We start from the raw sequence: 54,185 nt of genomic DNA, 5'->3' as shown, positions 1-54,185 counted from the left end.
GGCGACGCGTCGGTGCATTGCTGGTTTGCTTGGCGGCTGTTGGCGGTTGCTATGCGCCGTCGCGGATGACGAGTTTGTTCGAGATGGCCGTTCTGTTCACCGGATTCCGCACAGGCCAGCCGCCCTACAGCGAGAATGGCAACTGGGGGATCAACCACGAACGCGACGCCTCTAGGAGCGCGCTATCTCAGTGGCGCCACGAGTTTCCCGCAGGTGCGGCGGGCGAACAGTTCAGGGTGCAGGTCATTGATTCCGGGTATGTATGCGAAGATCGAACTGACCTCAGTCGGACATATCTCCTGTGTTACGCTGAAAGAAGATTCAGAAGAGAAACCGTGTTCTTCGGCTTCCAGAATAAGCTCGTGCGCTTGAGGATTGTCCTGGTGTTCGAAAGACACGGTGAGAACATCGTCTTGACAGGATACAATTGGCAGAATCTCGGGGAACTGAACTGATCGACGCGAAGGGGTGAGCCGCTTCGAACTTCGCGTCACGCGTACGCGCCGCACGATCAGGCAGCGCCATCACAAACTGTCAGTGCCGTGCTTCCCGGCGCGGCGATGGCCGGTCTAGCCTCCTCCTCCAGCGCGCCCGGCAACAGGGCTGCAGGAGGAGAACCGGGAATGACCATTGACCGCCGAACGCTGCTGCTGAGTGCCAGCGGCGTGCTAGCCGCACCCGCCTTGGCGGTGGCGCAGGATTTCCCCAACCGTCCCATCCGCATCGTCGTGCCATTCCCGGCCGGCGGCACGACCGACCTTCTGGCGCGGCTGTTCGCCCAGCGCATGACCGAGACCATGGGCCAGTCGGTCGTGGTCGAGAATCGCGGCGGCGGCGGCGGTTCCATCGGCGCGGATGTGGTCGCGAAGGCGGCGCCGGATGGCTATACGCTGCTGTTCCACAACATCACCTTCCCGACAACGACGGCGGCGATGACGCTGGCCGGGCGGCCGCCGCACGACATCGACCGTGATTTCGCGCCGCTGTCGCTTGGCGCCAATGTGCCGCTGATCATCCTCGCCAACCCGGCGGTGCCGGTGACGGATCTCAAGGGTTTCGTGGAATGGGCCAAGGCACAGTCGAGCCCGCCCTTCTATGGATCGACCGGGCCCGGTTCCTTCATGAACCTCGTCGGCGAGGTGCTGATTCGCGAAGGCGGCATCCGCATGGAGCACGTCCCGTTCCGTGGCGCCGCACCGCTGGTGCAGGAACTGATCGCCGGGCGGGTGCAACTCGGCGGCGACCAGATCTCGACCTGCTTCGGCCATGTGCGATCCGGCGCGCTGAAGGGGCTGGCCAATGTCGCATCCCGCCGTGCCGGCGTGCTGCCGGACGTGCCGACCGTGCGCGAACAGGGCTTCCCGGCGCTGGAACTGGAAGGCTGGAACGGCTTCTTCGCCCCCGCCCGCACGCCCGCCCCGGTGATGGCGCGGCTGCAGCGGGAGATCGCGGCAGCCGCCCGCAATCCCGATTTCATCAAGCGCTGCGAGGATGTCGGCGCGGAACCGGTCGGGTCGGATTCCGAAAGCTTCGGTGTCATGGTCCGCGCGCAATACGCCAAGATCCGCGACCTGGTGGCGGCGGTGCAATTGCGACCGGAGTGATCGTCTTCGTCTACGGCACGCTGCTGGATCGTGACGTGCTCACCAGGATGTCGGGCGAGCCAGCCCTGGCGCGCGCCTGCGCCCGGCGCGACTGGCCGGTTGGCGGCGGGTATTCCTGCGCGGCACGCCCTATCCGACGCTGATCCGGCAAGCCGGCGGCGTCGTGGAGGGCGCGGCGCTGCGCATCGGGGGCGCGGCGTGGCGTCGGCTGTCGGACTATGAGGGCAGCGCCTACGCCATGACGCCGGTCATCGTGGCGACGGCGCGCGGTCCGGTCGGCGCGCGGGCTTGGATCGCGCCGCCCTGGCGCGCCGCCGCGATGCCGCTGAGCCAGGCGCCCGCGACCGTCGCCGCGAAGCGGGGGTGACAGGCTTCCCCGGCGAAGCAGAGCCGGCCACCTGCCAGCGGCTGGGCAAGCGTCTGTCGCGCAGCCTGCGCGCCCGGCACGGCATGGCTGTAGGCGCCGCGGAATAGCGGGTCCTCGGCCCATTGCGTCACTGTCGGGCGGCCGAGGGCTGCGGCGGCGCGGGCGCCGAAGATCGCGGTGGCCTCGGCGCGCGCCTCGGCTTCGGCGCGGGCTGGGTCGCCGGCGATCTCCCAGGCGCGGGCGCCGCCGCAGAAGGCGATCAGCGTCGGGTCGCCGAACAGGCGGGATATCCAGGCCATCGGACGGTCTGCCGCCCGTTCGACGGCGCGGCGCAGGCTGGCGAAGGGCGGCAGGTCCGGAGCGTCGGGATGGTCGGCGCGGAAGGCGATCTTGGTCAGCAGGCCGAGCGGCAAGGCATGGATGGCGGCCTGCGTGTCGGCCGGCAGCGGCGGATCGAAGGTGATGCCGCCCGCCGCCAGAACGCCGGTCGAAACGGTGACGATCGCGGCCTTCGCCGTGACCGTGCCGAAGGCACCTGTCGCCGTGACGCCGCGCGCACCCCATTGGATACGATCCACGCGCGCGGCGAGGCGGATGGGCAGCCCCTCCGCCAGGCGTGAGGCCAACCCGCCGATTCCGTCGCGGGTGACCAGGTTCGGGCCGTCCAGCGCCGTCGCGGCGAAATCGTGCAACGACATGTGCGAGAGTTCGGCGGCGCAGATCTGCGCGCCCTCCCAATGCGCAACGGTCGCATCCCAGGGGCCGTCGCGCGGGGCGGCTTCCGAGGCCGGGCGGTCCGGCCTGCCATCGGCGGCGGCGGCCTCGATGGTGGTCCAGAAATTATCCTCGGCGGCGGCGAAGGCGCGGCGTTCCTCCGACGTGGCGTAGCGGCCATGGGCGAAGAGGCGCCGGTCGCGCACCGCGTCATGGTCGATCAGCGTCACGCCCAGCGCGCGGGCAAGGGGCGTCAGCGGGTTATCATCGGCCTGGTGCAGCCAGGATGCGCCATGGTCGATCGGCACCCCGAGGCTTGCGGATTCCGTATAGGCGCGCCCGCCGACGCGCGTGCCGCCTTCCAGCACGATGCAGCTGCGGCCACGCGTGGCGAGTTCTCGCGCCGCCGCGATACCCGCGCAGCCGGCGCCGATGACGAGGACGTCTGGATCGGAAGGGAACATCGCCGCATCATGCCCCGGCTGACCGAAGGGATGAACCATGCTGCAGTCGCCGCCCGCCGAACCCGGCATGCGTGAGGATGAAGTCGATACGCCGGCGCTGCTGATCGACCTCGATGCCTTCGAGCACAACCTCGACACCATGGCAGCACTGCTGGCGCCGACCGGGGCGAAGCTGCGGGCGCATGCCAAGACGCATAAATCGCCGGTGGTGGCGAAGCTGCAGATGGCGCGCGGCGCGGTGGGGCAATGCGTGCAGAAGGTGGGAGAGGCGGAGCAACTCGCCTGGGGCGGCATCCCGAACGTGTTGGTAACCAACCAGGTGGTCAGCCCGCGCAAGCTCGCGCGGCTCGCCGCGCTGGCACGGATCTGCAAAGTCGGTGTCTGCGTTGATGACGCCGCGCAGATCGCGCTGGTCGAACAGGCGGCGGAAGCCGCCGGCGTGCGGATTCCCGTGCTGGTCGAGATCGATGTCGGCATGGGCCGTGCCGGTGTGGAGCACGGGCCGCCGGCCGTGGCGCTTGCCGAACGCATCGCCGCCAGCAAGCAACTGATGTTCGGCGGGTTGCAGGCCTATCATGGCAGCGCGCAGCACATGCGCACGCCGGAGCAGCGCGCGGCCGCCATCGCCGAAGCCGCCAACCGGTCTCGCCGGACGGTCGAGCAGTTGAAGCAGCGCGGCCTGGAATGCCCGATCGTCGGCGGGGCCGGCACCGGCACCTTCCGGCATGAGGCGGCGAGCGGTGTCTATACCGAGATCCAGGCCGGGTCCTACGCCTTCATGGATGTGGACTACGCGAAGAACGAGGACGCACCGCCCTTCCGCCACGCACTGTTCGTGCTGGCGCAGGTGATGTCCCGCGCCACGCCGGGCGTCGCGGTGGTCGATTGCGGCCACAAGGGTGTCTCGGTCGATTCCGGCATGCCCGGCGTGTGGGAACGGCCGGGGCTGCGCTACGCCGGTGCGTCGGACGAGCACGGCAAGATCATGATCGAGGACGGCGCCGCGCCTGCGCTGGGGGAAAAGCTGCGCCTGGTGCCTGGCCATTGCGACCCGACGGTCGACCGCTACGACTGGTATGTCGGCGTGCGGAAGGGGCGGGTGGAATGCCTCTGGCCGATCGCGGCAAGGGGCGCGATGGCGTAAACGGCGGACCGTGGGTGAAGGCGATACTGCCGCAGCTCGCTTTCACCCCCGCCGCCGCGAAGCTGTCACCGACGGCTTTCCCAGACGTCTATGCCTCCGAGGCAATCCAGGAAGTGATAGGAAAAACTGATGGTGCGTCGGAGCGGTGCCTCTACAGGGTAGACAGCGACGTCGACGGGAATTTCGACAGACCATGGCGGCTGGAAGGGGAGCTGCCGGGATGCCTCGTAGGTGCTGCCGAAGACCGCTTCCATATCGGCCAGTGTGATGCACCCGAAGCGCTCACTGGTCAGAGCAATATGCAACTCGTTGCCGTTCGGGGACCGCGATCGCTCCGGAAATACTACGAATGCCGCACCGGCAATTCTTGATGGTTCGGCGCCGGGGCCAAGGCTGCCCAATTCCGGGGCGTCAGGCGAGGGCGAAACCCTCCCGCTGCGGCGAGCCACTACAAGTCCCAAGGCATCGGCCGCGCGTTCCGGAATGAATACGTCGTCGCTGTAAAGGAAGGGGCGGAGTTGCCAGAGCACGGCACGCGCCTGTGCCATCTGCTGTGGGCTTCGAGGACCTGCGGATTCCCTCGTGCGTTGAACCGATCGCGTCTCTGCTTCACCCGTATGAGCGGTATTCTGACCCGCAGCGGGCTGCCATTCGCCCATGAGGATCAGGCAAACGGCAGCGGTTCCGGCCGCAAAGCGCAAGTCTAATATCACTGGCTGGCCCAGATGATCCGGTGCATCCAGGCGATCTCCGGCAGTTCGAAGCTGTACGACGGATGCGCCGGATTCAGGCTGGCGAGTTCGATCCGCTTGGCTGACTGGCGGCGCAGTTCCTTGGCCATCACCTCGCCCTTGCCGGTGCGCACCACCACGCGGTCGCCGCGCCGCACCGGGGCGGCGGGGGACACGACGACGACGTCGCCGTCGCGGAACACCGGTTCCATGGATTCACCGGAGATCTCGAGCGCATAGGCGTTGGGGTCGCCGATCTCTGGCAGGGAAATCTCGTCCCAGGACCCGCCGACGGGGTAGCCGCCATCGTCGAAGTATCCTTCGCCGCCGGCCTGGGCCAAGCCGATCAGCGGCACGCGCCGCCCGACACCGCCGCGCCCGCCGCCGCGCGGCAGGGCCGGCAGGCCGGAGACAAGGGAGGCGAAATCCTCGATCCCCCGCCCGACCGCGTTCAGCACCTTGGCGACGCTCTCGGTTGAGGGCCAGCGGGCGCGGCCATCGGCGCCGATGCGCTTGGACGGGTTGAAGGCGGTCGGGTCCAGCCCCGCCTTGCGCGCCAGGCCCGAAGCGGACAGCCCGTGTTCCGCCGCCAGGGCATCGAGGGCGCGCCAGATGTCGTCATGCCGCATGGTGGTGCCGTTGTTCCGTTGCCGGGGATGGTCCCGTCGCCGCGACTCCAGATGATGTGTCGCTAGCTGGGCAAGCTATCCTAGGTTTTGTTTCGGAAATCAATAGGCAGATGTTCCTTTTTGATCTTGCGGAGCGCAACCGAGACGGTTAATGTTCTTGTATTGTTCACTTCACAGGCGAGACCCCCATGCGACCTGCCCCCCGCAGTGCCCACGCCCCCCGCTTTGCCAGCATCTCGGTTGCGGAACCGTTCCGCTCCGCCGAGGAAGCATGGTTCTGGACCATGTCCGCGCTGATCGCGCGCCGCGACGGTGCCCGCGTTTCCGCCGGCAAGGGCAACAAGATCCGCCCCTGCGAACCTGACGACGTGATCAAGTGTCTCGACCGGTTGTACCGCCATCGGCGGATCGACCTGATCCATGCGCGCGTCATGCGCGTCTGGGGTGAGCGCGGCACCGCGCCGGACCCCTGCCACCTGTCCGAACGCGCCGATGCGGCGCAGTGGCGGGAGGCGATGAACCGCCTGGAATGGCCGCTGCGGGTCAAGGGCATCGTGGGGTGAGGGTGGCTGCCGACACGGTCCCGGCGGCACCCGGAGGAGACCTGCGCTGCCCTCGCTTGCGGCCGGAATCCATTCCGTGCCGGCGGCCCGACGACCGCGTGAACCATCCAGATATCTCTCCCGCCGCGGCGGATGGCCCGCGCCGCGGCCCGCCTGCGCACAACACGCGCGCGTGGTGGGTATGTCTACCGCCCATCCTGCCCGGCGCCAGGGATCGGCATTCCAAAGGCCCCCTGGCCTTTGGTGGGGTGGTTTGGAGGGGCGACGCCCCTCCAATCCCGCCTGGCACACCGTTCCACACCGTCGAGCACCCGCCATGACGCCGCGCCTGCGCATTGCGCGCGACGCGCCGCAGCAGGTCTGGATCGCCTTCGGTGGGCAGGCGGACCAGGTCTGGCTGCGCCCGCTGCGCCGCGGCTTCCGTCACTGCTTCGCCGCGTTGCGTGATGAGGCCGGCTGGACGGTGCTGGAACCGCTGTCGGGGCGATTGGTCGTCGCGCGCCTGTCGGTGCCCGCCGATTATGACCTGCCTGGCTTCTATCGCCGGGCCGGGCTGGCGGTGGTCGGTCCCTTTGCGCCCGGCCCGCCGCGGGCCGGTTGGCTTCCGAGTCTGCTGCCGTTCACCTGTGTCGCGCTGTGCCGCGCGGTGCTGGGTGCGGGCGCGCCGCCTGCGCTGACGCCGTGGGGCTTGTTTCGGCGATTGGCGAAGAATCTTCATTCATATGAGAAAAAAATCTTGACGACGACAAATAATTAGGATAATTATCCAATCGCCAAGGGGCGAACTGCGCCCGATGGCCTTCCTCCCGTTCCCCCCGAAGACTTGCGCGAGCCCGCTCCTCCTCACCGAGGGGCGGGCTCGCGGCTTTTTGGGGCGGGCGGAGGAGGACCCTTTCCGCATCCGAAGAGGAGCTGCGCGCGCATGGGTGGCCTGTTCAGCGCCCCAAAGCCTGTCGTCGTCGCACCGCCGCCGGCGGCCGCCACGACGGCAACCACCGACACGGCCCAGGCCGCCGAGGACACCGCCGCCGCGGCCCGTGCCGAGGCGCGCGGTCGCACCACGCGCGGCCTGGCCGGCACCATCGCCACCTCGGCCCGCGGCCTGCTCGGCACGCGGGCGGATTTCACCGCGACGCGCAAGTCGCTGCTGGGGGAATGACACGATGACGCCGGAGGAGATCCTCGCGCGGCATGTCCGCGCCCTTGACCAGCGCCGCGCCCATGATGCGCTGTGGCGGGACTGCTACGACTACGTGCTGCCGGCGATGCCGGCCGAACGCGTGGCGATCTACGACGCGACGGCGGCCGATGCGGCCGAGCAGTTGGCCGCGTCGCTGCTGGCGGAACTGACGCCGCCCTGGTCGCGCTGGTTCGGCCTGGCGCCGGGCCGGCCAGTGGAAGGCGACAGCGAGGCCGCGATCGCCCTCGAGGATGCGGCGGAGACGCTGCAGGGGCATCTCGACCGGTCGAACTTCGCGCTGGAAATGCACCAGGCCTTTCTGGACCTGGTGATCGCCGGCACCGGCGTGCTGCTGGTCGAGGAAGCGCCGCTCGGCGAGGCCTCGGCGCTGCGCTTCACGACAGTGCCGCTGCGCGAGGCGGTGCTGGAGGAAGGCCCGTCCGGCCGGCTCGACACCGTGTTCCGCGCCGCCCGGTTGACCGAGGTGGCACTGCGCCAGCGCTATCCCACCGCGCCCCTGCCGCCGCTGTCGGAGGATGAGGATGCCGAGGCGCCGCGCCATCGCGTGACCGAGGCCGTCTGGCCGGACCGCCATGGCACCCGCTTCATGGCGATTGCGGCGACCGATGCCGGGCCGGTGGTGCTGGCCGAGGGTCGTTTCGCGCAAAGCCCGTTCATCGCCTTCCGTTGGCTGAAGACGCCCGGCGAGACCTATGGGCGCGGCCCGGTCGCCAAGGCGCTGCCCGACATCCGCACCGCCAACAAGGTGGTCGAGCTGGTCCTGAAGAACGCGTCGATCGCCGCGACCGGCATCTGGCAGGCCGACGACGACGGTGTGCTGAACCCGGCCACGGTGCGGCTGGAACCGGGTGCCATCATACCGAAGGCGCCGGGGTCGGCGGGCCTCACGCCACTGGCCGCGCCGGGCAATTTCGACGTGTCCCAGCTGGTGCTGACGGATCTGCGCGCTCGCATCCGCGGCGCGCTGCTGGCCGACCGGCTCGGGCCGCAGCGGCGCGACAACATGACCGCGACCGAGGTGCTGGAACGCGCGGCCGAGACCGCGCGGCTGCTGGGTGCGACCTATGGCCGGCTGCAGTCGGAATTGCTGACGCCGCTGGTCGCGCGCTGCCTCGCCATCCTGCGTCGGCGCGGCGAGGTCCCGCCGCTGCTGCTCGATGGGCGCGAGGCGGTGCTGCGCTATCGAAGCCCGCTCGCGCAGGTGCAGGGCCGTTCCGATGCCGCCAACACCCTGCTGTTCCTGCAGACGGTGCGGGCGATGGGGCCGGAGGCCCTCGCGCAGATCGACCTGCCCGCCGCCGCTCGCTGGCTCGGCCGGACGCTGTCCGCGCCCGCCGAGATCCTGCTTCCCCCCGCCCAAACCGCCAAGGAGTAAGCCATGCCCGAGGACCTGCTGGAGACCGCGCTGGCCGAGACCGCCGCCCCGCAGAAGGGTGCGCGGCCCGAGGATGTGCCCGAGAAGTTCTGGGATGCCGAGACCGGCGCCATCCGCGTCGATGCGCTGGTGAAGTCGTATCGCGAGCTGGAGAAGCGCCTGTCCCAGCGCATCGTCCCGCCGGGCGAGGATGCGCCGGAGGAGGAGCGCATCCGCTTCCGCCGCGCGATCGGTGTGCCGGATGCGCCGGATGGCTATGCGATCGAGCCGAAGCACGATCTGTGCTGTGCCGATGACGGGATCAACCAGCGCCTGCACCAGGCGGGTTTCAGCCAGCCGCAGGCGCAACTGGTCTATGACTTGGCGGCGGAACGCCTGCTGCCGCTGATCGCCGAGGCGGCCAGCCAGTTCGAGGCGGAGCGCCAGGTCGAGAAGCTGCGCGAGCATTTCGGCGGCGAGGAACGCTTCCGCCGAATCGCCCAGCAGATCACCGCCTGGGGGCGGGCCAACATGCCGCCGCCAGTGATGGAGGCGTTGTCCACCACCGCCGAGGGGGTGATGGCGCTGCATCGGATGATGGAAGGTGGCGAACCGGGCCTCGCGCCGCGCGCCGAGGCGCCGGCGGCAGCCGATGAGACCGAATTGCGGGCGATGATGCGCGACCCGCGGTACTGGCGCACGCGGGAGCCGGAGTTCGTCCGCCGCGTGACGGATGGGTTCCGCCGCCTGGTGGGTGGGGCGTCCTGATGCCGCCTTCCGGCGGGGCTTGAGCGTCTCGCGACGTTCGTTCCGCCGGCGGCCCCGCGCGCCTGTCGCGCGCCTGTCGCGCGGTGGCCCGGGGGCGGGTGGCGCGCCGCGCTGCGGCCGTGCCGCCCGCCCCGTCCGTTTCCGGCCTGCGCACAACCCACCACGGGCGCGCAGGCCGCGCCGGCATCCGGCCCCACGTGGCCAACCGGGTGATCCGGCGCCTTCCATCAACACCACGATCGAAAGGGACACCCGCATGTCGGGCACCATCGCTGACGCCTTCACCAAGCAGTTCGAGGCCGAGGTCGCCGAGGCCTATCAGCGCCAGGGCAGCAAGCTGCGCCCCACCGTGCGTTCCAAGTCGGGCGTGAAGGGCGCTACCACGGTCTTCCCGCGGGTCGGCAAGGGCACCGCCGCGGCCAAGGCGCGCAACGGCGTCGTGCCGGTGATGAACCTCACCTACGCCAACGCCGAATGCTTCCTGCAGGACTACTACGCGGGCGAGTGGATCGACCGTCTCGACGAGATCAAGACTTCGATCGACGAGCGTTCGGTGATCGCCAATGCCGGCGCCTATGCGCTGGGGCGCAAGACCGATGAGCTGATCGTCGCAGCACTGGATACCGCGACGTCCGAGGCGCTGGGCACCGGCACGGGCCTGACGGACACCGATGGCCTGACCAAGGCCAAGGTGCTGATGGCCTTCGAGATGCTGGGTGCGGCCGATGTGCCCGATGACGGCAACCGCTTCGCGGTGGTCGGCTGGAAGCAGTGGTCGGAGCTGCTGCAGATCGACGAGTTCGCGCGTGCCGACTATGTCGGCGACGATGCGCTGCCCTGGAAGGGCACGCAGGCGAAGCGTTGGCTCGGCGCGCTGTGGATGCCGCATTCCGGCCTGACCAAGGCGGGGGTGCTGCGCTACTGCTACTTCTACCACAAGACGGCGGTGGGTCATGCGGTGGCGTCGGAGGTGACGACCGACATCACCTGGCATGGCGATCGTGCCGCGCATTTCGTCAACAACATGATGTCGCAGGGCGCGGTGATGATCGACCCGACCGGCGTCGTGCGGATGCGCGCCAAGGAGTGAAGGTTGGGGGAGATGAACTCCCCCAAACCGATCACCCATCGACGTTGCTTCGCAACCCCGACGGGTTCGGAACCCCCCTCCTTTTTCCGGCACTTGGAGACTGACCTCGGAGGTCAGCGCCAAAAGACAGAAGAAGGAGGGGGATCGGGGGAGTTCTCTCCCCCGAACTTTCTTTTTGTTCTCGACATCTCCAGGAGAATCCCCGATGGCGCTGTCCGCCCTCGCGCTGTGTTCGCGCGCGCTGCTCAAGATCGGTGCGCAGCCGGTTGCCTCGCTGGACGAGGGCACGGCCGAGGCCGAGGTCGCGGCCAATCTCTATCCGGGGATCCGCGATGCGCTGCTGTCGGCCCATCCCTGGTCTTTCGCCACCGCGCAGGCGGCGCTGGCGCGGCTGGCCGCGGTGCCGCGTGCCGACTTCGCCCATGCGTTCCAGTTGCCGGCGGGCTTCCTGCGGGCGCTGTCGGCGGGCACGGCGGGGCGCGCGCGCGGCATCGTGTATCGCCTGCAGGAGGACCGACTGTTCACCGATGCGGAGCAGGTCGCGCTGACCTATGTGTTCCGCCCGGATGAGAGCGCCTTTCCGCCGTTCTTCGCCAGCGCGCTGGTGGCGCGTCTGACGGCGGAGTTCTGCATTCCGCTGACGGAGAACAGCACGCGCGCTGAGATGCTGTATCGCCTGGCCGAGGCCGAGCTGCGCGTGGCGCGCCAGGCCGACAGCCAGCAGGCGAGTGCGCGGGTGCTCGAGAATTTTCCGCTCATCAGCGTGCGGGGCTGAGCCATGCCGTCGGTCAAGCGGGCCAAGACGAGTTTCGCCGCGGGGGAACTCGCGCCGGAACTGCTGGGGCGCGGCGATATCGGCGCCTTCGACAACGGGGCGCGGCGCCTGCGCAATGTCTTCATCCAGCCCACGGGTGGCGTGACGCGCCGCCCGGGGCTGCGCCATGTCACGCCGCTGCCGGGTGCGGCGCGGTTGATCCCCTTCGAATTCAACACCGAGCAGACTTACCTGGTCGTGCTGACCGCGGGGCTGCTCCGCGTCTACCAGGGCGATGCCGAGGTCGCGGTGCTGGGCGGGCCCTGGCACGGCTGGATGCTGCCGCAGATCGCCTTCACCCAGAATGCCGACACGCTGCTGCTGACGCATCCGGAGATGGCGCCGCAGCGGGTGACGCGCACGGCGTCGGGCTGGACCATCGCGCCTTGGGCCTTCGTGCATGAACCGTTCTTCCGCTTCGCGGACGCCGGCGTGACGCTGACGACAAGCGGGATCAGCAGCAACGTGGTGGTCACGGCCAACGCGATCGTCTTCGATGCGAGGCATATCGGCGCGCGGCTGCGTATCGGCGGCAAGCGGCTGATCATCGGCACCGTCATCAACGGCGCCCAGGTGGCCGCGACGGTCGAGGAGACGCTGTCGGGCACCGCGGCGACCACCGACTGGGACGAATCCGCATTCAGCGGCGCCCATGGCTGGCCGGTGACCTGCTGCTTCCACCAGGACCGCCTGGTGATCGGCGGGACGCGCGACCTGCCGAACCGGTTATGGCTGTCGCGCACCGGGGATTTGTTCAACTTCGACCTGGGCAGCGGCTTCGATGACCAGGCGATCGAGTTCGGCCTGGTCTCGGACCAGGTGAACGCGATCCGCGGCCTGTTCTCGGGGCGGCATCTGCAGGTCTTCACCTCGGGCGCCGAATGGATGGTGAGCGGCGATCCCCTGACGCCGGCGAATATCCAGCTCAATCGTCAGACGCGTGTCGGCTCGCCGATCGACCGGCTGGTGCCACCGGTGGATGTCGACGGTTCCACCGTCTTCATCGCGCGCGGCGGGCGCAGCGTGCACGAATTCGCCTATACCGACCTCAGCGACGTCTACCAGGCGAATGACCTGGCCACGCTGGCGCGGCACCTCGTCAACACGCCGGTCTCGATGGCCTATGACCAGGCGTCGCGGTTGCTGCACATCGCAATGGCGGACGGCACGCTCACCACCTTGACCATCTATCGTGCCGAGCAGGTGACGGCCTGGACGCGGCAGGAGACGAATGGCGCCTTCCGCGCCCTGGCCGAGGCCGAAGGCACGGTCTGGGCGGTGGTCGAGCGCGCCGGCCTTTTCATGCTGGAACGCTTCGAGGCGGGTCTCGCCCTCGATGCAGCGCTGAGCGGGGAAGCCGCGAGCCCGCAGGATGAATGGAGCGGCCTCGGCCATCTCGAAGGCCGCGAAGTAGGCGTGCTCGCCGATGGTGCGCCGCGTGCGCCTGCCACGGTCAGCGGCGGCGCGGTGCTGCTCGATCCGCCGGCTTCGGCGGTGCAGATCGGTCTCGCCTTCCGACACGAGATCGAACCGCTGCCGCCCGACCTGATCACGCCGAGCGGTGCGGCGACCGGGCCGCTGCGGCTGGTCGCCGCCACCTTCCGGCTGCTTGAGACGGCGGCGCTGTCGGTCGATCTCGGCCGCGGGGCGGAACCGGTGCCGTTCCGTCGGCTCGACACCGTGCTGCTCGATGCTGCGCCGGCGCGCTTCACCGGCGATGTCACGCTGCGTGGCCTCGGCTGGCGGCGCGATCGGCTGCGCCCGGTGTGGCGCATCGAAGGCGATGCGCCGCTGCCGATGACGCTGCTTTCCGTCACCACCGAGATCAGGATGACCGACTGATGGCCCAGCTCGCTACCATTGCCTCGCTCGCCGGCACCGGTCTCGCCGTCTATGGCCAGGTCCGCCAGGGCCAGCAGCAGAAGGCCACGACCAAGGCGCAGGAGGCGAACCTGCGGGCGCAGCAGACCGCGCAGGTGGAACAGGCCGCGGCGCAGGCCGCGGCGAACCAGCGTGACCGCCAAGACAAGCTCGCCAGCACCATCGCCTCGGCCCGTGCGCGGGCGGCGGCGAGCGGTGTCGCGCCTGACGAGGGCTCGGCTGCCGCGCTGACCGCCGGGCTGGCGACCGATGCGGCAAAGGCCACCGCGGAGGATGCGTCGCTGATGAGCACGCGGCTCGCCTCGGGCCGGCGATCACTGCTGGCGTCCGATGGCAGCTTGAACAGCTATCTGCGCGCCGGCCAATCGCTCGGCGGCGCCGTGCGCAACCTGCTGAGCTGATCACGGCAGTCGCCGATCGCCGGGACCGCCTGGCACTTCGCGCCCTCAGACGCGTCGCGCCGGAAGCGCGCTTTCGGCGTGACGCCGGGCTGCCCGCGGCCCGCATGCGCGGCCATGCCCCGTGGCTGCACGTCATCCCGCCGGCGATCTGTGCGACCCATCGCCCCACCCCAGGACCCCGAGGATCACCCATGGCCGAACACATCACGATCGGCGATGTCGCGCCGCGCGTGCAGTACGTCGCGGACGGCGTGCTGGCCGACTTCACTTACCCCTTCCCGATCTTCGAGGAATCGGATCTTGAGATCCGCCTCGATGGCGCGGTGCTGGCCGGTGGCGCGACCGTCAGCGGCGCCGGCGCCTCCGAGGGTGGCACGGTGACCTTCACCGAACCGCCCGCGAACGGCACGCGCATTACGCTGCGGCGGCAACTCAGGATCGCCCGCGCGACGGATTTCCAGGACAACGGCATCCTGCGCGCGCGCAGCCTGAACGATGAGCTCGACTACCAGGTCGCGGCCATCCAGCAGGTGGCCGACGATGTCGCCGGCGCGGTGCGGCTCGACCCCGCCGATGCGGGCAACGTCGTGCTGCCGCTGCGCGGCGCGCGCGCCAACCGCGTGCTGGGCTTCGACGGTTCGGGCGACCTCGCGGTGTTCGACCGCGACACCGGCCTGCTCGGCGTGCCGTTTGCGGGCGGCGTGCCTCGCAGCGTCGAGGACAAGCTCGCCGAACGGCTGAGCGCGCGCGATTTCGGCGCGACGGGCGACGGTGTGACCGATGACGGGCCGGCGCTCGCCGCTGCCATGGCGGCCGCGGCGGCCTCGGGTCATGTGCTCGAGATCGGCGAGGGCACCTATCGCACGACGCAGCCGCTGCTGCTCGGCGGTGGCGCGGCGGGGCTGAGCATGCGCGGCTCGATCCTGTATGCCGGGCCGACCGGACAGGCGGCGCTGACGCTGGGCGACGGCGCCGCGGTGCGCAACGCGGCCAAGCACTATGAAGGCCTGCGCGTGGTGCGCGCCGCGCTGTCGGATTGGACCAACGAGGCCGATATCGGCATCGTCATGCGCAACCTCGACGCCTCGCTGGTCGAGATCCGCCAGGTGGAAGGCTTTACCATCGGCATCCGCACCCAGGGTGTCGAGCGTGGCTTCGAGGATACCACGCTGATCCTCGGGCGCATCGTGAACAATCATATCGGGCTCGACGTGCGGACCGAGACGGCGGGGGCGTGGAATACCTCCGTGCGCTACTATGGCGGTCACTTCGCCATCGGCAGCACCGTGCACACCGACAAGGACCGCTTCGGTATCCGGCTGTCGGCGGCACCGGGTGCCTATGTCGCGCACAACCGGCATCTGTTCGACGGGCCGGGCTTCGAATTGCAGGCCGAGGGTCGCCCGATCAGCGGCATTCCCGTGCTGTGCCAGGTGAACAGTCGTTCGGTCTGGGTGCGCGGCATGCGCATGGAAGGCTGCAGCCCCTTCGTCGCACGCCACACCGGCGGCGCGCAGGACCATGTCTACGAAGTGGCGTGGGCCAGCCAGGCCTATCTCGTCTCCGTGGACTACACGGCCACGGCCACGCGCACCGGCGCGGTGGTGCGCGCCTCCCACCAGGCGGCCGCCTTTCGCGAGGCGAGCCGCGAGGTCGGCAGCGTGCCCAATCTGCGCGCCGCGCGGATCCGCTGGTCGAACACGGAATGGGGCTTCGAGAAGCTCGCCTGCCTGTCGTCCAACGTTTCGGGCAGCCCGTCGACGCTGGCGGATTTCGCCTTGGCCGCGCTCGATTCCTATGGGTTCACCGACAATGGCGTGGTGCTGACCGGCGGGCGGGGCCTCGGCTTCGTGGTGGATGCGCGCAGCTGCCGCGACTTCGCGCTGGCGGTCGATGCCGACGCGCCGCGCATCGCGGTGATGTGCTTCGACGCCAGCCGCAACCTGCTGAGCGATACCGGCACGCCGTTGGTGCGTGCGTCGGGGCAATCACTGGTGTGGAACGCGTCGGCGCGGTGGTTCCAGGGTTCGGCCGACATGGCGGATGCGACGCTGACGCGTCCGCAGGTCGTGCATCTGGAACCGCAGGTGGCCTATGCCATCATCGGCCTGGTGCGCATCGGCACGGATTATGAGGTACGGGCCATGCGCCTTGCCTGCGATCCGCTGTTCGCGCCGCCGCTGCTGTTCGCCCAGCCGACCCTGCCGCATGGCGGGCGTGAACTGGTGGCCGAAGCGGCTTGGGATCCGGCTTCGATCGCCGCCGGCGCCACGGCGCAGTTCAACGTGCCTTTGGCTGGCGCGCGTCCGGGTGATTTTGCCTCGGCGGCCTTCTCGCTATCGACATCTGGCGTGGTGTTCATCGCGCAGGTGGGGGCCACCGATGTGGTGACCGTCACCGCCTGGAACCGCAGCGGGGCGGCAATCGACCTTGCCGCCGGCGCGGTGCGGGCACGCGTGGTGAAGGCGTGAGCGGCCGGCGCGAGGCCGGGCCGCGCGGGCCTGATCTGCGCGCGGCGATGGATGTGGTGGCGGAGGAGTATTTCCGCTTCCTGCATGGTGGGCCGGAACCGGGCACCGGCGACGACACCAAGGCGTTCACGGCGCATCACGCGGCGTGCCGCGCGGCGCTCGCGCATTTCGAGCATCTGCTCAAGCTCGCCCGCGCCATGGGCGACCCCGACAGCGGCATCGAGGAGGCAACGGCCTTCCTCATCGAGGCCCGCCAGGCGCTTTCCGCTTTCGAGGAGGAGGACATCCATGGCGAGGAGGAGCATGGCTGATGCGGGATTTCTCGAATTCACCTGGGTGTGGAACCAGCGGCTGCGCCATGACACGCCGTCGGTGCATCGGCGCATCGCGCGCTGGCTTGAATCGCGCGATGCCGGCGCGGATCGCCGCCTGCTGCTGATGGCGTTCCGCGGTTGCGGCAAATCCACCCTCGTCGGGCTGTGGTGCGCCTGGCAACTCGCACTCAGGCCGCAGACGCGCATCCTGGTGCTGGCCGCGGATGCGTCGCTGGCGGTCAAGATGGTCGCCAGCGTGCGGCGGCTCATCGAACGCCATCCGCTGTGCAGGCACCTGTTGCCGGATGGCGCGGAAGCCTGGGCGTCGGACCGCTTCACCGTGGCGCGGGACGGCGCGCTGCGCGATCCGTCGATGATGGCGCAGGGCATCGGCGGCAATGTCACCGGCAGCCGCGCGGAAGTGATCGTCTGCGACGACGTCGAGGTCGCCGGCAATTGCGACACGCCGGGCAAGCGCGCGGAACTGCGCGAGCGGCTGGCGGAAGCGGAGTTCATCCTGGTGCCCGACGGCACCATCCTGTTCGTTGGCACACCGCATTGCGAGGACAGCCTCTATCGCCATCCGAAGGAGGATGGGGCCTTCTTGAAGGGCTATCGCAGATTGGCCGTGCCGGTGGTGAACGCAGCCGGTGCCTCGGCCTGGCCGGAGCGGTTCTCGCGCGAGGCCGTCGCGGCCCTGCGCGACCGCGTCGGGCCGTTGCAGTTCCAGCGGCAGATGCTGTTGCAGCCCGTGGCGTCGAGTGCCGTGCGGCTCGATCCCGCCGCCATCATCCGATACGGCGAGGAGCCCGACTATCGCGAGGCGCAGGGCAGGGGGGTGTTGACCCTGCTGGGGCGGCAGCTGGTGTCGGGTGGGGCCTTCTGGGACCCGGCCTATGGGCGGCCGGGTGCGGGGGGGGATGCCTCTGTCCTCGCCTGTGCCTATGTCGATGGGGAAGGGCATGCCTTCCTGCACCGGCTGGCCTATCTGACGCATGACCCGGATGCGCCAGATGACCCGGCGACACAGCAATGCCGCGCGGTGGCTGCGGTGCTGCAGGAGACGCTGCTGCCGGTCGTGCGGGTCGAGACGAATGGCCTCGGGCGTTTCCTGCCGGCCTTGTTGCGACGGGAAATGGCGCGGGCCGGGGTCGCCTGCACGGTGGTCGAACACGCCAGCACGCGGGCCAAGGCGGATCGCATCCTTGGCGCGTTGGAGCCGGCTTTGGCGGCGCGTCGGCTGCATGCGCATGAGAGCGTGTTCCGCACCACCTTTGCCGGCGAGATGGCGGAATGGCGCCCTGATGCGGTGGGCGCGCGCGACGATGCGCTTGATGCCGTCTCAGGCTGCCTGCTGGCCGAACCCGTTCGATTGGTTCGTGCCGCGGCGCCCGCCCGCGCCCCTTCGTGGCGCGGCTAGGGCAGATCCTGACCAGATGGGGTCACCTGATCGGGTGAAGGTCCTCGGAATGACAAGGACCTGGAGCCGCCGCCATGAGCCTGCGCGAATGTGAACGGTTCCAAATGGGCCGTCGCTTCACGCCGTCGTTGCCCCGGTGAGCGTCACAAAAGGGCGGGCGATCCCCACCCCATCGACGCCGCAGGCAACATCGATGGGCGCGCCGGTCCGGGGGTGTTCACGCCCCGGGCCGTCCTAGGCGGCCCGCTTCTTCAGAATTTCGAGTTCGTGCCGCGCCAGCCCGGCGTCCGTGATCTCGAATCGACCATCGGCGCGCGGCTGGGCCAGGCCCATGCCGGTCAATCTCTTCAGGCAGGGCCCGTCCTTGAGACCAGGCGGGCGGCCGTGCGGCCCGACTAGCATCAGCCGGTGGAGCGCCGAACGGCAGCAGGTCTCGAGATAGGGCTCGTTCCACATCGCGGCGTCGGTACTCCCGGGGACATCCCCAAGGGTGGGCCGACGCCGCTTCCCGTTCAAGGTTCCAGCAGAAGGCAGGCGAGAGAATGCCGATTCAGATCGAACCCTTATGGTGGATCACGGCCGTGGAGGCGCCTGTCGTCACGGCGTTGTTCTGGATGATCCATGGCCTGCGCCGCGACATGCAGGAGCGCATCGAGCGCGGCGACCAGCGTGATTCCGATGCGCTGACCCGCACCCGTGACGAACTGGCGCAGTTCAAGATCGAGGTGGCGCGGACCTATGTTCCGCTGTCGCTGATCCGTGACCTCGACCGCCGCATCAACGATCACCTGATCCGCATCGAGGAAAAGCTGGAGGAGGTGTCGCGCGCCGGGATCGCCGTGGCGCAGGCCGCCCGCAGGATGGAGGAACGGGAATGAGCGCGTCCCTGCATCAGGGGCCGCGCGAGGCGGCCGCCGAGACCCTGGCGCTGACCCTGTGGGGCGAGGCGGCGGGCCGCCCGGTCCGCGCGATCGAAGCGATGGCGGCGCTGGTGGTGAACCGGGCACGCCAGGCGGCGATCCCCGGTGGGCCGGCGCATTGGGGCCGCGGGGTGGCCGGGGTGTGCCGCGCGCCGTTCCAGTTCCCGTGCTGGAACCGCAACCATCCGCGCCACGCCGCGCTGCGGGAGGTGCCGCCGGGCGATGGCGCGCTGGCGATCTGCCGGCGCGTGGCGGCGCGCGCGATCGCGGGATCCTTGCCCGACCCGACCGGCGGGGCGACCCATGTCCATGATGCGGCGGCGCTGCCGGGCTGGGCACTGGGCCGCCCGGCGGTGGCCGAGATCGGCGGGCTGTGCTTCTACCGGGCCGAGGATCTCGGCTGAAACCCGTGCTACAGGGTGGCGATGGAACCATTCATCTACACCTTGCTGCGCGCGGACGATTGGCGCGCGGCGGAAGCGGCCGGTGCCTATGACGGCAGTGCCGACGATGCGCGCGACGGCTTCCTGCATTTCTCCACCGCCGCGCAGGTGCGGGCGAGTGCGGCCAAGCATCGCGGGGGCGTGGCTGACCTGATGCTGGTGGAAGCGGATACGGCGGCGCTCGGTGCGGCGCTGCGCTGGGAACCGGCGGCCGGCAGCAAGCGGCCGGGGCTGTTCCCGCACCTGTATGCCGCCCTGCCGCTATCATCCGTGTCGCGCGTGGTGGCGCTGCCGCTCGGCGCGGATGGGCTTCACGTGTTCCCCGCGGGCTTTGCCTGACGGTGGCTGGCGGCCTGCTGGCTCATCAGCAGGGCGAAGACGACGATGACGGCGCCGGCAATCGTCCAGGCATTTGGCCAGACGCGCCAGATCGCCAGGTCGAAGGTAATGGCGAAGACCAGGGCGCTGAATTCGAGTGGTGCGAGCCGCGCGGCGGAATCGTGGCGGAAGGCGATGGCGAGGCACAGCGTCGCCCCGCCCGCCAGAAGGCCGTTCACCGTCAGCGCAGCGAGGTCGAAGGCCGGGGGCGGCACCCAGGAGGCTGCCGCGAAGGGCGCGATCAGGATCAGCCCGGGCAGGGATGACCACAGGATCAGCACCGCGGCACCGGTTTCGTGGCGCAGCAGCCGGTTGATCGTCAACACCGTCGCGTAGCACACGGTCCCGAAGAAGGCCCAGAGATAGGCCCGGATCGGACCGCCGGCCGCCATCCCCGGCCACATCGCGACCAGCACGCCGGCGAAGCCGAGCACCGACCATCCCCAGACCGCCGGCCCGGTGCGCTCCTTCAGCACCAGCGCGGCCAGCCCCAGCGTCATGAAGGGCGCGGTGAAATAGACGAGGTAGCCCTCGGCCAGCGGGATCTCCCGCAAGGCGAGGAAGAAGCCGAAGCCCGAACCGATCATCAGCACGGCACGGGTCAGGTGCAGCAGCGGATGCGCGGTGGACAGCGTGCCGCCCGCACCGCGCATCGCGGCGCGCGCGACGAACAGCCCCAGCAGCAGCGCCGCATAGCGCACCGCGATCACCTGGTCCGCCGGATAGCGTCCCGACAACAGCTTGGAATTCGCATCGAGCAGCGCGAACAGCGCCATCGCGGCGACGATGAAGGCCGGGCCCTTCATGAGTCGTGGCTTTGCCTCCGTCGCCGGCGCACGTATCCGCGTGCCTGGCTTGCGCGCCCTGCGCTGTCGCTTTGGCGGCCGATGGCGGTCTGGGCGCGGTCGTGGCGTGCGGTCCCGGCCCGATGCGGGGCATCGGGCCGCATTCTGATGGCGAAGGGGGGCACCGGCGAACTTTCTTCGTGTGACCGTCGCTTCTGAGCGCGTGCGCGGAGTGGCGTCAACCGGGCTTTCCCCGCGCGGCGGACCGGGGCACAAGACCGGGCCATGACCCCCGCCCTTGCCTCCGCCCTCATGCCGCTGATGCGCGGCCTCGATGCCGAGACCGCCCATGGGATCGCGCTGAAGGCGTTGGCCGCCGGGCTGGCCGGGCGCGATTCGGGCCGCGATGATCCCGTGCTGGCGACCGAGGCTTTCAGCCTGCGCTTCCGCAACCCAATCGGCCTCGCCGCCGGCTTCGACAAGGATGCGGTGGCTGTGGTGCCGCTGATGCGCCTCGGCTTCGGTTTCGTTGAGGCCGGCACGGTCACGCCGCGCCCGCAGCCCGGCAATCCGCGCCCGCGCCTGTTCCGCCTGGCCGAGGACGCCGCGGTGATCAACCGCATGGGCTTCAACAATGGCGGGCTGGATGGGTATGTCGCGCGGCTGCGCGACCTGCCGGCGGAACGGCCCGCCGTGTTCGGTGCCAATATCGGCATCAACAAGGAAGGCGCGGATCCGGAGCGCGACTATCCCGCGCTGTACGCCGCTGTCGCGCCCTTTGCCGACTACGTCACGGTGAATGTGTCGTCGCCGAATACGCCGGGGCTGCGCGACCTGCAGGGGGAGGAACGGCTCGCCGCCATCCTCGATGCCATCGCCGCGACGCGCGCGGGCCTGCCGCGCACGCCGCCGCTGCTGGTGAAGATCGCGCCGGACCTCGCCGACGATGCGTTGGGGCCGATCGTGCAGGCCTGCCTGACGCGCGGCGTCGCCGGGCTGATCATCTCCAACACCACCATCGCGCGGCCGGCGCTGCGCTCGGCGCATGCGAAGGAAGCCGGTGGGCTGTCGGGCGCGCCATTGTTTGCGCCTTCGACCGAAGTGCTGCGCAAGGTATTCGCCATCGCGCGAGGACGGCTGACGCTGATCGGCGTGGGCGGCATCGCGACCGCCGAGCAGGCCTATGCGAAGATCCGCGCCGGCGCGTCGCTCGTGCAGATGTATACCGGCTTCGCCTATGCCGGCCCCGTGCTGCCGCGGTGCATCGCCGATGGCCTGGCCGCGCTGCTCAAGCGCGACGGTTTCACTTCTGTCGCCGACGCCGTCGGCAAGGATGCGTGATGGAAATCCTCGACGGCATCGCCACCATCGCCGACCGCTATGACGGCTATGTGCTCGACCTGTGGGGCGTCGTGCATGACGGGCGCAAGCCTTACCCGGGCGTGCCGGAAGCGCTGGCCGAACTCAAGGCACGCGGCAAGGCGGTCTGCTTCCTGACCAACGCGCCGCGTCGCGCCTGGGTTGTGGCGCAGATGCTCGACCGGATGGGCCTCGATCGCGCGCTGTATGACGGCATCATGTCCTCGGGCGAGGTGTCCTGGCGGCACCTGAAGGATCGGCGCGACCCATGGTTCGCCGGGCTCGGGCGGCGCTGCGTGCATATCGGGCCGGAACGCGACCTGTCGGTGGTCGAGGATGGCGCGGCCGAGATCGTGACCGACCCGGCGCAGGCCGATTTCCTGCTCAATACAGGGCCGGACGACCAGCGTGGGCCGACCAGCCCGGAACCATACCGCGCGATGCTCGAAGCCTGCGCGGCCGCGAAGCTGCCGATGGTCTGCGTGAACCCCGACCGCGCGGTGATGGTCGGCGGGCGCAAGGTGATCTGTGCCGGCGCGCTGGCCGACATCTATCTCGACCTCGGCTGCGCGGTGCGGGAGGTCGGCAAGCCCGACCCGGCCGTCTATGAGCCGGTCCTGGAGTTGCTCGGCAATCCGCAGCGCCATCGCGTGGTGGCGATCGGCGACACCCCGCATACCGACCTGGCCGGCGCCCAGGCCGCCGGGCTGGACGCGCTGTGGGCGCTGACCGGCCTCGCCGCCGAGGCGCACGGCGATGACCCGTCGCCCTCGCATCTCGCCGCCGTCGCGCATAAGGAAGGCGTCCGCCCGATCGCCGCGCTGCGGAGCCTGCGCTGGTGACCGCCCGCGCGCAGACCCGCCTGCGCGCGATATGCCTCGCCCTGCCCGAGGCAGCCGAGCAGGAGACCTGGGAACACCCGACCTGGCGGATCCGCGGCCGCATCTTCTGCATGTGGAGTCCGATGGAGGACGGCACCGGCGCGCTGTGGTGCAAGGCGCCGCGCGGGGTGCAGGAGATGCTGGTGGAAGCCGACCCCGACCGCTTCTTCCGCCCGCCCTATGTCGGCCCGAAGGGCTGGATCGGACTGCAACTGACCGGCCGGATCGATTGGGATGAGGTCACCGCGCTGGTGACGCGGTCCTGGCGCATGACGGCACCGAAGCGCGTGGCCGCCGCGCTGGCCGGGGACTGACCTGCCGGCGGCGTGCAGCGGCTACGCCGATGCTCCGGCGCCGCTGCGGCCGAACACATCCGTGCTGAGATAGCGCAATCCGGAATCCACGATGAGGGTCGCAACGGTCGCGCCCGAACCAAGCCGTTCAGCCAACCTGAGCGCGGCAACGACATTCGCCCCGGTCGATGTTCCCGCGAAGATGGCTTCCTCCTCCGCCAGTCGCCGCGCCATCGCCTTGGCCTCCGCGGTCGACACGGTCAGGATCTCGTCCACCTCGGCGCGGCTCCACAGCGGTGGCAGGAACCCCACGCCGATCCCTTCGATCTGGTGCGAGCCCGCCGGCCCGCCCGAGAGCACCGCCGATTCGCTCGGCTCAACTGCGACGACGCGGAGATCGCCCTTGTATCGCCTGAGCGCCCTGCCGGTGCCATGCAGCGAGTGACCGGTGCTGACCGCGTGGACGAACGCGTCGATCCGGCCTTCCGTTTGCCGCCACAGCTCCTCGCCAAGATCGGCATAGCCGGCCGCGCCGTCCTCGTTCTTCAGCTGGTCGGAGAACCAATGCGCCTGCCGCGTGCTGATCTCCGACGCCTTGGCGATCATGGCGTTGACGAGATCCTTGCTGATCTTCCTGTCGGGGCTGGGTACGTCGGTGATGTCGGCGCCGAAGGCGCGCATCGTCCGCCCCTTCTCCTCGCTGAACGCGTCCGAGTAGACGAAATGCGCCTTGTACCCCAGGGCGCGCGCCACGAAGGCCAGCGACACGCCGGTGGTGCCGGCGGTGTATTCGACGATCGTGCCGCCGGGCGACAGCAGCCCCTTGGCGACCGCGCCCTGCACGATGGCGCGCGCAAGGCGGTCCTTCATGCTGCGGGTAGGATTGGCGGATTCGAGCTTGGCAACGATCCGGGCGCTCCCCGCGGGAACGACCCTGCGCAGTTCAACGAGGGGCGTGTTGCCGATGGCATCGAGGATGGAGTGCGCTGGCACGGCTGTCGTCCTGGAGGCGATGTCGGGATCCGGTCGGTCGTCGTCTACCAGATGGGCCGGCAGGCATCCAACGCGGCGGCGCCAACCTGCTCCCGGGGGCTGCGCGCCGGCCTCGCCTCAAACGATGTCGGCGAAACCGGCGCCGGCTTCCATTGCCAGCGTCTCCGCGACAGTGGCCAGCGCCCCGCGCAGCGCGGCCCGGTTCGGTGCCGCGCCCAGCGAAAGCCGCACCGCGGCAATCGGCGCCGTGGCGGGATCTGCGGCGAAGGCATCGCTCGGCACGACGGCCAGCCCCTGTCGGCGCAGCTGTGCCGCGAAATGCAGCCGGTCCCAGGATGCCGGCAGGCGCAGCCAGAGATGCAGCCCTTCGGGATCGCCGGTGAACGACCCCGGCGGCAGGAGGTCGCCGGCGATCCGCTGGCGGGCGACATTCTCCCGCCGGATCGCGCCGAGCACCGATGCCGCCGTGCCGTCCCCGATCCAGGCCGCGGCCAGCCCGGTCATCAGCGGCGATGCCATCAAGACCTGCGCCCGCAGCGCCGCCGTCAGCCTGGCCGCCCAGGCCGCGTCCGGCACGACGAGGAAGGCAACGCGCAGGGCCGGGGAGATCACCTTCGACAGCGTCGCCACATGGAAGGTCAGCGCCGGGGCCAGGCTTGCGATCGCCGCCAGCGGCTGCGACGGCAGCACGCCATAGGCGTCGTCCTCGACGATCGGCAGGCCGTGGCGCCGCGCGATGGCGGCGATCGCTTCGCGACGTTCGGCCGGCATGGTGATGGCGGTCGGGTTGTGCTGGGTGGGCACGAGATAAAGCGCCTTGGGCGCGCAATCGGCGCAGGCGGCATCAAGCGCGTCAGGCAACATGCCCAGCGCGTCGCCGGGCACCGCGCGCAGCAGCAGCCCGGCCTGCGCGGCCAGCCCACGCAGGCCGGGATAGGTCAGCGGATCGGTCAGCACGGTGTCTCCGCGCGCGGCCAGCGCGCCGAACACCGCCGCCAGCGCCGGCTGCGCGCCGGGCGTCACCAGTACGCGGTCCACCGGCACCACGCCGAGCGTCGGCCGCAGCCAAGCCGCGCCGGCCGCCCGTTCCGCCGCGCTGCCCGCACCTGAGCGATAGGTGAGCCGGCGCGCCACGTCGTCCCCACCCAGCAGCCGCGCGAGGCTCTGTTGGAGCAGCGCCGGCAGTGCAGGCTCGGTGGGGATCGGCGGCAAGTTCATCCCGAGATCGACGGGACCCTGCGCGGCGTCCTCCGCAGGGGCGGCCGCAGCGCCGCGAATGAAGGTGCCGCGGCCGACCGTGGCATCAAGCAGGCCGCGGCGGCGCGCCTCGGCATAGGCACGAGTGACGGTGGTGAGGTCGAGGCCGAGCGCTTCGGCCAAGGCGCGATGCGTCGGCAGCCTCTGGCCCGGCCGCAGCGTGCCGTCGGCGATGGCGGCATCGATGGCTTCCGCGATGGCGCGGTAGATCGGGCCGTCACGGCCCTCGATGCGCGGCACCCAGCCGGAATTGTCCTGCAGACTCATCTTGCCATGAAACCATGCAATCCATATAAAATGCCGAAGGCGGCACTTATTGTATGTATGTCAATGCGGATTGTATGGCAAATGCGCCCTGCACCGGAGGTCGCCGCGATGGAGAAACCCATGGCCGGATCATCAAGGGTCGTCGAAGGCGTGAAGCGCGGCATCCGCCTGCGCTGCCCGCAATGCGGGCAGGGGCATCTCTTCGAGAGCTTCCTGAAGGTGCGTGCGCAGTGCGAGGTCTGCGGCGAGGACAACAGTGTCTTTCCGGCCGACGATGCGCCGCCCTACCTGACGCTGCTGTTGGTCGGGCACCTCGTCTTCCCCTTCGTGTTCTGGGCGGAGAAGGTCTGGGCACCGGCGCTGTGGCTGCAATTCGCCATCTGGCTGCCGCTGATCCTGGTGATCACGGTGGGCAGCCTGCCCTTCATGAAGGGGGCGGTGATCGGCATCGCCTGGGCGAATGGCGTGACGCGCAGCAGCGCGCGGCAGTAGAGGCGTCCTCTTCGCCCGGGTCGCGTTCGACCCGGGCGGGGCCTGATTCAATCGACGATGAACAGCTTCGCGCCGCCCTCGGTGCGCGACCGGTGCGGCTCGGCGCCGTCCGCAACCTGGTACGACATGCCCGGCTTCAGCGTGAACACCCGGCCATCGGCGAGCGTGGTTTCCAGCTCCCCTTCCAGTACCAGCAGCACATGGCCCTTCTGGCACCAATGGTCGGAGATGTAGCCGGGCGAATACTCCACCATGCGGACACGGATCTGGTTGCCCTCCGGGCCGACATGGCGGGTGCGCCACAGCGCCTCGCCGGCGTCGCCGGCATGGCGGGTGGGCTCCACCGCGGACCAGTCGGTGGTGTCGAAGGGGATGGCAGCCATCTGCATCGGGCAGGGTCCTCAGGCGTGGCCGGCGGAACCGGACAACAAGGCGGGATCGACGCGCAGCTTCGCCAGCGCCGCTTCCCAGGTGTGGCTGGTATCGTCGCGGAACACCAGCGACCCATCGGCCGGGACATTCAGCCAGGCATTGCGCTGGATCTCGTCTTCCAACTGGCCCGGCGCCCAGCCGGCGTAGCCCAGGGCGAGCACGCAATCCTTCGGCCCGCCGCCGCCGGCGATCGCCTTGAGGATGTCCACGCTGGCCGTGAGCGTCAGCCCCTGCATCACCGGCATGGAGCCATCGGTGGACCAGTCGTCGCTGTGCAGCACGAAGCCGCGGCCATGTTCGACCGGCCCGCCATCCAGCATGCGGATACGCCGCTGCGGCGGCAGGGGGGCCACCTCCAGCTGGCGCAGCAGGTCGTCGAACTCCAGGCCCGCCAGGGGACGATTGACCACGAGGCCCATGGCGCCGTCGGCCGAGTGGGCGCAGAGGCACACGACCGAATGGTCGAAACGCGGGTCCTGCATGCCCGGCATGGCGATCAGCAGATGCCCGGTCAGATAGGTGCCGTCGGTGTCAGCCGACGGAGCAGAGGAAGCAGCCATATCTGCCATCTGGCGCCAGCCGCCCGGCTGCGCAAGACTTGGTCGCCCGATGACAGCCCGCCGGCGGCAGGCTACATCCGTTATGACAATTTGGAGGACGACATGCCGATCAGCGTGGGTGATGCGATTCCGGCCGTGAAGGTGACGCAGGCGACGGCCGAAGGGCCGAAGGAACTGGACACCGCCGAGTTCTTCAAGGGCCGCACCGTCGCGCTGTTCGGCGTGCCCGGCGCCTTCACGCCGACCTGTTCGGCCAAGCACCTGCCGGGATTCGTGCAGCAGGCCGATGCGCTCAAGGCCAAGGGCGTGGACGTGATCGCCTGCATGGCAGTCAACGACGCCTTCGTCATGGGCGCCTGGGCGAAGGACCAGGGCATCACCGACCAGGTGACGATGATCGCCGATGGCTCGGCCGTCTTCACCAAGGCGATGGGCCTGGAATTCGACCTGACGGCGCGCGGCCTCGGCGTGCGCGCGCAGCGCTTCGCCCTGGTGGCGAAGGACGGCAAGGTCACGCATATCGCGGTCGAGGCGCCCGGCGCCTTCGAGGTGAGCAAGGCCGAGGCCGTGCTCGCCGCCCTTTGAACCCGTTCGATGCCTGGCGCTTTCTGACGGAAGCGCAATCCGTGATGCTCCGCCGCAGCCTCGCGCTGATGGCGGCGGAGCCGCATGAGGCAGGCCCGGCACTGATGATGATGGCGATGGAGAAGCACATCGCCTTCTCGGAAGGCGCTGCGGCGGCGGGGCTTGCCCTGGCGCGCGGCGCCCCGCCCGATGCCGTGATGGCCGCGGCCATCCGCCCGGCGCGCAAGCAGGTGCGCCGGAATGTGCGCGGCAAGGGCCTGGCGTAACGTCCCGGCCGCATAGGCCGCGCAGCGCCCTAATTAGCGCAACCTTCGGCCGGCCCGATATTCGGACCGGCTGGCCACGATGGGCCCCGCCTATTCCACCAGCCGCAGGCTGCTGAGCGAATTGGCGACCGTCTCGAAGGCACCTTGCAGCGCGGACGCCGACGGTGCCTCGAGGTAGTAGGGCGAACCCGTGCCGCTCGCGCAGTTCTGCAGCATGGTGCGCTGGGCGCTGGTCGCGACCTCGAACCCGATCACGTAGATGCGGATGCGATGATCGTTCGGATTGGTGCTGCTGGTGCCCTTCATCGCGGTGCAGATGGCACTGAAGCGCGCATCGAGCGCCGCATCGGCATTGGTCTGGTTGACGGTGGTGATCTGCGTCGCGCCGGGGAAATCGGAATTCCAGTTGGTCGTGTCGTCGGGCGGAAGCGCGTTGCCGGTCACGCGGCCGTAGGCATTGTAGAGCAGATCGGTGGACGTCGGCGACGTTCGCACGGTGCTGTTGCCGCCGTTGGAGTAGGGGGGCTGCCAGTTGTTGTCGCCGTCCGTCAGGATCACCACGGCCTTGTTCATGTTGCGCGTGTTGTAGGCGAGCGGCAGCGTACCCAGCGCCCCACCCGAGGCGATGTTCGGCCATTGCGACTGCCAGTTCGGGCTCAGCGTGTACCAGGCCCCCTGCATGCCGGTGACCACGGTGGTGCCGCCGCTCTTGACCGGCGCGGTGATGGCGTTGACGGCCGCCTGGACTGTCGCTCGGCTTGCCGTCAGCGGCAGGATCGGGCTTTGCGCGCACAGGGTGTTCCGGCCGGCGGCGGCCACGGTCGAGTTGCTGACGGCGTTGGTCAGCAAAGCGGTGACGCGCGCGGCGAATTCCGGGTTGTAGCGCGCCAGGTTGGCGTTGCTCGTCTGCAACCCGTTCGGATTCGACCAGTCATTGTCGCCGCGGCAGAAGGCGACGGTATAGGTCGTGGTCGTGGTCGCGGCGTTGGTCGCGCGCAGCGCCACCGTGGCCGTGGGGTATGCATTGCCCGTGGTGCAGGCGGCGGCGCCGGCATAGGGTTCGACGCCGAATGCTGTCCTCCAGGCGTTGGCGTTGAAGGTCGCATTGGTGCCGGCGGGAAACTGCAGGACGGAATTCGGCGGTGACACGGGCGACGACGTGATGGAAGCCCAGCCCACGCGACGATAGGTGCTGGCGTAGAAATAGGGTCGGAACTGCCCGGCGGTGCCGGTCGGTGCGATGTCGGTCAGGTCGGCGCCGCCGCTGCGCGCCTCGACGCAGCCGCTCCACTGCGCCAGGTCCCAGCCCGTCGGCATCGCCGGTGTCGTGGTGTTGAGGAAGGATGCATTGGAGGTGCCGATGTTGATAGTCCGCGCGAAGGGCACCACCGAGGCCCACAGGTTCCGCTTGGTGTCGGAGGTGCCGTAGAGGATGCCGAGCAGCGTCCCCACCGCGCTCTGCGCCATGGCGAGCTTGGTGACGCCCGAGACCGTCGTGTTCATCGACGAGGTCTGGTCGAGCACGATGGCCAGTTCGAGCCCGGTGCCCTCGCGCTCGGCCAGCGTGGTCTCCCGCAGCGGCACGGTCTGCCGGCTGATGATGCTGAACAGCGTCGTGTTGAGCGACGCCGTGGCGGTCACGCGCACGCGCGTATCGCTGATCCTCTCGACCGTCGGAACGACGTTGGTCGATCCCAGATAGGTCCGCGACCACCCGTTCTCATTGAAATTGGCCCAGAACAGCGCGCGGGTGGAGGCGTCGTCCACCGATGACGCGGTCATGGTGCGCGCGGCGACCAGGCTTGCCGCATCGACCGCGGTCTTGAGCCGGGCACTGAGCAGCCATACGCGTCCGAGATCGACGGCCAGTCCGGCAAAGCCGAGAACCGGGATCATGACCACGGCGCTGAGCGCGGCGATGGCGCCGCGCCGATCGAGCTTCATCTTCATGCTGTGCAATTCGCGGTTGCGCTGTCGGCCGGGGCGGTCTGCAGCGTTGTGGGGTCGGGTGCACGCGAAAGGAATAGCGTCGTGCCGTAGATGACACGCGGCAGGAAGGTGCCGATCAGCCCGGCGGTCAGCGTGAAGGGCTGAACCACGGCGTAGACCTCGGTCACCATGAGGGTCTGGCTGAGCGGAACGACGAAACTGTCGCTGATGGTCGCGGTGCCGTTGACCGTGGTGCCCAGCCGGCTGACCAGCGCGGCGTTGCCCGTGCGCATCTGCCATGACAGCCGGTTGGTCGCGGGGCTGGCGCTGGTGTTGCGGCTGACGGCGCTGATCACGATCGCGCCGCCATTGGTGCTGTTCACGTCGATCACGGTGCCGGCGATGCGTTGCGCCTGGGTCCAGAAATTGTTGCGGTCGCCCGGATTGGTGATGGTCCGGCACTGCGACACGATCTGGCCGATCTGCACCGCGATCATCTCGGTCCGCAGCTGCGCGCGGAACAGGCGGATCAGGTCCGCCGTGCCGAGTGCCACGAGGAAGAACAGCGGCGCCACGAGCGCGAATTCCGAGGCAACGAGGCCCCGGCGGCCCAGCGGGCGGGGGCTAGCACGTCGCATTTTCAAAGGGCTCGTTCTTGACCATCAGGAAGGCCTGGTGAGTGAAGGAAGCGCCCCCGAACAGCGTCGCTGCCACGACCCCGGTGATGAAGGGCTGCCGGTAGGTCAGGGTATAGGCGGTGATCTGCCCGGCGGTGCCGGCGCCGGCGGTGCCGGTGCCGGTGCCCGCACCTGACACGCTCGCCCAGGTCGCGGTGGTGACCGAGAGGTTCGACGCCTTCAGCATGCCATTGGTCGACTGCGTGACCAGCCAGGCGATGTTCGCCGACCGGCAACTCGGCACGTTCTGCTGCCCGGTGGTCTGCCACGACGGCGGCGCATTGCTGCCGGTGATGCCGTACCGGCTCGCGCGCAAGGCCGCATGGTCGAGCGCCGCACCCGTCGCCAATTGCCACGCCGTTTCCATCGAACCGATGATCATGATCAAGAACGGTATTGAAATCAGGGCGAATTCAGTCGCTGCCACGCCCCGCCGGCCAAGCGATCGCGGTCGCGTGAGCCTGTCCTGTCGGCACGGTCGTTGGGGCGGATCGTGGGCATTCATCGCAATGGCCCATTTTGGGGGTTTTCGACGCGTGTATCGATATTTCGATAAGGCGCCGGAAAATTCCAACAATTGATCCAAAATTGCGAAACAAGAATTCGTGCGGCACGATCTCGTGAGTTGCCTCACAACGGCAGGCTGGCGTCGCGGCGCAAGGTGACTAGTCTGGCCGCCTGCGCGCCGGGCCAGCAGGCGCAACGGGCCGCATCAGCAAGGAGCCGCACGGCATGGTTTGGGTGATCCTGGGCGTCATCGCGGTCGTCATCGTCTGGCTGGTCATCGTCTACAATCGCCTCGTCACCCTTCGGCAGGTGACCGGCCAGTCCTGGTCCGACGTCGATGTCCAGCTCAAGCAGCGGCACGACCTGATCCCCAACCTGGTCGAGACGGTGAAGGGCTATGCCGCGCACGAAAAGACGACGCTCGACGCCGTCATCCAGGCCCGCAACGCCGCCGTCACCGCCCAGGCACAGGGCCCGGCCGCAGCGGGGCCGGCGGAAGGCGCGCTCGGCGCGGCGCTTGGTCGCTTGTTCGCGTTGTCGGAGGCCTATCCCGACCTCAAGGCCAACCAGAACTTCCTGTCGCTGCAATCCGAGCTGTCGGATGTCGAGAACAAGATCGCTGCGGCGCGGCGCTTCTACAATTCCTCGGTATCCGAATACAACGCCATGACGGAAAGCGTCCCGGCGGTCTTCTTCGCGAAATCGATGGGCTTCCAGCAGCGCGGCTTCTTCGAAATCCCGGAAGCCGAGCGCGCCGTGGTGCAATCCGCCCCCCAGGTGAAGTTCTAGGAGGCCGCCATGCAGGCCTTCGGCCTGCGCACCCACGCCTGGAACACCGCCTGGCGGTCGATGCTGCTGCTGGCGGGCTTCCCGTTGCTGCTGGCGGTGATGGCGCTCGGCATCGGGATGGTCTTCGGTTCGGAACAGCGCGACATCGGCCGGGCCTTCGCCAACGCGCTGCGCAACCTGCCGGGCGTCTATGTCATGGCCTGCGGAGCGGCGATCATCTGGTTCGCCATCGCCTGGGCGGCGCATAACAGGATCCTCGACTGGGCGACCGGCGCGCATCCCGTCACCCGCGCCGAGGAACCTCGGCTGTGGAACCTGCTCGAGAACCTGTGCATCTCGCGCGGGATGCGCATGCCGCGCCTCGCGGTGATCGAGACCGAGGCGATGAACGCCTTCGCCGCCGGCCTGTCGCGCGAGACCGGTTCGGTCACCGTCACGCGCGGGCTGATGAAGGCGCTCGACGACCGGGAACTCGCCGCCGTGCTGGCGCATGAACTCAGCCACATCCGCAACGGCGATGCCCGTCTGGGGCTGATCGCGGCGGTCTTCGTCGGCGTCATCTCGCTCGGATTCGACATGATGACGCGTACGCGGCGCGTGGTGCGCGCCGGGCGGACCACGACCGAGGACAGCGGCGGTGGCTGGCGGGTGCGCACGGACAGCCGCAATGCCGGCTGGGCCGCACTGGTGGGCGTACTGATGATCGGCCTGGCATGGCTGCTGGCGACCGCCCTGCGCATGGCGCTGTCGCGCAACCGGGAATTCCTTGCCGATGCCGGCGCCGTGGAACTGACCGCCGACCCCGATGCGATGATCACCGCGCTGCGCAAGGTGGAAGGTCATGCCGACATGCCCGAGGTTTCCCCGCAGGTCCGCGCCCTGTTTCTCGAGGATGGATCCGACCACGCGCTGTCATCGCTGATGGCCACCCATCCGCCGATCGGGGACCGCGTGGCGGCGCTGGTGAAGTTCGCCGGCGGGCGCGACCCGGGCCCGATCCAGGTCGCCATCGCCCCGGCCGAGGCCGAAACGCCGCCCTGGGCGCAGCAGGACGCCAGCGACGAGACGGTCCGCGTCGCGCCGGGCGGCGCGCCGGCACCGGCGCCATGGTGGACGGGGCCGGCCCAGGGCGGCGGACCGACCGGTTCGCCTTGGGGCAAGCGATAGGCCCTCGCTTCAGCCCGTCGCGCCCATCGTCGCCCGGAACCGCGCCAGCGCGATGGCGAACAGCACACCGCCGATCCCCGCCAGCGCGGCGAATTGCGGCCACACCACGTCGAGCCCGGCGCCGCGATACAGGATCGCCTGCGCCAGGCTGACGAAATGCGTCGTCGGCGCGGCGAGCATGACGATCTGCACCAGCTCCGGCATGCTCTCCCGCGGCGTCATCCCGCCCGACAGCATCTGCAGCGGCAGCAGCACCAGCAGCATCAGCAGCCCGAATTGCGGCATCGACCGCCCCACCGTGCCGAGGAAGATGCCGAGCGAGGTGGTGGCGAACAGATGCACCGCCGCCCCGGCGAGGAACAGCGCGACCGACCCTTCGATCGGCACGCGCATCAGGCCCTGCACCACGAAGGCCATCGACAGGCCGCAGGCGACCAGCACCACCAGCGCCATTGCCCAGATCTTCGCGGACATGATCTCGAAGGGGCTGACCGGCATCACCAGCAGATGCTCGATGGTGCCGTGCTCGCGCTCGCGGATCAGCGCGGCGCCGGCCAGGATGATCGACAGCATGGTGACCTGGTTGATCACCTGCATGATGGCGCCGAACCACTGGGCGCGCAGTTCGGGGTTGAAGCGGGCGCGGATGGCGAGGCCGATCGGAGGCTCATCGGCGGCGCGGTAGCGCCGTGCGAAGGCGTTCACCTCCCCGGTGATGATGGATTGGATGTCGCCGCTGCCGGTGAAGGCCTGGCTCATCCGCGTGGCATCGACGTTGAGCTGGATGGTCGGCCGCCGCCCGGCCAGCAGGTCGCGCTGGAAGTTGGGCGGGATGTCGATGGCGAAGGTGTCGAGCCCGGCATCCATCCGCGCATCCATCTCGCCCTGGGTAATCAGCGCCGGCGGCAGGAAATTGGGCGGGTAGAAGGCGCCGATGATGCGCGCGGAAAGCGGCGAACGGTCCTCATCGACGATGGCGATGGCCGCGCGGTTCAGCGTTTCCGGCATGGCGGTGGCGCCGGCATGGATCGCGATGGTGAAGGAATAGGCGATCAGCACCAGCATCACCGGGTCGCGCAGCAGGCTGCGCAGCTCCTTGACGCCAAGATTGAGGATATTGGCGCCGCGCATCGCTCAGCGTTCCTGCTTGGCCAGCAGCAGCGCGCTGAGCGCGATCAGCGCGGGCCCGGCGATGGCGATCGGAACGAAGGACTGCCGCAGATCGGCGAAGCCGAGCGCTTTCGAGAATGTGCCGCGCGCGATCGTCAGGTAATGCGAGGTCGGGTAGATCTGGCCGATGAAGGCCCCGAACCCCTCGAGCGAGGTCACCGGGTCGAGCAGTCCGGAGAATTGCGTTGCCGGCAGGATGGTCAGGATGGCGGTGGCGAAGATCGCCGCGACCTGGCTGCGCAGGAAGGCGGAGGCCACCAGCCCCATCGCCGTCGCCGCGCCGACATACAGGAAGGTCGCCCCCGCCAGCGTGACGAAGCTGCCATTCATCGGCACACCGAACAGCGTCATCGCCAACACAACCAGCAGCAGGAAGTTCAGCATGCCGAGCAGGACATAGGGCAGCTGCTTGCCGAGCAGGAATTCGAGCCGCGTCACCGGCGTAACGTACAGATTGACGATCGAGCCCAGCTCCTTCTCCCGCACGATGCTGAGCGCGGTCAGCATGGATGGGATCAGCAGGAGCAGCAGCGGGATCATCGCCGGAACCATGGCGACCAGGCTGCGCACGTCGGGATTGTAGCGGAAGCGCATCTCGATGGTGAACAGCCCGGCGGCGGCCTCGGCCCCGAGCACGGATCGCGCCGCGCGCCGGGCCAGCCACTGCGCGTGCATGCCCTCGACATAGCCGCGCACCGTCGCGGCGCGTGACGGCATGGCGCCGTCGATCCAGACCCCGATCTGCACCGGCCGCCCGCGCGCGACATCGCGGCCGAAGCCCGGCGGGATCTCGATGGCCAGCGCCAACGCGCCGGCGCGCATGCGGCGGTCGAGCTCGGCATAGTCGGTGATCGGCGGCCGCTCGATGAAGTACCGGGAACCGGCGAGGTTGGTCGCGTAGTCGTGGCTGACCGTGGTCTGGTCGCGGTCCAGCACGGCGAAGGTCAGGTCCTCCACATCCATGCTGATGCCGTAGCCCATGACGATCATCAGGATCAGGCTGCCGACCAGCGCCTTGGCGGCACGGATCGGGTCGCGCCGCAATTCGATCGCCTCCCGCCGCGAGTAGCTGAGCATGCGGCGCGGGTCGAAGCGCCGGCGGCGCGGCGGCTGGGCAGGGGTCGCAGCCGCGACCGGCGGCGCCTCGGGCGTCTCTGGCGTCCCGGTCGCATCCTGGAGATAGGCGATGAATGCTTCCTCGAGATTCGCCGCGCCGCGTTGTGCGCGCAGCGACTCCGGGCTGTCGCTGACCAGGACGCGCCCCGCATGCATCAGGGAGACGCGATCGCAGCGCTCCGCCTCGTTCATGAAATGGGTGGAGATGAAGATGGTCACGCGGTCGCGCCGCGACAGCTCGATCAGGATGCGCCAGAAGGCGTCGCGCGCCACCGGATCCACGCCCGAGGTCGGTTCGTCGAGGATCAGCATCTCCGGCCCGTGGATCATCGCGACCGCCAGCGACAGGCGCTGGCGCTGGCCGAGCGGCAGCGCATCGGGCAGCGCGTCGAGGATGTCGCCGAGTTCGAAGCGCCGCGCCATCTCGGCGACGCGGTCCGGGATGGCCGCTTCCGCCATGCCGAACAGCCGGGCATGCAGCAGCAGGTTCTGGCGCACCGTCAGCTCTGTATACAGCGAGAAGTTCTGCGACATGTAGCCGACGCGCCGGCGGGTCTCGATGTCGTTCGCATCGACCTTGTGGCCGAACAGCCAGGCCTCGCCCTCACTGGCCGGCAGCAGGCCGGTCAGCATCTTCATCGTCGTCGTCTTGCCGCAGCCATTGGACCCGAGGAAGCCGAAGATCTCGCCGCGGCCGATGCGGAAGCTGACATCGTCCACCGCCGTGAAGTCGCCGAAGCGCATGGTCAGGCCGCGCGCCTCGATGGCGATGTCGTCCTCGCCATCCGCCGGGCGCGGCAGGATCTCGACGGGGTGGTAGCCGGCGCGCCGTTCCTCGGGCAGCAGGGCGATGAAGGCCGCTTCCAGCGACGCCGCGCCGGTGCGCGCCAGCAGCGCGGCCGGCGTGCCGGTGGCCAGCACCCGCCCGTCATCCATCGCGGCCAGCCAGTCGAAGCGCGCCGCCTCCTCCATATAGGCGGTGGCGACCAGCACGCTCATGCCCGGCCGCTCGGCGCGGATGCGCCCGATCAGGTCCCAGAACTGCCGGCGGGACAGCGGATCGACGCCGGTGGTCGGCTCATCCAGGATCAGCAGGTCGGGATCGTGGATCAGCGCGCAGCACAGGCTGAGCTTCTGCTTCATCCCGCCCGACAGCTTGCCCGCCGGCCGGTCGGTGAAGGGGGCGAGGCCGGTGCTCGCCACCAACTCGGCGATGCGGCGTTCGCGCTCGGTGCGGTCATGGCCGAACAGCCGGCCGAAGAAGTCGATGTTCTCGAACACCGACAGCGTCGCATACAGGTTCTTCCCCAGCCCCTGCGGCATGTAGGCGATGCGCGGCCCGACCGTCGCGCGGTGGCGCGCGCTGGCCATGTCGCCGCCCAGCACTTCGACCCGGCCGGCCTGGATGGCGCGCGCCCCGGCCACCAGCGCCAGCAGGCTCGACTTGCCGACCCCATCCGGTCCGATCAGCCCGGCCATGACGCGAGCCGGCAGGTCGAGCGTCACGGCGTCCAGCGCGACGGTGCGGCCATAGCGCAGGCCGACATCGCGCAGGCGCCCGACCGGGTCGGTCATGGCGGCGCCGGCAGCCGCACCTGCAGGTTGGCCGGCCAGGCGGCGTTCGGATCGACCCGCACATAGGCCATGCCGGGCAGGCCGGTCTTCACCCGCTCGATATGCTCGCGCAGGAGTTCCGGGCTGACGCGCGCCCGCACCCGGAACATCAGCTTCAACCGTTCCTCCGCGGTCTCGACGGTGCGCGGGGTGAACTGCGCCACGTCGGCGACGAGGGAGATCCGCGCTGGAAACACGTATTGCGGCGCGGCGTCGAGCACGATGCGCGCATCGGTGCCGAGGGCGATGCGCCCGGCATCCGCGGTGGACAGGAAGAAGGTCATGTAGACATCGGTCAGGTCGACCATGTTCAGCACCCGACCACCGGCGGCGAGCACCTCGCCCGGCTGTGCGACGCGGTACTGCACGCGCCCGGCGCGCGGCGCCTTCAGCGTGCTGTCGTCGATATCGACCTGGATGCGCTGGATGGTCGCCTGCGCCGCCTCGGCATCCGCCTGCGCGCCGACCACCTGGGCACGGGCGGAACTGATCGCGGCTTCCGCCGCCGCGACCTGCGCGGTGGCGGCGGCGAGGCTGGCGCGGAAGCCTTCGTAGCTGGCGCGATCGTCGTCGAGGGTCTGCTGCGGGGCGTTGCCGCGCGCCGCCAGTTCCTCGGTGCGGGCCAGCCGCCGGCGTGCCGCTTCGACCTGCGCCTGGCGCTGCGCGACCACCGCCTCGGCGGCGGTGCGTTCCGACCCGCGCTGGGCGACCAGGCTGTTGGCCGTCTCGATGCCGATGCGGGCGCGCTGGAACTGCGCCTGCGCCTCGCGAAGCTGGGCTTGCAGCACGGCGGTGTCCATCCGCGCCAGCACCTGCCCGGCGGTGACGAGGTCACCCTCATTCACCAACACCTCGGCGACGCGGCCGGCGGTCTTGGTGGCGACGTCGATCTCCACCGCCTCGACGCGGCCATTGCCTCGGGCGATGCCGGGCGGCAGTGGGGGCGGCTGCAGGCTGTGCCAGAGAAGATAGCCGCCCGCAGCGAGAGCGAGCAGCAGGGCGATCTTCAGTGCGGTGCTGCGCATCGGTCCCGTCACAACCTTTGGGTCATCGCGTATCTGCGCGCCCTCCGTACGCCGTAACCGGTCCTGAGCGAACGCAAATCAGGCACGCTCGCGCAGCCATCGCGGCGGCGTGGCACAGAAGCGGGCGGCGCCGGGCCGCGGTTCAGCCGGCGAGCAGCCGCTTCAGCTTCAGCACCGCGCTGTCGGGCGTCGTCAGCACCGGCTTGCCGGTCGCCTGTTCCACCAACGCCTTCGCGCGCGCCAGGCTGAACTGGCCGAGCGCGATGGCGTCGCAATCCGCGAGACCCTTGGCTGCCTCGGCCGCCAGCCTGTCATGCGTCGCGGTGTCGCCGGCATCGAGCGCGGCGAGCCCGCCTTCGGCGACCTTCGGCACGACGGTGATGCCGGTGGGGAATTCCGGCGTCATGGATGGGATGGTGCCGGCGAAGGTGACCAGCAGGCCGATCCGCTTTCCAGCGGTCACCGCCTCCTCGATCATCGCCTCGTTCGGCTTGAGCACCGGCATGGGCGCGAGTTCGGCCGCGCAGGCCTCGATGCAGGGGCCGAAGGCCGAGCAGGTGAACAGGATGGCATCGGCCCCCGTGCCGGCGGCATAGCGCGCCAGGGTCAGGAAGCGCTCGGTCATGCGCGGCGTCAGCCGCCCCTCCCGCGCAAGGTCGGCCGAGAGGCTGTCATCCATCAGGTTCATCAGCACCTGGCCGGGCCACAGCCGGGCGAAGGCGGCCTCGATCGGCGGCGGGGAGTGCCGCAGCGCATGGATCAGGGCGATGCGCCTCGGGGTGCCGCTCACCGGTTCGGGCTGCCGCAGCGGCGCAGGGGGGAGGGCATCTCGCGGCAGTTCGGGAAGACGATCTCGTCCGGGCTGATTTGCTCGACTTCCAGGGAATCGGGGCCGCCGGGGCAGCCGAAGCCGATCTCCGATGGCATGCGGCTGCCGGCGGGGGCTGCGGGGATGAAGCGGAAGCTGGTGGCACCGGGCCGGGTCGCCACCGTCTCGATGAAGCGCTGGCGATAGGCGGGGTCGAGGATGCCGGTGCGCATCACCACCTCCCGCGTGAAGATCACGGTGGGCTGGGCGAGGCAGCGCGCGCTTTCGGTGTCGCCGGCCGGGTACAGGCCACCGGTCCAGGATCCGAACAGCCATTCATGGGGAATCGCGCGCGGGGCATCGGCGGGGGCAGGGGCCGGGGCGGGCGCAGGCGCCCGCTGCGCCACCGCGGCCGTGGCCAGCAGGGGGGCGGCGAGGATCAGGCAGCGGGCAATTCGACGCATGGTCATGCTCCTTCCGGCGCGGGTCTGGCGGTATGGCCCGCCACGCCGGGTTGCGGCAAGCCGGGTCTGGTTCAGGCGAGGGCCGGCACGGGGCGCGGGCCGTCCCGCACCGGGATGTGGATCAGCGCGGCGAAGGCGGCGACCAGGATGCCGAAGACCCACATCAGGTCGTAGGACCCGGTACGGTCGAACACCAGCCCGCCCAGGAAGGCCCCGGTAAAGCCGCCCAGCTGGTGGCCCAGGAAGACGATGCCGAAGATCGTCGCGAGCCACCGCGTGCCCCAGTTGCGGGCGCACAGCGCCACCGTGGGCGGGACGGTGGACAGCCACAGGATGCCCATCAGCGCGGAGAACACCATGACCGACGCTGTGGTCTTCTCCGCCATCATGAAGCCGGCCATCAGCACCCCGCGCGCGGCATAGATGCCCACCAGCAATTCCCGGCGCTTCCACCGCTGGGTCAGTTCACCCGACAGCAGCGACCCGCCGATGTTGAACAGCCCGATCATCGAGATCGCCCCGGCGCCGACATACAGCGGCAGCCCGCAGGCATGCACGAAGCCCGGCAGGTGCACGGTCAGGAACGACACATGCACGCCACAGACGAAAAAGCCGAAGAACAGGCACCAGAAGGACGGGTCGCGGAAGGCGCGCGACAGCGCGGCGCCCGCCGTCTCCGAATCGGCGGCCGCGGCGACCGGCGCCGGCTTGTCGGACAGCGGCAGGGCGAGCGGGATCATCAGCAGTGCCGCACCCGCCATGGCCATCATGGCCGCCTGCCAGCCGAATCCCTGGATGGCGAGCCCGGCCAGCGGCACCACCAGGAACTGCCCCGCGGAGGACCCTGCCGTGCCCAGCCCGACCGCGCGCCCGCGCATGTTTTCCGGCAGCATCCGGGTCAGCGAGGCGATGATGGTCGGCATCCCGGCGGCCGAGACCGCGACCCCCATGACGATGCCGGCGAAGATGGTGAACAGCGGCAACCCGTCCGACAACGCCATGCCGAGGATGCCGATGGCATAGAGCACCGCCCCGCCCATGATGACGTTGCGCCCGCCGAAGCGATCCGCGAGCTGGCCGGTCAGCGGCTGGGACACGCCGTTCAGCAGCACCTGCAGCGCGATGGCGAAGGCGAAGCCGGAGGCGGTCCAGGCATGCGCCTCGGTCATCGGGGCGAGGAACAGGCCGAAGGATTGGCGCAGCCCCATGGCCAGCATGGCGGAGCCGACGGCGCAGGCGATCAGGATGCCGGCCGGCAGCGCGGCGCGGGATGCGATGGTGGAATGGCTCACGGCAGAGTTCCGCTGTTTGAGCGTTACATGTCGTTACCGCGGGCCATCGGCAACGGCCGGCGACACGCAGGGCAGCCATGCATGTGCGGGCACGGTTGACGGGACAGGGGTCGCGGCCGTATCTCCCGCCCCCTCGGTGGCGGCCATAGCTCAGTTGGTAGAGCGCCAGGTTGTGGTCTTGGATGTCACGGGTTCGAGTCCCGTTGGTCGCCCCACCCCCTTCTTCCTGATGTCGGTGATCCGCCAATCGTCAGGCGGGTTGGAAATCCCGCCACAGCCGGGCTGGGAACGGTCCCCTGTATTCGATCAATCCCATGCGCGCCTGTTCGGGCCCGCGGGTCTCAGGCCTTGGTCTCCCGCGAGGTCCGAGTTGTCCATCCGGGGCTCCACGTTGCTGGGTGTTGGCCTCGCAACCACAGCCAACCAACGCGGCCCCGGAGGGACAACCTCCATAGCAATGACAGCTAGCGCAGCATCGACAGCAGGCCGCTTGCCCCCCAGATGCGATCGTCCGGCGAAGGGCCGCGAGGCAGCCCAAGGTCGCGTGCGGTGTCATTGCTCACCAGCTCGCCCGCGCCGACGCCGGGCATCCTCCCTGTGACGGACGGCAGGCCCGCGAGCCGGATCGCCAAGGCGCGGCGTGCCCTGCCAACGACCCCGCAGGGGGCGGTATCGGCCGCGGTGTAGCGAGAAAGGCTACGGGTCAGGCTCATCGTCGCCTCCGTGATCTGCACCCGGCCTTGGGCCGGGCGTGGTGCCATCCTCGTGCGGCCGACCTGCCGGCGTCCCAATGCCGCGCTGACCTTCCGCGGATGAATCGTCTATGGTTCGCCAAGGACGGCGGGCGACGGATGGGCCGATGACCGGGGCAGCGAGCGAGGGCGTGCTGAGCTTCGCGGGCGTCACGCTCGATCTGCGACGCGGGTGCCTGCGTGCTGCGGATGGCGCGGAGGTGCTGCTCGCGCCCAAGCCATTTGATCTTCTGTGTGTCCTCGTGCGCCAGGCCGGGCGCACGGTCAGCAAGGACGCGTTGCTCGATGCCGTATGGCCCGGCGTCCATGTCACCGAGGCGAGCCTGTTCCAGGCAATACGCGAGGCGCGCCGCGCGATTGGCGACGAGGAGGGCCGGGTACTGCGCTCCGTGCCTCGGCGCGGCTATCTGTTGGATGCGGAGGTGATCGCCGCGGATGCTGCCGCGGTGGTGGTACCGCCACCGGTGCTCGCACCGCCGGACGATCGTCCGTCGGTCGTGGTCCTGCCTTTCGTCAATATGAGCGGTGATCCGGAACAGGACTACTTTGCCGACGGCATGGTGGAGGAAATCACCGCCGCGCTCGCGCATATTCGTTGGTTCTTCGTCATCGCGCGCAACAGCGCCTTCACTTACAAGGGCCGGGCCGTGGACGTGCGGCAGGTGGGGCGCGAACTTGGTGTGCGCTACGTGCTGGAGGGCAGTGTGCGCAAGGCGGGCGGTCGCGTGCGCATTGCAGGACAGCTTGCGGAAGCCGAGACAGGTCGGCAGATCTGGAATGAGCGCTTCGACGCGCCCCTCGATGACATCTTCGAATTGCAGGATCGCGTGACGGAAGCCGTGGCCGGCGCGATCGAGCCCAGCCTGCAGGCCGCAGAGATTCGTCGATCCATTGCCAAGCCGACCGGCAGCTTGGCGGCCTATGACCTCTATCTGCGCGCCCTGCCGCACTACTACGCACTGACACAGGACGGCAGCGATGCCGCACTGACGCTACTTCGGGAAGCCGTTTCGGCGGATCCGAACTTCGCGTTGGCCAAGGCGCTCGGGGCGTACTGCCACTGGCTCCGGCTCACACAGTACTGGCCGGACTCCGATGCCTCGGGCGAGGGTCAGCGGTGGGCGCGCGAGCGTTGACGGCGGCCGGCGACGACCCTGCAACCCTGCGCCTGGCCTCACACGCGATCGTGGCTTTGGCGCGAGATTTCGATGCCGGACTTGCGGGCATCGACCGCGCGCAAGCGCTGAACCCCAATTCGGCACAGGTGATCGTCGGTGCCGCCTGGGTGCACAACTACGCCTGCTTGCCGGAGGCCGCGATTCAGCTCTTCCGCCGCGCGATGCGGCTGAGTCCGCGCGATCCGGAGATGGCCCACATGATCTGCGGCATCGCGATGGCGCACCTGATCGCTGGTGAGCTTGAAGAGGCGCTCGTTTGGGCAAGACGCTCCACCCGCGAAGCCCCTGCCTGGGCGACAGGGCACCGGGTGATCATCACGGCATTGTCGCAACTCGGCCGAAAGGCCGAGGCTTGCGAAGCGGCAGCGGCCATGCTCCGGGCCGTTCCCCATGCGCGCATCGGGGCGTTGCCTCTCATCTACCGCGATGCGGTCTTTGCCGAGCGATACCGAAGTGGGTTGGCAGAGGCAGGCCTGTCGCACTGAGCCGCATCCCGTTCGCAGGTGGCGCCAACGAGGCGCTGCCATCTGGTGCAGGCGCATGCCGTCCGGACGCATGGCCGCCTCCCGCACTCGACCGCGATGATCGTCCCTGGCAGATCGTGCATGATGCATCGGAGGCGTCGCTCCACGCCGTAGTGGGTCCGCCCGCCGCAACTGCAGGTTTGGCAACGCACCACGATGACGTTGTCGAGAAGCCGGCCTGCATCGGCGCCACGGGGCGACGGGCGATGCGGGACCGAGGCGGCCGTTGGCCGGGCTGCGGCCGGCCGCGGTGTCGTGGGAGAATATCGCGCACTGCTTGAACGCCCCAGGACCGCACCTCCGACGGCCGCCAGAATTGGAGAAGCTCCCGTAAGCCATTGATTTCCGGTTGCCGAAGCCGCCGCGCCGGACGTTGCAGACTGCTGATATCGGTGTTGAGCGCCACGCCAGTTGGCCGCCGACCCGATCCCCCCTTCCTTGCGCGCTGCGCGGTTCCCGTCAGGATGGCGCCTAACCGAAGGGGAAACATCCAATGCAGCTTTCACTGAATGGCCGGTCGGCGCTGATCACCGGCGGGTCGAAGGGCCTTGGCCTGGCCATCGGCAAGGCCTTCGTGCAGGCCGGCGGCAATGTCACGGTGGTCGCCCGTGGCGCCGAGGCGCTGGCCAAGGCCGAAGCCGAACTGCGCGAGGCCGCACCCACCGCCAAGGTCGCCGCCATCGCCGCCGACATCCGCACCCTGGAAGGCTGCGAGCAGGCCTATGGCGGCGCGGTGCGGGCGATGGGCCAGGTCGATATCCTGGTGAACAACGCCGGCACATCCCAGCGCGGCCCGTTCCTCGAGGTGACCGACGCGCTGTGGCAGGACGACCTCGACCTCAAGCTGTTCGCCGCCCTGCGGCTGTGCCGCCAGGCGCTGCCGGGCATGCGCGACCGCAAATGGGGCCGCATCATCAATGTGCTGAACATCGGCGCGAAGGCGCCCAAGGCGGCGTCCACGCCGACCTCCGTCTCCCGTGCTGCGGGGATGGCGCTGACCAAGGCGCTCGCCAATGAATACGCGCCGCACAACGTGCTGGTGAACGCCATGCTGGTCGGCATCATCGAATCCGACCAGTGGGTGCGCCGGCACGCCGCGGAGAAGCGCAACATCTCCTGGGAGGAGTGGAAGGCCGAACAGGGTAAGCCGGTCCCCCTCGGGCGCATCGGCAAGGCGGAGGAATTCGCGGCGATGGCGCTGCTGCTGGCGAGCGACATGGGCGGCTATGTGACGGGGACAGCGATCAACGTCGATGGCGGGTCGTCGCCGGTGGTGTGACCTGGGGCGTCGCTCGCTTCGCGCAGATCCCGATCAGGTGGAATCACCTGGTCGGGTGAAGACGCTCGCGAAACCAGAAGGCCGGAGTCGCTGCCCTGAACCAGGGCGAACGGAAGCGTACCTAGCGTCTGAAGAACGCCTCGAGGCGCCGCATCGCCTCCTGCGCCAGCGCGGTGTCCACCGCGAAGCACAGCCGCAGATGCCCCTGTCCCGCCGGCCCGAAGGCGGTGCCGGGGGCGAGGCCGACCTTCGCCTCGCGCAGGATGCGGATGGCGAGCGCCTTGGCATCCGTCTCCCCCGCCACGGAGAGGAACAGGTAGAAAGACCCCTCCGGCGCCGCGATGGTGATGCCCGGGATGGCGGACAGACCTTCCACGAAGACATCCCGCGCCGCGCGGCAGCGCGCAACCATCGTCCGGATGAAGTCGTCGCCCTGATCCAGCGCTGCGATGCAGGCATGCTGCAGGAAGGTCGGGATCGACGTGGTGTTGTATTGCCCGAGATTGTCGAAGACCTGCGCCAGCCCCTCGGGGAAGATCAGCCAGCCGGCGCGCCAGCCCGTCATCGCCCAGTTCTTCGAGAAGGTGTTTGCCACCAGCAGCCGGTCGGAGGGCTCGCAGATCTCGAGGAAGGACGGCGCGATGGCGTTGCCATAGGTGAAGTGGTTGTAGACCTCGTCCGAGACCAGCCAGAGCCCCCGTTCCCGCACAAGGTCGCGCAGCGCCGTCATCTGCGCGCGCGGCATCACCCAGCCGGTGGGGTTGGAGGGCGAGTTGATCGCGATGGCCCGCGTGCGCGGCGTGATCGCCGCCGCGACCTCGTCCAGGTCGAGCTCCAGCCGCCCATCGGGCCGTGCATGGAGGGGCACCGGCACCGGCACGCCGCCGAGCAGCCGGATGATGGCATCGAGGTTCGGCCAATGCGGCGCCGGGTAGATCACCTCCTCGCCCGGACTCAGGATCGCCTGCATCGCCTGCATCAGCGCGTTGATGCCGCCCGAGGTGACGGTGAAGCGGTCCGGCGAGACCTCCGCGCCCCAATGGCGGCGATGGTAGTCCGACAAAGCCTGGCGCAGCCGCGGCAGCCCGGTGGACCAAGTGTAGCGCGTGTGGCCGGCGAGCATCGCCTGGTGCGCGGCTTCCGTGATGAAGGCCGGCGTCGGCAGGTCGCCCTCGCCGACCCAGAGCTTGATGACCTCGGGATCCTCGAAGCCGAGATAGGCGACCTCCGCGATCTCGTTGGGGGCGAGGTCGCGGATGCGGTCGGGCAGGCTGTCGCGCGGGGCGGGGGGCGGGGTCTGGGACATGCTGGGCCGGTTGTGGCCGACGCCGGCCCGGTCGGGCAAGCGCGCGATGCCCGGCGCGGCCGGCTGGCCGCCGGGCGACCGTGGCGCCGCCGGACCGGGCCCAGGCACGGGCGATCGCGAAGGGCGTCCCCATGCCGCGCCGTCAGATTGCCGCGGCGACGGCCTGACTTCGCGGCATCCCTGTGCTACCGCCCGGCCGATATCAGGTGGAGGGGCACATGGCGAAGGTACTGACGGTCGGCATCGCCGGACTTGGGGCGATCGGGCTGCATCTGGCCCGCACGCTGGATGCGGGGGTCGAAGGGCTTCGTCTCGCCGCGGTCAGTGCGCGCGACCTCAAGAAGGCGCAGGCCAATGTCGGCGGCTTCAAGGTGCCGCCGATGGTGGTCTCCAACGCCGAGCTCGCCGCCTGCGACGTGGTGGTCGAGGCCGCCCCCGCCGCGGCCTTCGAGGAGATCGCCACCGCCGCCATCGAGGCCGGGAAGATCTTCGTCCCGTCTAGCGTCGGCGCGTTGCTGCCGCGGATGCATCTGGTCGATCGTGCGAAAGCCACCGGCGCGCGCATCATCGTGCCGACCGGCGCGCTGCTCGGCCTCGATGCCGTGCGCGCCGCGGCGGAAGGTGCTGTGGATAGCGTGACGATCGAGACGCGCAAGCCGCCGCGTGGGCTGGAAGGCGCGCCGTACCTGAAGCTGCACGGCATCGATGTCGGCGCCATCACCACGGCGACGCGCGTCTTCAAGGGCAATGCCTTCGACGCGGCGCAGGGCTTCCCGGCCAACGTCAACGTCGCTGCCGCCCTGGCCCTGGCCGGCATCGGCCCGGAACGCACAATGGTCGAGATCTGGGCCGACCCGGATGTGACGCGCAACACGCACACGATCCGCATGGAAGCCGCCGCTGCGCGCCTGACCATGACTATCGAGAACGTGCCGAGCGAGGAGAACCCCCGCACCGGCAAGATCACCCCGTTGTCGATCGTCGCCTGCCTGCGCGGGCTGACCAGCACGCTGAAGGTCGGTTCCTAGCGCAGATCCCGGACAGGCGATCCCACCCGACCGGGGCCTGTCTTGGAGCAGATCGCGTTCAGGTGGAATCATCCGGACGCGTGAAGATGCTCTCAAAACAATGGGCTGGAGCATGTGGCGTGAGCGCATGCGAACGCAGCATTCTCTAGCCGGCCTGGATATTCGCCCGCCGCACCACGTCGCGCCAACGGGCGAGTTCCTCATCCTGGAACGCCGTGGCGGCTTCGCCGCGCAGCGGCCGCACCTCGAAGCCGACGCGTTCGAGGCGTTCCCGCCCGGTATCCGATTCCGCGATCGACACGGTTAGCTCGGAGAAGGTCTCGCGCAGTGCCGGCGCCATGCGCGGCGGGCCGTACAGCGCGATCCAGCTCGCCACCTGGATGTCCGGATACCCGCTTTCGGCAAGCGTCGGCACATCCGGCAGGAAGCGGGACCGATAACCGCTGGTCACCGCCAGGGCCTTCAGCGCGCCATCGGCGATCTGCCCGCGCACGGCCGGCAGGTTCTCGAAGATCACATGGATCTCGCCTTGCCGCAGCGCGAGGATCGAGGCCGGTGCACCGCGCGCCGGCACATGCGTCATCGTGATGCCGGTCTCGAGCGCGAACATCTCCGCCGCCAGGTGGTTCGATGCGCCGATGCCGGAGGACCCGTAGTTGATCTCCCCCGGCCGCGCCTTGGCCAGCGCGACGAAGTCCGCGGGCGTCCGTGCCGGCGACTGCGGATTCACCACCATGACATTCACGAATTCCGCGACCTTGGCGATCATCGTGAAGTCGCGCGGCACGTCGAAGGGGAAGTTCGCCGCCAGCGCCGGCGGGATGACATGGCTGCCGAGCCCGCCGATCAGCAGCGTATGGCCATCGGCGCGAGCGCGCATGATCTCGCCCATGCCGATCTGGCCGTTCGCGCCGGGCTTGTTCTCGACCACCGTGGCCCAGCCGTTCTTCTCCCGCAGCCCATCAGCGACGACGCGGCCGACCAGATCCGTCACGCCGCCGGGCGGGTAGGGCACCACGACGCGGATCGGCCGGTCCGGCACGAAGCCCTGCGCGATCGCCGGGAGCGCCAGCAGCGCCGTGCCGGCGGCCAGCAGAAGGCGCCGCTTCATGGTTGCAGGCTCAGCCCTGCGCGGCGCACTACCTGTCCCCATCGTTCCACCTCGCGTCTCTGGAAGGCTGCGAATTCGGCCGGGCCGCGGAAGGCGGGCTCGAAGCCGGCTGCCGTCAGGCGGCGGCGCGCCTCCGGGTCGGCGCCGATGCGGCGCAGATCCTCAGCGATGCGCGTGACCAGCGCCGGCGGCATGGCGGGCGGGCCGTAGATGCCGATCCAGCTGGTGACCACGAAATCGGCCAGCCCCTGTTCCTGCAGCGTCGGCACGTCGGGCAGTTGCGGCGTGCGCTCTGCGCTGGTCACCGCCAGCGCCCGCAGCGTGCCGCCGCGAATGGCACCGGCGACGGAAGGCAGGTTCTCGAACGCCACCTGCACGTCGCCGCGCTGGAGCATGACCAGCGAATTGCCCTGCTGCCCCAGCGGCACGCCCTGGATCGAGACATCGCCGCGCTGGTTGAACAGTTCCGCCGTCAGTTGGTTCGACGCACCCACGCTGGTGAAGCCGTAATTCAGCGCGCCGGGCCGTGCGCGTGCGAGGGCCAGGAACTCCTGCACCGTACGGGCCGGGGAATCCGCCGGCACCACCATGACGTTGACGAATTCCGCCATGATGGCGAGCGCGGTGAAATCCGCATGCACGTCGAAGGGGAAGTTCGGGATCACCACCGGCGGGATGCCGTGGCTGCCGAGCCCGCCCACCATCAGCGTCGCACCATCGGGAGCCGCGCGCTTCACAAGGTCCATCCCAATCGTCGCATTCGCACCGGGGCGGTTCTCCACCACCACGGTGGTGCCGTGGCCCTCCCGCAATCCATCGGCGACGATGCGCGCGACCAGGTCCGTCACGCGCCCGGCCGGGAAGGGAACGATGATGCGGACCTGGCGCGGCGGCCATTCGGCCGTCTGGCCCATCGCCGCCCCGGCCGCCGGCACGGCGAGGGCGGCGGCGAGCAGGGCGCGGCGTGATGCGGTCATCGAACCTCCTGAAGCGTGATGACGTCAGGTGCGATCGCACCGAAGGCATGGATCACGCGATCAAACAAGGCGTTGGAGCGTGAGGCGTGAGCCACGTCGGACGCTTCACGTTCAAAGGAAGGCGGCGAGGTTCTTCGCCAGCAGCACGGTCTGGTCGAGATGGATCTCCCGCCGCTTCAGCCGCCAGGCGCCATCGACCTTCGCCAGCGTGTCGAAGCGCTTGCCGATCAGCAGGTTCTGCTCGTCCTGCAGCCGGTTGCGATAGGTGAGGAAGCGGCAGCGCAGGCGCAGTTCCTCCGGCGCTGCGATGCCCGGGGTCGCCTCCAGAACCTCGACATTCGTCACCATGCGGCAGACGCGCGACGCCGGTTCCTCCGCCCAATGGATGCCGGTCTCGATCTGCTGGACGCGCTGGGACAGCGTGACCTTGCCCTCGTCGAACCAGGCGAGGTCCTGCCCCTCCCGCGTCCACTCCTGCGTCGGCAGGTGGTCGCGCCGCAGGTTGGACGGGATCGGCGCGAAGTATCGGATGTCGTCATGCAGCAGGCCGAGCCAGTCGCGGTAGCGGCGCTCATCCAGCAGCGCCGCCTCGGCGAACAGGAATTCCTCCGCCTCCCGCGCGGCCAGCAGCCGCGCGAGGCGGTCATCCGCATCAACCGGCATCGGCGGTCTCGCCAGGCATCGGCACGCGTTCGCTCACCGGCAGCGTCCAGGGATCGTCCTTCATGAAGGACGCCCAGCGGCCGTAGAAGATGCGCGCATTCTCCTCGGTGATCTCGCCATTCTCGACGGCGCCGGCGAGACCCGGGACCGGCCGGGCATGCCCCATGCCCATCTGGTAGTTGTAGGGCATGCGCCGCGCGATCGGCCCGCGGGAGGCATCGGTCGCGTAGGTCCAGTTCTCCATGTCGTCGCTTTCGGTCATCCCGGCGGGACCGGAGTAGCGCAGGAAGTAATGCCGCGCCGTGTCGTTCACCGCATCCGGCGCGTCGGCATCCTCCAGGCAGAAGCGCCACATCTCCATCTCGGTCGGGGAGATCGGGTGGAACACCGCGATGGTGCGCGGCTGCCGCCCGTGGAAGGACATGTTGGGGAAGATGGTGCCGACCGACATGGTCACGCGCGGTGTGTCGCCGAGTTGCGCGACGCGGCGGTCATGCACCTCGCGATACCAGGCCTCGACCTCGGGATACAGCGTCCAGGCGGGGACGTAGTTGGGCTCGGATGTGTGCGGCGGTTCGCCGATGACGCCATGCCCCAGGCCTGGGAAGCCGATGGTGGTGCGCGGCCGCAGATTGTCGCGCCGCCCCCGCCCGCCTGATGGCCCGATGCCCACCAGGTCCACGGATCGGTGGCTGATGTCGTGGTACATGTCGCCGATGAAGTTCTCCGGCGCGAACTTCCAGTTGCAGTTCACCTTCCAGCGCTGCACGCCGGCCACCACGCGCGACCCGCCGGGCGATCCGTCCCGCCGGTCCAGCGCGAAATCCAGGTACAGCTTCATGTCGCCGAGGTAGTCGAGCAGATCGACCGCGTCGGGATCCCAGGACGCCCAGACCGTGCCCTTGTACAGCGCGACGCGCGGCGCCCGCACCAGCCCCCATTTCTCCTTGTCCAGCTCGGCGTGATACGCCTTGTCGAAATGCGGCACGCCGACCAGCGCGCCGGGCGTGGATGCCAGCTTGCCATCCGTCGCGAAGGACCAGCCGTGATAGGGGCAGGTGAAGACGCGGTTGTTGCCGCGATCGTAGCGGCACACCTTCATGCCGCGATGCGTGCAGGAATTGAGCAGCACATGCACGCGCCCTTCGCGATCCCGCGTCAGGATCACGCTCTCGGTCCCCATGCGGGAGACGAAGAAATCATCGGGGTTGGGGATCAGGCTCTCATGCCCGATGAAGAGCCAGGCGCGGGCGAAGATCTTCTCCTGCTCCGCCGCGAAGATGGTCGCGTCGACGAAGATGTCGCGGCTGATCGTGCCGGCCTGAAGATCGACCATCGCATCGACGTCGTGGACCGAAGGAGACGCCATCCCGCACCCTCTCCAGAGCAACCTGAGCAAACTGAGCAACCTGTGGGCCAGTGTGATGCAATCCACGCGCCATGCAAGACGCCGCATGACATTGACGTTGCACCGCGCGCCATCACACCATCGCGCGCATGAGTGGAACGCTGAACCTGGTCGAGGTCGCGCCCGGCACCGCGCTGACGTTGCGCGACGGCCGCACCGTGATCGTCACCGACAATCCCGGCGACGGCATGTGGGTGTTCTGCCGCGACCCGGACGGCACGGATGAATCGCCGGTCTATGCCGGTGAGGTCGCCGGCCTCGCCGACACCGCCAAGCCGCAGGGCTGACCGCCGTCAGCCGCGCTGGATCGCGGCCCGCCCGGCCTCGACCGCCAGCGTCGCCACGGTCTGCCGTGGTGCGCCTTCCCGCGTCACGAAGGGCAGGGCGACGTAGTCCGTCGTCATTCGCGCCGCGGTCGCCTCGGTCACGCAATACCCGCGCCGCGCGTGATACAGCGCCATGTCCGGATTGCGGCGCAGCGTCTCCTCGCCGGCCGGCGTCATCTCCGCGCCATCGCCCTCGCTGGTCGCTGAGGTTGCGGTGAATTCCACCGCCACGGGCGCGCTGTCCGCATCCTCCGGCCGCTGCCGGATGGTCGAGGCCAGAGCCACATGCACATCGCCCGACAGCACGATCGGGTTCGGCGTGCGCCGCGCCACCATGCCGTCCAGCAGTCGCTGCCGCGCCGCCGGGTAGGCATCCCACTTGTCCATCGCGATGCCGCCCCCGCGCAGCAGCCGCCGCATCATCGGCACCTGCTGGGCGAGGATGTTCCATCGCGCCGGGCTGTCCGTCACCCCCGCCAGCAGCCAGGCTTCCTGCGTCGGGCCCAGCATCTGCGCATCGGGCCGCGACACCTCGGCACATGGCGGCCCGTTGCGATCGCCGCAGGGCTGGTCGTCGCGGAACTGGCGCGTGTCGAGCACGTTCACCCGCGCCAGCGTGCCGAAATCCAGCCGCCGATACGCCGTGATGTCCGGCCCGCGCGGAATGGCCGTGCGTCGTACCGGCATGTGCTCGTACCAAGCCTGGAAGGCGGCGGCCTTGCGCAGCGCGAAGACCTCCGGCGGCACGGCGATCGGGTATCTGCCGCGGCCATCCTTCTCGCTGTGGATGCCGGCCCAGTTGTTCTCCACCTCATGGTCGTCGTAGCTCGGCAGGAAGGGATGCGCCGCATGCGCCGCCTGCAGGTCGAGGTCGCTGCGATATTGCGCGTAGCGCAGGCGGTAGTCGGCGAGGCTGATCGTCTCCTCGCCGATATGCTGGCGCACCCGCGACCCCCAGCCCGGCTGGCCCGGCGCCCGGCCGCGATATTCGTATATGTAGTCGCCGTAGTGAAAGACGAAGTCGAGATCGGCCTCCTCGGCGATATGCGCCCAGGCGGTGAAGAAGCCGTGCTCATAGTGCTGGCAGCCGGCGGTCGCGAAGCGCAGCCGCGCGGGCGTCGCGCCCGCCGCGGGGGCGGTGCGGGCGCGACCCACGCGGCTGACCTCGCCGCCGACGCGGAAGCGATAGAAGAACGGCCGGCCAGGGGCGAGGCCGCCGACCTCGACATGCACGGCATGGGCGAGTTCGGGCCGCGCGATCGCCGTGCCGCTCGCCGCGACGCGGGCGAAGGTCCGGTCCTCGGCGACCTCCCAGTTCACCGGCAGTGGCGCGCGGACCATGCCGCCATCGGGGGTGAGGGGCTCCGGCGCCAGGCGGGTCCAGATCACGAAGCCATCGGGCGCCGGGTCGCCGCTCGCGACGCCGAGGGCGAAGGGGTAGGAGCGGAAGGCCTGTTGCGCCTGGGCCGGCCGCGCCGCGGGCGCCAGCGCGGCAAGCGCGGCCAGCCCCGCTGCCCCACGCAGCAGCCCGCGGCGGGACAACGCGATGATGTGGCGGGTCGTGCTGTCCATGCGGACCGGTTCCAGTTGCTGCGAAGGCATGATGCCCGCCTGTCGCGACGCCAGGCGTGAAGCCTGCGTCATGCCGTGGCGTGGCGGGCGTCCCTGTATCAGCGGGCCGCGGCGACCACCGCGAGCGTCACGCCCAGAATGCGGCGATCTTCGGCCATTCGACCTTCGCGCGATCATAGCCGGCGCGCAGGGCCGGGGCGATCTGGCGGGGATCGAGCAGGTTCACCCCCGGCGGCGTGCCGGCGATGACCAGCATGCCGCGTGTGCCCGTGGCCTCCAGCGCGCGCATCTCATCATGGATGTTGTGCGGTATGCCGCTGAGCAGGCTGCCCTCGTACCCATTTGTCAGGGTGACGACGAGCGCCCGCTTCGACCCCGCGACAAGGTCCGTATGGGCCCATGTCCGGGAAATGCCGCCATCCATGCAGTAACGCTGGCCGAGCAGCGTCGGCCCGATGACCCCCGGCAGGGAGGAGGATGCCCCGGTCGCATGGGCGAGCGGTATGCCATTGCGCCGCGCCACCTCCTGCCCGACGACGATCCGCTCCCCCGTGTAACAGTCATTCGCTGTGGTGAACATGCGCGCGGGAGGCCAACCGGTACGGCTGTCCCCGGTCATCAACCACGCCAGCCGTTCCACGGCGCTGCCATTGACCCGGTTGTCCGCGGCCAGTGCCGCATGGCCGATGGCGCGGATGGAGGCCGGGTCGCCGTTCATGACGGAGAAGTTGATCTCCTGTGCCCGTCGCTGGCTGGCATTGGGGTCGCTGACCGGTGCCATTGCGGCAAACAACCGGGGAAAATACCCAAAGAAATCAAACTCGGCGCGCATCCGCGCGAAATGCCCCGAGGTCAGGCTCGACCCCATATAGGCCCCGGCCGAGGTGCCGACGACCATCTCGGGCATGGCCGGATCGAAGCCGGCCTCCATCAGGCCGTGGAAGAAGCCACAATACCAGGCGACGTAGTATTCGCCGCCGCCGCCGAGCACGAGCGTGCGGTCGAGACCGCGCGCGAGGTCGGAGGCCGTCGGCTGTTCCGGCGCGGGGCGGGTCATGCCATCGCCGGCGAACAACTGCGCCGAGATGCGCGCCGCCATGGCCTCGGGCGATTCCGCCGCGGCGGTGGGTGAAGGGGCCTGTGCGGCGGCGGGCGCGATGCCACCCGCGAGCCCGGCCGCCGTGGCAAGGGCGGCCATGCGGGCCATCTCGCGGCGCGAGGCATTGTTGTGCATGACCGTCCTTCGTGTCCTGTCCAAAGTCCGGCAAATCGTATGAGGCGGCGACGCATCGAAGCAAGCCGGACGCGAGCCGACGACGAGGCATGCAACCCAGCGGTGAAGCGGCGCCATGTCGCGCGGACTTGCCCTGGCGAAGGCTTTGTTCCATACCCCGCCGCCGGTCGGGGTTCGCCCCGCCCGGCAAATCCGCACGCGGCGCGCCCTTCCCACATCTGGCAGGGTCCGGTCCCCGGCAACGGGGCATGCACCGCGGAGGCTCAACCGGACTACATGAGGAAGGAGGCTCGCCCCATGGCGATGCGTGAAGTCACCCTGCGTGCCCTGCTCGAGGCAGGCGTTCACTTTGGCCACCATACGCGGCGCTGGAACCCGCGGATGGCGCCCTACATCTTCGGCGTGCGCAACCAGGTCCACATCCTGGA

General features: G+C 69.5%; 58 protein-coding genes, 1 tRNA gene and 2 pseudogenes (1 of these 61 running past the window's edge). 35 read left to right on the top strand and 26 right to left on the bottom strand.

The window, feature by feature from the left end; genetic code table 11:
• Positions 1-83 precede the first annotated feature (83 nt).
• The 4 genes and pseudogenes from AAFN86_RS13765 to AAFN86_RS29580 form a co-directional block, all read left to right on the top strand.
• Positions 84-455, top strand: a complete 372-nt coding sequence (locus tag AAFN86_RS13765; protein WP_347543917.1) for a hypothetical protein — start codon at positions 84-86, stop codon at positions 453-455.
• 168 nt (positions 456-623) lie between these two features.
• Entirely contained in the window at positions 624-1,604 is a 981-nt protein-coding gene (locus AAFN86_RS13760) for a tripartite tricarboxylate transporter substrate-binding protein (RefSeq protein ID WP_347543916.1), read from the top strand.
• Positions 1,601-1,747: a hypothetical protein gene (locus AAFN86_RS13755; protein WP_347543915.1), complete on the top strand. Its 147-nt coding sequence runs from the start codon at positions 1,601-1,603 to the stop codon at positions 1,745-1,747. The genes AAFN86_RS13760 and AAFN86_RS13755 overlap by 4 nt, the downstream gene beginning before the upstream one ends.
• Positions 1,681-1,848: pseudogene (locus AAFN86_RS29580) on the top strand (gamma-glutamylcyclotransferase family protein); the annotation flags it as partial. The gene AAFN86_RS13755 and the pseudogene AAFN86_RS29580, both read left to right, overlap by 67 nt.
• Here the strand turns inward: AAFN86_RS29580 and AAFN86_RS13750 are convergent.
• Complete coding sequence (locus tag AAFN86_RS13750) at positions 1,836-3,149, bottom strand: NAD(P)/FAD-dependent oxidoreductase (protein ID WP_347543914.1); 1,314 nt, start codon at positions 3,147-3,149, stop codon at positions 1,836-1,838. The pseudogene AAFN86_RS29580 and the gene AAFN86_RS13750 sit on opposite strands and share 13 nt — an antisense overlap.
• A gap of 37 nt (positions 3,150-3,186) precedes the next feature.
• Between AAFN86_RS13750 and AAFN86_RS13745 the strand changes: the two genes are divergently transcribed.
• Entirely contained in the window at positions 3,187-4,293 is a 1,107-nt protein-coding gene (locus AAFN86_RS13745) for a DSD1 family PLP-dependent enzyme (RefSeq protein WP_347543913.1), read from the top strand.
• A 65-nt stretch (positions 4,294-4,358) separates the two neighbouring features.
• Here AAFN86_RS13745 and AAFN86_RS13740 read toward each other — a convergent pair whose 3' ends face one another.
• Together AAFN86_RS13740 and AAFN86_RS13735 are read right to left on the bottom strand one after the other, a co-directional pair.
• On the bottom strand, positions 4,359-4,841 hold the full coding sequence (locus AAFN86_RS13740) for a hypothetical protein (protein WP_347543912.1): 483 nt from the start codon (positions 4,839-4,841) through the stop codon (positions 4,359-4,361).
• 161 nt (positions 4,842-5,002) lie between these two features.
• Positions 5,003-5,653, bottom strand: a complete 651-nt coding sequence (locus AAFN86_RS13735; RefSeq protein WP_347543911.1) for a helix-turn-helix transcriptional regulator — start codon at positions 5,651-5,653, stop codon at positions 5,003-5,005.
• A 188-nt stretch (positions 5,654-5,841) separates the two neighbouring features.
• Here AAFN86_RS13735 and AAFN86_RS13730 point away from each other — a divergent pair, with 188 nt between their 5' ends.
• From AAFN86_RS13730 to terL, 12 genes are all read left to right on the top strand, one after another.
• Positions 5,842-6,216: a hypothetical protein gene (locus AAFN86_RS13730; protein WP_347543910.1), complete on the top strand. Its 375-nt coding sequence runs from the start codon at positions 5,842-5,844 to the stop codon at positions 6,214-6,216.
• 316 nt (positions 6,217-6,532) lie between these two features.
• Positions 6,533-6,973: a hypothetical protein gene (locus AAFN86_RS13725; RefSeq protein WP_347543909.1), complete on the top strand. Its 441-nt coding sequence runs from the start codon at positions 6,533-6,535 to the stop codon at positions 6,971-6,973.
• A 165-nt stretch (positions 6,974-7,138) separates the two neighbouring features.
• Entirely contained in the window at positions 7,139-7,375 is a 237-nt protein-coding gene (locus AAFN86_RS13720) for a hypothetical protein (protein ID WP_347543908.1), read from the top strand.
• 4 nt (positions 7,376-7,379) lie between these two features.
• Entirely contained in the window at positions 7,380-8,792 is a 1,413-nt protein-coding gene (locus AAFN86_RS13715) for a portal protein (RefSeq protein WP_347543907.1), read from the top strand.
• Between the two features lie 3 nt (positions 8,793-8,795).
• The gene (locus AAFN86_RS13710) at positions 8,796-9,539 is read left to right on the top strand and encodes a capsid assembly protein (RefSeq protein WP_347543906.1); all 744 of its coding nucleotides are present in this window, start codon (positions 8,796-8,798) and stop codon (positions 9,537-9,539) included.
• Between the two features lie 256 nt (positions 9,540-9,795).
• Entirely contained in the window at positions 9,796-10,629 is an 834-nt protein-coding gene (locus AAFN86_RS13705; protein WP_347543905.1) for a phage capsid protein, read from the top strand.
• 205 nt (positions 10,630-10,834) lie between these two features.
• Positions 10,835-11,404: a hypothetical protein gene (locus AAFN86_RS13700; protein WP_347543904.1), complete on the top strand. Its 570-nt coding sequence runs from the start codon at positions 10,835-10,837 to the stop codon at positions 11,402-11,404.
• A 3-nt stretch (positions 11,405-11,407) separates the two neighbouring features.
• Complete coding sequence (locus AAFN86_RS13695; RefSeq protein ID WP_347543903.1) at positions 11,408-13,285, top strand: hypothetical protein; 1,878 nt, start codon at positions 11,408-11,410, stop codon at positions 13,283-13,285.
• Entirely contained in the window at positions 13,285-13,725 is a 441-nt protein-coding gene (locus AAFN86_RS13690) for a hypothetical protein (RefSeq protein ID WP_347543902.1), read from the top strand. Before AAFN86_RS13695 ends, AAFN86_RS13690 begins: the two co-directional genes overlap by 1 nt.
• A gap of 191 nt (positions 13,726-13,916) precedes the next feature.
• Positions 13,917-16,196 (top strand): glycosyl hydrolase family 28-related protein, encoded by a 2,280-nt coding sequence (locus AAFN86_RS13685; protein ID WP_347543901.1) that lies wholly within the window; start codon positions 13,917-13,919, stop codon positions 16,194-16,196.
• A complete protein-coding gene (locus tag AAFN86_RS13680) occupies positions 16,193-16,507 on the top strand; it encodes a hypothetical protein (RefSeq protein ID WP_347543900.1) in 315 nt (104 codons plus the stop codon). Before AAFN86_RS13685 ends, AAFN86_RS13680 begins: the two co-directional genes overlap by 4 nt.
• Entirely contained in the window at positions 16,500-17,930 is a 1,431-nt protein-coding gene (terL, locus tag AAFN86_RS13675; protein WP_347543899.1) for a phage terminase large subunit, read from the top strand. The genes AAFN86_RS13680 and terL overlap by 8 nt, the downstream gene beginning before the upstream one ends.
• Before the next feature lie 234 nt (positions 17,931-18,164).
• On the opposite strand, the gene AAFN86_RS13670 is transcribed toward terL, so the two are convergent.
• The gene (locus AAFN86_RS13670) at positions 18,165-18,386 is read right to left on the bottom strand and encodes a hypothetical protein (protein WP_347543898.1); all 222 of its coding nucleotides are present in this window, start codon (positions 18,384-18,386) and stop codon (positions 18,165-18,167) included.
• Positions 18,387-18,472: 86 nt separating this feature from the next.
• On the opposite strand from AAFN86_RS13670, the gene AAFN86_RS13665 reads away from it, so the two are divergent.
• From AAFN86_RS13665 to AAFN86_RS13655, 3 genes are read left to right on the top strand one after another with little or no spacing between them, the layout of a single operon-like run.
• Positions 18,473-18,808: a hypothetical protein gene (locus AAFN86_RS13665; RefSeq protein WP_347543897.1), complete on the top strand. Its 336-nt coding sequence runs from the start codon at positions 18,473-18,475 to the stop codon at positions 18,806-18,808.
• Positions 18,805-19,254 carry a cell wall hydrolase gene (locus tag AAFN86_RS13660; protein ID WP_347543896.1) on the top strand — a complete coding sequence of 150 codons (450 nt, stop codon included), beginning with the start codon at positions 18,805-18,807 and terminating at the stop codon, positions 19,252-19,254. Before AAFN86_RS13665 ends, AAFN86_RS13660 begins: the two co-directional genes overlap by 4 nt.
• A 21-nt stretch (positions 19,255-19,275) precedes the next feature.
• Positions 19,276-19,632 (top strand): DUF952 domain-containing protein, encoded by a 357-nt coding sequence (locus AAFN86_RS13655; protein WP_347543895.1) that lies wholly within the window; start codon positions 19,276-19,278, stop codon positions 19,630-19,632.
• On the opposite strand, the gene AAFN86_RS13650 is transcribed toward AAFN86_RS13655, so the two are convergent.
• Positions 19,605-20,477, bottom strand: coding sequence for a DMT family transporter (locus AAFN86_RS13650; RefSeq protein ID WP_347543894.1), 873 nt, complete (start codon positions 20,475-20,477; stop codon positions 19,605-19,607). The two genes, AAFN86_RS13655 and AAFN86_RS13650, sit on opposite strands and share 28 nt — an antisense overlap.
• Positions 20,478-20,741: 264 nt before the next feature.
• Between AAFN86_RS13650 and AAFN86_RS13645 the strand changes: the two genes are divergently transcribed.
• The 3 genes from AAFN86_RS13645 to AAFN86_RS13635 are packed head-to-tail and all read left to right on the top strand — an operon-like array spanning position 20,742 to position 23,010.
• Entirely contained in the window at positions 20,742-21,797 is a 1,056-nt protein-coding gene (locus AAFN86_RS13645; RefSeq protein WP_347543893.1) for a quinone-dependent dihydroorotate dehydrogenase, read from the top strand.
• Entirely contained in the window at positions 21,797-22,657 is an 861-nt protein-coding gene (locus AAFN86_RS13640; protein ID WP_347543892.1) for a TIGR01459 family HAD-type hydrolase, read from the top strand. Before AAFN86_RS13645 ends, AAFN86_RS13640 begins: the two co-directional genes overlap by 1 nt.
• Entirely contained in the window at positions 22,654-23,010 is a 357-nt protein-coding gene (locus tag AAFN86_RS13635) for an MmcQ/YjbR family DNA-binding protein (protein ID WP_347543891.1), read from the top strand. The genes AAFN86_RS13640 and AAFN86_RS13635 overlap by 4 nt, the downstream gene beginning before the upstream one ends.
• Before the next feature lie 21 nt (positions 23,011-23,031).
• Here the strand turns inward: AAFN86_RS13635 and AAFN86_RS13630 are convergent, their stop codons facing one another.
• The gene (locus tag AAFN86_RS13630) at positions 23,032-23,982 is read right to left on the bottom strand and encodes a cysteine synthase family protein (RefSeq protein ID WP_347543890.1); all 951 of its coding nucleotides are present in this window, start codon (positions 23,980-23,982) and stop codon (positions 23,032-23,034) included.
• Between the two features lie 117 nt (positions 23,983-24,099).
• Positions 24,100-25,506: a PLP-dependent aminotransferase family protein gene (locus AAFN86_RS13625; RefSeq protein ID WP_347543888.1), complete on the bottom strand. Its 1,407-nt coding sequence runs from the start codon at positions 25,504-25,506 to the stop codon at positions 24,100-24,102.
• 120 nt (positions 25,507-25,626) lie between these two features.
• On the opposite strand from AAFN86_RS13625, the gene AAFN86_RS13620 reads away from it, so the two are divergent.
• A complete protein-coding gene (locus AAFN86_RS13620) occupies positions 25,627-25,998 on the top strand; it encodes a DUF983 domain-containing protein (RefSeq protein WP_347543887.1) in 372 nt (123 codons plus the stop codon).
• A gap of 47 nt (positions 25,999-26,045) precedes the next feature.
• Here the strand turns inward: AAFN86_RS13620 and AAFN86_RS13615 are convergent, their stop codons facing one another.
• Both AAFN86_RS13615 and AAFN86_RS13610 read right to left on the bottom strand, forming a co-directional pair.
• Complete coding sequence (locus AAFN86_RS13615) at positions 26,046-26,387, bottom strand: DHCW motif cupin fold protein (protein ID WP_347543886.1); 342 nt, start codon at positions 26,385-26,387, stop codon at positions 26,046-26,048.
• A gap of 12 nt (positions 26,388-26,399) precedes the next feature.
• Entirely contained in the window at positions 26,400-26,990 is a 591-nt protein-coding gene (locus tag AAFN86_RS13610) for a YqgE/AlgH family protein (RefSeq protein ID WP_347543885.1), read from the bottom strand.
• A gap of 102 nt (positions 26,991-27,092) precedes the next feature.
• Between AAFN86_RS13610 and AAFN86_RS13605 the strand changes: the two genes are divergently transcribed.
• Both AAFN86_RS13605 and AAFN86_RS13600 read left to right on the top strand, forming a co-directional pair.
• Positions 27,093-27,575 (top strand): peroxiredoxin, encoded by a 483-nt coding sequence (locus AAFN86_RS13605; protein ID WP_347543884.1) that lies wholly within the window; start codon positions 27,093-27,095, stop codon positions 27,573-27,575.
• A 41-nt stretch (positions 27,576-27,616) separates the two neighbouring features.
• Positions 27,617-27,841, top strand: coding sequence for a hypothetical protein (locus AAFN86_RS13600; protein WP_347543883.1), 225 nt, complete (start codon positions 27,617-27,619; stop codon positions 27,839-27,841).
• Between the two features lie 90 nt (positions 27,842-27,931).
• Here AAFN86_RS13600 and AAFN86_RS13595 read toward each other — a convergent pair whose 3' ends face one another.
• The 3 genes and pseudogenes from AAFN86_RS13595 to AAFN86_RS13585 all read right to left on the bottom strand — a co-directional run bounded on the left by AAFN86_RS13595 (position 27,932) and on the right by AAFN86_RS13585 (position 31,021).
• Positions 27,932-29,791, bottom strand: a complete 1,860-nt coding sequence (locus tag AAFN86_RS13595; protein ID WP_347543882.1) for a TadE/TadG family type IV pilus assembly protein — start codon at positions 29,789-29,791, stop codon at positions 27,932-27,934.
• A gap of 491 nt (positions 29,792-30,282) precedes the next feature.
• Positions 30,283-30,408, bottom strand: a pseudogene (locus AAFN86_RS29575) (TadE/TadG family type IV pilus assembly protein); the annotation flags it as partial.
• Positions 30,395-31,021, bottom strand: coding sequence for a TadE/TadG family type IV pilus assembly protein (locus tag AAFN86_RS13585; RefSeq protein WP_347543880.1), 627 nt, complete (start codon positions 31,019-31,021; stop codon positions 30,395-30,397). The gene AAFN86_RS13585 and the pseudogene AAFN86_RS29575, both read right to left, overlap by 14 nt.
• A gap of 158 nt (positions 31,022-31,179) precedes the next feature.
• On the opposite strand from AAFN86_RS13585, the gene AAFN86_RS13580 reads away from it, so the two are divergent.
• Both AAFN86_RS13580 and AAFN86_RS13575 read left to right on the top strand, forming a co-directional pair.
• Positions 31,180-31,743 (top strand): LemA family protein, encoded by a 564-nt coding sequence (locus AAFN86_RS13580; RefSeq protein WP_347543879.1) that lies wholly within the window; start codon positions 31,180-31,182, stop codon positions 31,741-31,743.
• A 9-nt stretch (positions 31,744-31,752) separates the two neighbouring features.
• On the top strand, positions 31,753-32,910 hold the full coding sequence (locus AAFN86_RS13575; RefSeq protein WP_347543878.1) for a M48 family metallopeptidase: 1,158 nt from the start codon (positions 31,753-31,755) through the stop codon (positions 32,908-32,910).
• A 9-nt stretch (positions 32,911-32,919) separates the two neighbouring features.
• On the opposite strand, the gene AAFN86_RS13570 is transcribed toward AAFN86_RS13575, so the two are convergent.
• From AAFN86_RS13570 to AAFN86_RS13545, 6 genes are all read right to left on the bottom strand, one after another.
• Positions 32,920-34,041, bottom strand: a complete 1,122-nt coding sequence (locus AAFN86_RS13570) for an ABC transporter permease (protein ID WP_347543877.1) — start codon at positions 34,039-34,041, stop codon at positions 32,920-32,922.
• 3 nt (positions 34,042-34,044) lie between these two features.
• The gene (gene rbbA, locus AAFN86_RS13565; RefSeq protein WP_347543876.1) at positions 34,045-36,771 is read right to left on the bottom strand and encodes a ribosome-associated ATPase/putative transporter RbbA; all 2,727 of its coding nucleotides are present in this window, start codon (positions 36,769-36,771) and stop codon (positions 34,045-34,047) included.
• Positions 36,768-37,835: an HlyD family efflux transporter periplasmic adaptor subunit gene (locus tag AAFN86_RS13560; RefSeq protein ID WP_347543875.1), complete on the bottom strand. Its 1,068-nt coding sequence runs from the start codon at positions 37,833-37,835 to the stop codon at positions 36,768-36,770. Before AAFN86_RS13560 ends, rbbA begins: the two co-directional genes overlap by 4 nt.
• A 142-nt stretch (positions 37,836-37,977) precedes the next feature.
• Positions 37,978-38,625, bottom strand: a complete 648-nt coding sequence (locus AAFN86_RS13555; protein ID WP_347543874.1) for an aspartate/glutamate racemase family protein — start codon at positions 38,623-38,625, stop codon at positions 37,978-37,980.
• Positions 38,622-39,107 (bottom strand): hypothetical protein, encoded by a 486-nt coding sequence (locus tag AAFN86_RS13550; RefSeq protein ID WP_347543873.1) that lies wholly within the window; start codon positions 39,105-39,107, stop codon positions 38,622-38,624. The genes AAFN86_RS13555 and AAFN86_RS13550 overlap by 4 nt, the downstream gene beginning before the upstream one ends.
• A 71-nt stretch (positions 39,108-39,178) precedes the next feature.
• Positions 39,179-40,399: an MFS transporter gene (locus tag AAFN86_RS13545; RefSeq protein ID WP_347543872.1), complete on the bottom strand. Its 1,221-nt coding sequence runs from the start codon at positions 40,397-40,399 to the stop codon at positions 39,179-39,181.
• Positions 40,400-40,538: 139 nt separating this feature from the next.
• Between AAFN86_RS13545 and AAFN86_RS13540 the strand changes: the two genes are divergently transcribed.
• Positions 40,539-40,614: transfer RNA gene (locus tag AAFN86_RS13540), tRNA-His, on the top strand.
• A 249-nt stretch (positions 40,615-40,863) separates the two neighbouring features.
• Here the strand turns inward: AAFN86_RS13540 and AAFN86_RS13535 are convergent.
• Positions 40,864-41,112 carry a hypothetical protein gene (locus tag AAFN86_RS13535; RefSeq protein ID WP_347543871.1) on the bottom strand — a complete coding sequence of 83 codons (249 nt, stop codon included), beginning with the start codon at positions 41,110-41,112 and terminating at the stop codon, positions 40,864-40,866.
• Between the two features lie 146 nt (positions 41,113-41,258).
• On the opposite strand from AAFN86_RS13535, the gene AAFN86_RS13530 reads away from it, so the two are divergent.
• From AAFN86_RS13530 to AAFN86_RS13520, 3 genes are all read left to right on the top strand, one after another.
• Positions 41,259-42,287, top strand: coding sequence for a winged helix-turn-helix domain-containing protein (locus AAFN86_RS13530; protein ID WP_347543870.1), 1,029 nt, complete (start codon positions 41,259-41,261; stop codon positions 42,285-42,287).
• Complete coding sequence (locus AAFN86_RS13525) at positions 42,284-42,814, top strand: hypothetical protein (RefSeq protein ID WP_347543869.1); 531 nt, start codon at positions 42,284-42,286, stop codon at positions 42,812-42,814. The genes AAFN86_RS13530 and AAFN86_RS13525 overlap by 4 nt, the downstream gene beginning before the upstream one ends.
• Before the next feature lie 532 nt (positions 42,815-43,346).
• Complete coding sequence (locus AAFN86_RS13520) at positions 43,347-44,132, top strand: SDR family NAD(P)-dependent oxidoreductase (protein WP_347543868.1); 786 nt, start codon at positions 43,347-43,349, stop codon at positions 44,130-44,132.
• 121 nt (positions 44,133-44,253) lie between these two features.
• Here the strand turns inward: AAFN86_RS13520 and AAFN86_RS13515 are convergent, their stop codons facing one another.
• A complete protein-coding gene (locus tag AAFN86_RS13515; RefSeq protein ID WP_347543867.1) occupies positions 44,254-45,438 on the bottom strand; it encodes a pyridoxal phosphate-dependent aminotransferase in 1,185 nt (394 codons plus the stop codon).
• Positions 45,439-45,656: 218 nt separating this feature from the next.
• Between AAFN86_RS13515 and AAFN86_RS13510 the strand changes: the two genes are divergently transcribed.
• Positions 45,657-46,466 (top strand): aspartate dehydrogenase, encoded by an 810-nt coding sequence (locus AAFN86_RS13510; RefSeq protein WP_347543866.1) that lies wholly within the window; start codon positions 45,657-45,659, stop codon positions 46,464-46,466.
• A 145-nt stretch (positions 46,467-46,611) separates the two neighbouring features.
• On the opposite strand, the gene AAFN86_RS13505 is transcribed toward AAFN86_RS13510, so the two are convergent.
• The 4 genes from AAFN86_RS13505 to AAFN86_RS13490 form a co-directional block, all read right to left on the bottom strand.
• Positions 46,612-47,577, bottom strand: coding sequence for a tripartite tricarboxylate transporter substrate binding protein (locus AAFN86_RS13505; protein ID WP_347543865.1), 966 nt, complete (start codon positions 47,575-47,577; stop codon positions 46,612-46,614).
• Complete coding sequence (locus AAFN86_RS13500) at positions 47,574-48,554, bottom strand: tripartite tricarboxylate transporter substrate binding protein (RefSeq protein WP_347543864.1); 981 nt, start codon at positions 48,552-48,554, stop codon at positions 47,574-47,576. The genes AAFN86_RS13505 and AAFN86_RS13500 overlap by 4 nt, the downstream gene beginning before the upstream one ends.
• A gap of 111 nt (positions 48,555-48,665) precedes the next feature.
• Complete coding sequence (locus AAFN86_RS13495; protein WP_347543863.1) at positions 48,666-49,217, bottom strand: 3-phenylpropionate/cinnamic acid dioxygenase subunit beta; 552 nt, start codon at positions 49,215-49,217, stop codon at positions 48,666-48,668.
• The gene (locus AAFN86_RS13490; RefSeq protein ID WP_347543862.1) at positions 49,207-50,586 is read right to left on the bottom strand and encodes a Rieske 2Fe-2S domain-containing protein; all 1,380 of its coding nucleotides are present in this window, start codon (positions 50,584-50,586) and stop codon (positions 49,207-49,209) included. Before AAFN86_RS13490 ends, AAFN86_RS13495 begins: the two co-directional genes overlap by 11 nt.
• A gap of 128 nt (positions 50,587-50,714) precedes the next feature.
• Between AAFN86_RS13490 and AAFN86_RS13485 the strand changes: the two genes are divergently transcribed.
• Positions 50,715-50,912: a hypothetical protein gene (locus AAFN86_RS13485; protein WP_347543861.1), complete on the top strand. Its 198-nt coding sequence runs from the start codon at positions 50,715-50,717 to the stop codon at positions 50,910-50,912.
• A gap of 6 nt (positions 50,913-50,918) precedes the next feature.
• Here AAFN86_RS13485 and AAFN86_RS13480 read toward each other — a convergent pair whose 3' ends face one another.
• Both AAFN86_RS13480 and AAFN86_RS13475 read right to left on the bottom strand, forming a co-directional pair.
• A complete protein-coding gene (locus tag AAFN86_RS13480; RefSeq protein ID WP_347543860.1) occupies positions 50,919-52,523 on the bottom strand; it encodes an alkaline phosphatase D family protein in 1,605 nt (534 codons plus the stop codon).
• A gap of 127 nt (positions 52,524-52,650) precedes the next feature.
• Positions 52,651-53,757 carry a patatin-like phospholipase family protein gene (locus tag AAFN86_RS13475; protein ID WP_347543859.1) on the bottom strand — a complete coding sequence of 369 codons (1,107 nt, stop codon included), beginning with the start codon at positions 53,755-53,757 and terminating at the stop codon, positions 52,651-52,653.
• 297 nt (positions 53,758-54,054) lie between these two features.
• Here AAFN86_RS13475 and rpsB point away from each other — a divergent pair, with 297 nt between their 5' ends.
• Positions 54,055-54,185 carry the 5' portion of a 30S ribosomal protein S2 gene (gene rpsB, locus AAFN86_RS13470; RefSeq protein ID WP_347543858.1) on the top strand. Its footprint extends 667 nt past the window's final position, so the window shows 131 of its 798 coding nt (coding positions 1-131); the start codon lies at positions 54,055-54,057; the stop codon falls past the right edge of the window.

Source organism: Roseomonas sp. CAU 1739 (genome assembly GCF_039839775.1).
Taxonomy (GTDB): Bacteria; Pseudomonadota; Alphaproteobacteria; order Acetobacterales; family Acetobacteraceae; genus Neoroseomonas.
This window is presented reverse-complemented; position numbering and strand designations above follow the sequence as displayed.

Bases quoted from the DNA above. Each gene is read 5' to 3' on its own strand.
- AAFN86_RS13625 (WP_347543888.1), bottom strand. From the start codon at position 25,506: ATGAGTCTGCAGGACAATTCCGGCTGGGTGCCGCGCATCGAGGGCCGT.
- AAFN86_RS13495 (WP_347543863.1), bottom strand. From the start codon at position 49,217: ATGCCGGTTGATGCGGATGACCGCCTCGCGCGGCTGCTGGCCGCGCGG.
- AAFN86_RS13510 (WP_347543866.1), top strand. From the start codon at position 45,657: ATGGCGAAGGTACTGACGGTCGGCATCGCCGGACTTGGGGCGATCGGG.
- AAFN86_RS13765 (WP_347543917.1), top strand. From the start codon at position 84: ATGGCCGTTCTGTTCACCGGATTCCGCACAGGCCAGCCGCCCTACAGC.
- AAFN86_RS13620 (WP_347543887.1), top strand. From the start codon at position 25,627: ATGGCCGGATCATCAAGGGTCGTCGAAGGCGTGAAGCGCGGCATCCGC.
- AAFN86_RS13535 (WP_347543871.1), bottom strand. From the start codon at position 41,112: ATGAGCCTGACCCGTAGCCTTTCTCGCTACACCGCGGCCGATACCGCC.
- AAFN86_RS13730 (WP_347543910.1), top strand. From the start codon at position 5,842: ATGCGACCTGCCCCCCGCAGTGCCCACGCCCCCCGCTTTGCCAGCATC.
- AAFN86_RS13740 (WP_347543912.1), bottom strand. From the start codon at position 4,841: ATGGCACAGGCGCGTGCCGTGCTCTGGCAACTCCGCCCCTTCCTTTAC.
- AAFN86_RS13645 (WP_347543893.1), top strand. From the start codon at position 20,742: ATGACCCCCGCCCTTGCCTCCGCCCTCATGCCGCTGATGCGCGGCCTC.
- AAFN86_RS13715 (WP_347543907.1), top strand. From the start codon at position 7,380: ATGACGCCGGAGGAGATCCTCGCGCGGCATGTCCGCGCCCTTGACCAG.
- AAFN86_RS13595 (WP_347543882.1), bottom strand. From the start codon at position 29,791: ATGAAGATGAAGCTCGATCGGCGCGGCGCCATCGCCGCGCTCAGCGCC.
- AAFN86_RS13485 (WP_347543861.1), top strand. From the start codon at position 50,715: ATGAGTGGAACGCTGAACCTGGTCGAGGTCGCGCCCGGCACCGCGCTG.
- AAFN86_RS13725 (WP_347543909.1), top strand. From the start codon at position 6,533: ATGACGCCGCGCCTGCGCATTGCGCGCGACGCGCCGCAGCAGGTCTGG.
- AAFN86_RS13500 (WP_347543864.1), bottom strand. From the start codon at position 48,554: ATGACCGCATCACGCCGCGCCCTGCTCGCCGCCGCCCTCGCCGTGCCG.
- AAFN86_RS13530 (WP_347543870.1), top strand. From the start codon at position 41,259: ATGACCGGGGCAGCGAGCGAGGGCGTGCTGAGCTTCGCGGGCGTCACG.
- AAFN86_RS13550 (WP_347543873.1), bottom strand. From the start codon at position 39,107: ATGCGTCGAATTGCCCGCTGCCTGATCCTCGCCGCCCCCCTGCTGGCC.
- AAFN86_RS13575 (WP_347543878.1), top strand. From the start codon at position 31,753: ATGCAGGCCTTCGGCCTGCGCACCCACGCCTGGAACACCGCCTGGCGG.
- AAFN86_RS13690 (WP_347543902.1), top strand. From the start codon at position 13,285: ATGGCCCAGCTCGCTACCATTGCCTCGCTCGCCGGCACCGGTCTCGCC.
- terL (WP_347543899.1), top strand. From the start codon at position 16,500: ATGGCTGATGCGGGATTTCTCGAATTCACCTGGGTGTGGAACCAGCGG.
- AAFN86_RS13760 (WP_347543916.1), top strand. From the start codon at position 624: ATGACCATTGACCGCCGAACGCTGCTGCTGAGTGCCAGCGGCGTGCTA.
- AAFN86_RS13475 (WP_347543859.1), bottom strand. From the start codon at position 53,757: ATGCACAACAATGCCTCGCGCCGCGAGATGGCCCGCATGGCCGCCCTT.
- AAFN86_RS13570 (WP_347543877.1), bottom strand. From the start codon at position 34,041: ATGCGCGGCGCCAATATCCTCAATCTTGGCGTCAAGGAGCTGCGCAGC.
- AAFN86_RS13650 (WP_347543894.1), bottom strand. From the start codon at position 20,477: ATGAAGGGCCCGGCCTTCATCGTCGCCGCGATGGCGCTGTTCGCGCTG.
- AAFN86_RS13660 (WP_347543896.1), top strand. From the start codon at position 18,805: ATGAGCGCGTCCCTGCATCAGGGGCCGCGCGAGGCGGCCGCCGAGACC.
- AAFN86_RS13580 (WP_347543879.1), top strand. From the start codon at position 31,180: ATGGTTTGGGTGATCCTGGGCGTCATCGCGGTCGTCATCGTCTGGCTG.
- AAFN86_RS13560 (WP_347543875.1), bottom strand. From the start codon at position 37,835: ATGCGCAGCACCGCACTGAAGATCGCCCTGCTGCTCGCTCTCGCTGCG.
- AAFN86_RS13695 (WP_347543903.1), top strand. From the start codon at position 11,408: ATGCCGTCGGTCAAGCGGGCCAAGACGAGTTTCGCCGCGGGGGAACTC.
- AAFN86_RS13710 (WP_347543906.1), top strand. From the start codon at position 8,796: ATGCCCGAGGACCTGCTGGAGACCGCGCTGGCCGAGACCGCCGCCCCG.
- AAFN86_RS13605 (WP_347543884.1), top strand. From the start codon at position 27,093: ATGCCGATCAGCGTGGGTGATGCGATTCCGGCCGTGAAGGTGACGCAG.
- AAFN86_RS13720 (WP_347543908.1), top strand. From the start codon at position 7,139: ATGGGTGGCCTGTTCAGCGCCCCAAAGCCTGTCGTCGTCGCACCGCCG.
- AAFN86_RS13515 (WP_347543867.1), bottom strand. From the start codon at position 45,438: ATGTCCCAGACCCCGCCCCCCGCCCCGCGCGACAGCCTGCCCGACCGC.
- AAFN86_RS13685 (WP_347543901.1), top strand. From the start codon at position 13,917: ATGGCCGAACACATCACGATCGGCGATGTCGCGCCGCGCGTGCAGTAC.
- AAFN86_RS13735 (WP_347543911.1), bottom strand. From the start codon at position 5,653: ATGCGGCATGACGACATCTGGCGCGCCCTCGATGCCCTGGCGGCGGAA.
- AAFN86_RS13640 (WP_347543892.1), top strand. From the start codon at position 21,797: ATGGAAATCCTCGACGGCATCGCCACCATCGCCGACCGCTATGACGGC.
- AAFN86_RS13670 (WP_347543898.1), bottom strand. From the start codon at position 18,386: ATGTGGAACGAGCCCTATCTCGAGACCTGCTGCCGTTCGGCGCTCCAC.
- AAFN86_RS13610 (WP_347543885.1), bottom strand. From the start codon at position 26,990: ATGGCTGCTTCCTCTGCTCCGTCGGCTGACACCGACGGCACCTATCTG.
- AAFN86_RS13480 (WP_347543860.1), bottom strand. From the start codon at position 52,523: ATGGACAGCACGACCCGCCACATCATCGCGTTGTCCCGCCGCGGGCTG.
- AAFN86_RS13750 (WP_347543914.1), bottom strand. From the start codon at position 3,149: ATGTTCCCTTCCGATCCAGACGTCCTCGTCATCGGCGCCGGCTGCGCG.
- AAFN86_RS13505 (WP_347543865.1), bottom strand. From the start codon at position 47,577: ATGAAGCGGCGCCTTCTGCTGGCCGCCGGCACGGCGCTGCTGGCGCTC.
- AAFN86_RS13745 (WP_347543913.1), top strand. From the start codon at position 3,187: ATGCTGCAGTCGCCGCCCGCCGAACCCGGCATGCGTGAGGATGAAGTC.
- AAFN86_RS13615 (WP_347543886.1), bottom strand. From the start codon at position 26,387: ATGCAGATGGCTGCCATCCCCTTCGACACCACCGACTGGTCCGCGGTG.
- AAFN86_RS13705 (WP_347543905.1), top strand. From the start codon at position 9,796: ATGTCGGGCACCATCGCTGACGCCTTCACCAAGCAGTTCGAGGCCGAG.
- AAFN86_RS13520 (WP_347543868.1), top strand. From the start codon at position 43,347: ATGCAGCTTTCACTGAATGGCCGGTCGGCGCTGATCACCGGCGGGTCG.
- AAFN86_RS13655 (WP_347543895.1), top strand. From the start codon at position 19,276: ATGGAACCATTCATCTACACCTTGCTGCGCGCGGACGATTGGCGCGCG.
- AAFN86_RS13490 (WP_347543862.1), bottom strand. From the start codon at position 50,586: ATGGCGTCTCCTTCGGTCCACGACGTCGATGCGATGGTCGATCTTCAG.
- AAFN86_RS13665 (WP_347543897.1), top strand. From the start codon at position 18,473: ATGCCGATTCAGATCGAACCCTTATGGTGGATCACGGCCGTGGAGGCG.
- rbbA (WP_347543876.1), bottom strand. From the start codon at position 36,771: ATGACCGACCCGGTCGGGCGCCTGCGCGATGTCGGCCTGCGCTATGGC.
- AAFN86_RS13700 (WP_347543904.1), top strand. From the start codon at position 10,835: ATGGCGCTGTCCGCCCTCGCGCTGTGTTCGCGCGCGCTGCTCAAGATC.